The 57,671-nt window shown below is 53.9% G+C and carries 49 protein-coding genes, 2 tRNA genes and 1 pseudogene (2 of these 52 cut by a window edge); 27 read left to right on the top strand and 25 right to left on the bottom strand.

Annotated features, from left to right (window positions below):
* The 8 genes from sucD to sdhC all read right to left on the bottom strand — a co-directional run.
* Positions 1-31, bottom strand: the beginning of a protein-coding gene (gene sucD / locus DBY68_RS06335; protein ID WP_108473875.1) for a succinate--CoA ligase subunit alpha. 839 nt of this gene lie to the left of the window's left edge; only the first 31 of its 870 coding nucleotides appear in the window; it begins with the start codon at positions 29-31; its stop codon lies off the left edge, out of view.
* On the bottom strand, positions 31-1,197 hold the full coding sequence (gene sucC / locus DBY68_RS06330; RefSeq protein ID WP_108473876.1) for an ADP-forming succinate--CoA ligase subunit beta: 1,167 nt from the start codon (positions 1,195-1,197) through the stop codon (positions 31-33). Before sucC ends, sucD begins: the two co-directional genes overlap by 1 nt.
* Before the next feature lie 133 nt (positions 1,198-1,330).
* A complete protein-coding gene (gene odhB / locus DBY68_RS06325; protein ID WP_108473877.1) occupies positions 1,331-2,542 on the bottom strand; it encodes a 2-oxoglutarate dehydrogenase complex dihydrolipoyllysine-residue succinyltransferase in 1,212 nt (403 codons plus the stop codon).
* 14 nt (positions 2,543-2,556) lie between these two features.
* Positions 2,557-5,358 carry a 2-oxoglutarate dehydrogenase E1 component gene (sucA, locus tag DBY68_RS06320; protein ID WP_108473878.1) on the bottom strand — a complete coding sequence of 934 codons (2,802 nt, stop codon included), beginning with the start codon at positions 5,356-5,358 and terminating at the stop codon, positions 2,557-2,559.
* A gap of 269 nt (positions 5,359-5,627) precedes the next feature.
* Positions 5,628-6,344 (bottom strand): succinate dehydrogenase iron-sulfur subunit SdhB, encoded by a 717-nt coding sequence (sdhB, locus tag DBY68_RS06315; RefSeq protein ID WP_108473879.1) that lies wholly within the window; start codon positions 6,342-6,344, stop codon positions 5,628-5,630.
* Positions 6,345-6,359: 15 nt separating this feature from the next.
* Positions 6,360-8,126 carry a succinate dehydrogenase flavoprotein subunit gene (sdhA, locus tag DBY68_RS06310; RefSeq protein ID WP_108473880.1) on the bottom strand — a complete coding sequence of 589 codons (1,767 nt, stop codon included), beginning with the start codon at positions 8,124-8,126 and terminating at the stop codon, positions 6,360-6,362.
* Complete coding sequence (gene sdhD, locus DBY68_RS06305) at positions 8,126-8,473, bottom strand: succinate dehydrogenase membrane anchor subunit (protein WP_015965318.1); 348 nt, start codon at positions 8,471-8,473, stop codon at positions 8,126-8,128. The genes sdhA and sdhD overlap by 1 nt, the downstream gene beginning before the upstream one ends.
* The gene (gene sdhC / locus DBY68_RS06300; protein WP_015965319.1) at positions 8,467-8,871 is read right to left on the bottom strand and encodes a succinate dehydrogenase cytochrome b556 subunit; all 405 of its coding nucleotides are present in this window, start codon (positions 8,869-8,871) and stop codon (positions 8,467-8,469) included. The genes sdhD and sdhC overlap by 7 nt, the downstream gene beginning before the upstream one ends.
* Positions 8,872-9,509: 638 nt before the next feature.
* Here sdhC and DBY68_RS06285 point away from each other — a divergent pair.
* From DBY68_RS06285 to DBY68_RS06275, 3 genes are all read left to right on the top strand, one after another.
* Entirely contained in the window at positions 9,510-10,793 is a 1,284-nt protein-coding gene (locus DBY68_RS06285; RefSeq protein WP_108473882.1) for a citrate synthase, read from the top strand.
* Between the two features lie 214 nt (positions 10,794-11,007).
* On the top strand, positions 11,008-12,771 hold the full coding sequence (tssD, locus tag DBY68_RS06280) for a type VI secretion system tube protein TssD (protein ID WP_108473883.1): 1,764 nt from the start codon (positions 11,008-11,010) through the stop codon (positions 12,769-12,771).
* Between the two features lie 11 nt (positions 12,772-12,782).
* Positions 12,783-13,061, top strand: a complete 279-nt coding sequence (locus DBY68_RS06275) for a bacteriocin immunity protein (protein ID WP_108473884.1) — start codon at positions 12,783-12,785, stop codon at positions 13,059-13,061.
* Positions 13,062-13,119: 58 nt separating this feature from the next.
* Here the strand turns inward: DBY68_RS06275 and nei are convergent, their stop codons facing one another.
* The 8 genes from nei to DBY68_RS06235 are packed head-to-tail and all read right to left on the bottom strand — an operon-like array spanning position 13,120 to position 19,421.
* Positions 13,120-13,911 carry an endonuclease VIII gene (gene nei, locus DBY68_RS06270; protein ID WP_108473885.1) on the bottom strand — a complete coding sequence of 264 codons (792 nt, stop codon included), beginning with the start codon at positions 13,909-13,911 and terminating at the stop codon, positions 13,120-13,122.
* A 14-nt stretch (positions 13,912-13,925) separates the two neighbouring features.
* Positions 13,926-14,570 (bottom strand): pyroglutamyl-peptidase I, encoded by a 645-nt coding sequence (pcp, locus tag DBY68_RS06265; RefSeq protein ID WP_108473886.1) that lies wholly within the window; start codon positions 14,568-14,570, stop codon positions 13,926-13,928.
* Between the two features lie 9 nt (positions 14,571-14,579).
* Positions 14,580-15,575, bottom strand: a complete 996-nt coding sequence (locus tag DBY68_RS06260; RefSeq protein ID WP_108473887.1) for a DUF979 domain-containing protein — start codon at positions 15,573-15,575, stop codon at positions 14,580-14,582.
* A complete protein-coding gene (locus tag DBY68_RS06255; protein WP_108473888.1) occupies positions 15,575-16,297 on the bottom strand; it encodes a DUF969 domain-containing protein in 723 nt (240 codons plus the stop codon). The genes DBY68_RS06260 and DBY68_RS06255 overlap by 1 nt, the downstream gene beginning before the upstream one ends.
* Positions 16,298-16,354: 57 nt before the next feature.
* Complete coding sequence (gene pxpA, locus DBY68_RS06250) at positions 16,355-17,089, bottom strand: 5-oxoprolinase subunit PxpA (RefSeq protein ID WP_108473889.1); 735 nt, start codon at positions 17,087-17,089, stop codon at positions 16,355-16,357.
* Positions 17,079-18,011, bottom strand: coding sequence for a 5-oxoprolinase subunit PxpC (gene pxpC / locus DBY68_RS06245; RefSeq protein WP_108473890.1), 933 nt, complete (start codon positions 18,009-18,011; stop codon positions 17,079-17,081). Before pxpC ends, pxpA begins: the two co-directional genes overlap by 11 nt.
* Positions 18,005-18,661 carry a 5-oxoprolinase subunit PxpB gene (gene pxpB / locus DBY68_RS06240; RefSeq protein WP_108473891.1) on the bottom strand — a complete coding sequence of 219 codons (657 nt, stop codon included), beginning with the start codon at positions 18,659-18,661 and terminating at the stop codon, positions 18,005-18,007. Before pxpB ends, pxpC begins: the two co-directional genes overlap by 7 nt.
* A gap of 16 nt (positions 18,662-18,677) precedes the next feature.
* Positions 18,678-19,421: a type 2 GTP cyclohydrolase I gene (locus tag DBY68_RS06235; protein ID WP_108473892.1), complete on the bottom strand. Its 744-nt coding sequence runs from the start codon at positions 19,419-19,421 to the stop codon at positions 18,678-18,680.
* 279 nt (positions 19,422-19,700) lie between these two features.
* On the opposite strand from DBY68_RS06235, the gene dtpD reads away from it, so the two are divergent.
* Entirely contained in the window at positions 19,701-21,176 is a 1,476-nt protein-coding gene (gene dtpD, locus DBY68_RS06230; protein WP_108473893.1) for a dipeptide permease DtpD, read from the top strand.
* A 175-nt stretch (positions 21,177-21,351) separates the two neighbouring features.
* On the opposite strand, the gene phrB is transcribed toward dtpD, so the two are convergent.
* From phrB to DBY68_RS06215, 3 genes are all read right to left on the bottom strand, one after another.
* The gene (phrB, locus tag DBY68_RS06225) at positions 21,352-22,770 is read right to left on the bottom strand and encodes a deoxyribodipyrimidine photo-lyase (protein WP_108473894.1); all 1,419 of its coding nucleotides are present in this window, start codon (positions 22,768-22,770) and stop codon (positions 21,352-21,354) included.
* Positions 22,771-22,782: 12 nt separating this feature from the next.
* Positions 22,783-23,739 (bottom strand): DUF523 and DUF1722 domain-containing protein, encoded by a 957-nt coding sequence (locus DBY68_RS06220; RefSeq protein WP_108473895.1) that lies wholly within the window; start codon positions 23,737-23,739, stop codon positions 22,783-22,785.
* Between the two features lie 109 nt (positions 23,740-23,848).
* Entirely contained in the window at positions 23,849-24,055 is a 207-nt protein-coding gene (locus DBY68_RS06215; protein ID WP_108473896.1) for a YbfA family protein, read from the bottom strand.
* A 429-nt stretch (positions 24,056-24,484) separates the two neighbouring features.
* Between DBY68_RS06215 and kdpF the strand changes: the two genes are divergently transcribed.
* The 7 genes from kdpF (at position 24,485) to speF (ending at position 34,687) form a co-directional block, all read left to right on the top strand.
* Positions 24,485-24,574, top strand: coding sequence for a K(+)-transporting ATPase subunit F (gene kdpF, locus DBY68_RS06210; RefSeq protein WP_108473897.1), 90 nt, complete (start codon positions 24,485-24,487; stop codon positions 24,572-24,574).
* Positions 24,574-26,241 (top strand): potassium-transporting ATPase subunit KdpA, encoded by a 1,668-nt coding sequence (kdpA, locus tag DBY68_RS06205; protein WP_108473898.1) that lies wholly within the window; start codon positions 24,574-24,576, stop codon positions 26,239-26,241. Before kdpF ends, kdpA begins: the two co-directional genes overlap by 1 nt.
* A 20-nt stretch (positions 26,242-26,261) precedes the next feature.
* A complete protein-coding gene (kdpB, locus tag DBY68_RS06200) occupies positions 26,262-28,310 on the top strand; it encodes a potassium-transporting ATPase subunit KdpB (RefSeq protein ID WP_108473899.1) in 2,049 nt (682 codons plus the stop codon).
* Positions 28,311-28,318: 8 nt separating this feature from the next.
* Positions 28,319-28,894, top strand: coding sequence for a potassium-transporting ATPase subunit KdpC (gene kdpC, locus DBY68_RS06195; protein WP_108473900.1), 576 nt, complete (start codon positions 28,319-28,321; stop codon positions 28,892-28,894).
* A gap of 2 nt (positions 28,895-28,896) precedes the next feature.
* Positions 28,897-31,584 (top strand): two-component system sensor histidine kinase KdpD, encoded by a 2,688-nt coding sequence (gene kdpD, locus DBY68_RS06190; protein ID WP_108474101.1) that lies wholly within the window; start codon positions 28,897-28,899, stop codon positions 31,582-31,584.
* Positions 31,581-32,258 (top strand): two-component system response regulator KdpE, encoded by a 678-nt coding sequence (gene kdpE, locus DBY68_RS06185; RefSeq protein ID WP_108473901.1) that lies wholly within the window; start codon positions 31,581-31,583, stop codon positions 32,256-32,258. The genes kdpD and kdpE overlap by 4 nt, the downstream gene beginning before the upstream one ends.
* Positions 32,259-32,524: 266 nt before the next feature.
* Complete coding sequence (gene speF, locus DBY68_RS06180; RefSeq protein WP_108473902.1) at positions 32,525-34,687, top strand: ornithine decarboxylase SpeF; 2,163 nt, start codon at positions 32,525-32,527, stop codon at positions 34,685-34,687.
* 58 nt (positions 34,688-34,745) lie between these two features.
* Here speF and pgm read toward each other — a convergent pair whose 3' ends face one another.
* Both pgm and seqA read right to left on the bottom strand, forming a co-directional pair.
* Positions 34,746-36,386, bottom strand: a complete 1,641-nt coding sequence (gene pgm / locus DBY68_RS06175) for a phosphoglucomutase (alpha-D-glucose-1,6-bisphosphate-dependent) (protein ID WP_108473903.1) — start codon at positions 36,384-36,386, stop codon at positions 34,746-34,748.
* A gap of 24 nt (positions 36,387-36,410) precedes the next feature.
* Complete coding sequence (gene seqA / locus DBY68_RS06170; protein WP_015965343.1) at positions 36,411-36,968, bottom strand: replication initiation negative regulator SeqA; 558 nt, start codon at positions 36,966-36,968, stop codon at positions 36,411-36,413.
* A gap of 183 nt (positions 36,969-37,151) precedes the next feature.
* Between seqA and ybfF the strand changes: the two genes are divergently transcribed.
* The 8 genes from ybfF (at position 37,152) to DBY68_RS06130 (ending at position 44,786) form a co-directional block, all read left to right on the top strand.
* On the top strand, positions 37,152-37,916 hold the full coding sequence (gene ybfF, locus DBY68_RS06165; RefSeq protein WP_108473905.1) for an esterase: 765 nt from the start codon (positions 37,152-37,154) through the stop codon (positions 37,914-37,916).
* 129 nt (positions 37,917-38,045) lie between these two features.
* On the top strand, positions 38,046-38,339 hold the full coding sequence (gene ybfE / locus DBY68_RS06160; RefSeq protein ID WP_015965345.1) for a LexA regulated protein: 294 nt from the start codon (positions 38,046-38,048) through the stop codon (positions 38,337-38,339).
* A gap of 150 nt (positions 38,340-38,489) precedes the next feature.
* The gene (gene fldA, locus DBY68_RS06155) at positions 38,490-39,020 is read left to right on the top strand and encodes a flavodoxin FldA (protein WP_108473906.1); all 531 of its coding nucleotides are present in this window, start codon (positions 38,490-38,492) and stop codon (positions 39,018-39,020) included.
* 281 nt (positions 39,021-39,301) lie between these two features.
* Complete coding sequence (gene fur, locus DBY68_RS06150) at positions 39,302-39,754, top strand: ferric iron uptake transcriptional regulator (protein WP_013367108.1); 453 nt, start codon at positions 39,302-39,304, stop codon at positions 39,752-39,754.
* A gap of 127 nt (positions 39,755-39,881) precedes the next feature.
* A complete protein-coding gene (tcuR, locus tag DBY68_RS06145) occupies positions 39,882-40,808 on the top strand; it encodes a tricarballylate utilization LysR family transcriptional regulator TcuR (protein ID WP_108473907.1) in 927 nt (308 codons plus the stop codon).
* A 97-nt stretch (positions 40,809-40,905) separates the two neighbouring features.
* Positions 40,906-42,309, top strand: a complete 1,404-nt coding sequence (gene tcuA, locus DBY68_RS06140) for an FAD-dependent tricarballylate dehydrogenase TcuA (RefSeq protein WP_108473908.1) — start codon at positions 40,906-40,908, stop codon at positions 42,307-42,309.
* Positions 42,296-43,435, top strand: a complete 1,140-nt coding sequence (gene tcuB, locus DBY68_RS06135; protein WP_108473909.1) for a tricarballylate utilization 4Fe-4S protein TcuB — start codon at positions 42,296-42,298, stop codon at positions 43,433-43,435. The genes tcuA and tcuB overlap by 14 nt, the downstream gene beginning before the upstream one ends.
* A 55-nt stretch (positions 43,436-43,490) precedes the next feature.
* Positions 43,491-44,786 carry an MFS transporter gene (locus DBY68_RS06130; protein WP_108473910.1) on the top strand — a complete coding sequence of 432 codons (1,296 nt, stop codon included), beginning with the start codon at positions 43,491-43,493 and terminating at the stop codon, positions 44,784-44,786.
* Positions 44,787-44,838: 52 nt separating this feature from the next.
* Here DBY68_RS06130 and chiQ read toward each other — a convergent pair whose 3' ends face one another.
* Both chiQ and chiP read right to left on the bottom strand, forming a co-directional pair.
* Positions 44,839-45,171 carry a ChiQ/YbfN family lipoprotein gene (gene chiQ / locus DBY68_RS06125; protein ID WP_108473911.1) on the bottom strand — a complete coding sequence of 111 codons (333 nt, stop codon included), beginning with the start codon at positions 45,169-45,171 and terminating at the stop codon, positions 44,839-44,841.
* 51 nt (positions 45,172-45,222) lie between these two features.
* Positions 45,223-46,626, bottom strand: a complete 1,404-nt coding sequence (chiP, locus tag DBY68_RS06120; RefSeq protein WP_108473912.1) for a chitoporin — start codon at positions 46,624-46,626, stop codon at positions 45,223-45,225.
* Between the two features lie 75 nt (positions 46,627-46,701).
* Here chiP and DBY68_RS23245 point away from each other — a divergent pair.
* Positions 46,702-46,821: pseudogene (locus DBY68_RS23245) on the top strand (hypothetical protein); the annotation flags it as partial.
* A 199-nt stretch (positions 46,822-47,020) separates the two neighbouring features.
* On the opposite strand, the gene glnS reads toward DBY68_RS23245, so the two are convergent.
* Complete coding sequence (glnS, locus tag DBY68_RS06110; RefSeq protein ID WP_108473913.1) at positions 47,021-48,685, bottom strand: glutamine--tRNA ligase; 1,665 nt, start codon at positions 48,683-48,685, stop codon at positions 47,021-47,023.
* Positions 48,686-48,868: 183 nt separating this feature from the next.
* Complete coding sequence (gene nagE, locus DBY68_RS06105) at positions 48,869-50,890, bottom strand: N-acetylglucosamine-specific PTS transporter subunit IIBC (protein ID WP_108473914.1); 2,022 nt, start codon at positions 50,888-50,890, stop codon at positions 48,869-48,871.
* 322 nt (positions 50,891-51,212) lie between these two features.
* Between nagE and nagB the strand changes: the two genes are divergently transcribed.
* The 7 genes from nagB to DBY68_RS06070 all read left to right on the top strand — a co-directional run.
* Complete coding sequence (nagB, locus tag DBY68_RS06100) at positions 51,213-52,013, top strand: glucosamine-6-phosphate deaminase (RefSeq protein ID WP_015965356.1); 801 nt, start codon at positions 51,213-51,215, stop codon at positions 52,011-52,013.
* Between the two features lie 55 nt (positions 52,014-52,068).
* Positions 52,069-53,214 carry an N-acetylglucosamine-6-phosphate deacetylase gene (nagA, locus tag DBY68_RS06095; protein WP_108473915.1) on the top strand — a complete coding sequence of 382 codons (1,146 nt, stop codon included), beginning with the start codon at positions 52,069-52,071 and terminating at the stop codon, positions 53,212-53,214.
* A 12-nt stretch (positions 53,215-53,226) separates the two neighbouring features.
* Positions 53,227-54,447 (top strand): N-acetylglucosamine repressor, encoded by a 1,221-nt coding sequence (locus DBY68_RS06090; protein WP_108473916.1) that lies wholly within the window; start codon positions 53,227-53,229, stop codon positions 54,445-54,447.
* Between the two features lie 87 nt (positions 54,448-54,534).
* On the top strand, positions 54,535-55,287 hold the full coding sequence (gene nagD, locus DBY68_RS06085; protein WP_108473917.1) for a ribonucleotide monophosphatase NagD: 753 nt from the start codon (positions 54,535-54,537) through the stop codon (positions 55,285-55,287).
* A gap of 256 nt (positions 55,288-55,543) precedes the next feature.
* Entirely contained in the window at positions 55,544-57,208 is a 1,665-nt protein-coding gene (gene asnB / locus DBY68_RS06080) for an asparagine synthase B (protein WP_108473918.1), read from the top strand.
* 356 nt (positions 57,209-57,564) lie between these two features.
* Positions 57,565-57,641 (top strand) — tRNA-Met (locus DBY68_RS06075).
* Positions 57,642-57,650: 9 nt separating this feature from the next.
* Positions 57,651-57,671, top strand: a tRNA-Leu gene (locus tag DBY68_RS06070); it runs 64 nt beyond the window's last position.

The raw sequence follows: 57,671 nt of genomic DNA, 5'->3' as shown, positions 1-57,671 counted from the left end.
CCTTGGTGTTTTTATCAATTAAAATGGACATTATTTCCCCTCCACTGCTGCAACAACTTGCACTGCTGCATCCGTCAGACCTTTCGCTGCAATAATATTCAGGCCACTATCAGCCAGTTTCTTCGCGCCGAGTTCAGCGTTGTTACCTTCCAGACGTACAACAACCGGCACGTTGACGCCCACTTCTTCTACAGCACCGATAATACCGTCAGCGATCAGGTCGCAACGGACGATACCGCCGAAGATGTTAACCAGCACGGCTTTCACTTTGTCATCGGAAAGGATGATTTTGAATGCTTCAGTCACACGCTCTTTGGTTGCGCCGCCGCCAACGTCGAGGAAGTTAGCCGGTTCGCCGCCGTGCAGTTTAACGATGTCCATGGTGCCCATTGCCAGGCCCGCGCCGTTAACCATGCAACCAATGTTACCGTCCAGCGCAACGTAGTTCAGTTCCCACTGTGCAGCCTGGGCTTCACGCGGATCTTCCTGAGACTGGTCACGCATTTCGCGCAGATCAGCCTGGCGGAACAGCGCGTTACCGTCCGCGCCCAGTTTGCCATCGAGGCAGATCAGGTCACCCTGTTTGGTGATAACCAGCGGGTTGATTTCAATCAGCGCCAGGTCGCGCTCAAGGAAGATAGTCGCCAGACCCATGAAAATTTTGGTGAACTGCTGAACCTGCTTACCTTCCAGACCCAGTTTGAACGCCAGTTCACGACCCTGATACGGCATCGGGCCTGCCAGCGGATCCAGTGCCACTTTGTGGATCAGGTGTGGGGTTTCTTCCGCCACTTTCTCGATTTCCACGCCGCCTTCGGTTGAGGCCATAAAGACCACGCGACGAGAGGAACGATCTACAACCGCACCCAGATAGAGTTCTTTATCAATATCCGTCGCAGCTTCAACCAGAATCTGGTTAACCGGCTGACCGTGCGCATCTGTCTGGTAGGTCACCAGACGTTTACCCAGCCAGTGCTCAGCAAAAGCGCGAATTTCTTCTTTGCTCTTCACGACTTTCACACCGCCCGCTTTGCCGCGGCCACCAGCGTGAACCTGACATTTTACTACCCACGGACCTGCACCGATTTTAGAAGCGGCTTCTTCTGCTTCACGCGGAGTAGTACAGGCATAACCCACCGGAGCCGGTAAGCCATAGCGGGCAAAAAGTTGTTTTGCCTGATATTCATGTAAGTTCATGTGTTCTATCCATCCTTCAGGTAATCATCGCCAGGCTATATTCATCCTGACTTTCTTTGTTTCGCCGGAGGGATTCACACCCTCCGGCCTACAGGTGATGCTCCTGTCCGGCGACACGCGCCGGACAAAATGGCTACACGTCCAGCAGCAGGCGAGTCGGGTCTTCCAGCAGCTCTTTAATTGCCACCAGGAAACCAACCGACTCACGGCCATCGATCAGACGGTGGTCGTAAGAGAGAGCCAGGTACATCATCGGCAGAATTTCTACCTTGCCATCCACGGCCATCGGGCGATCTTTAATGGCGTGCATGCCCAGGATAGCGCTCTGCGGCGGGTTGATGATAGGGGTAGACATCAGAGAACCGAAAACACCACCATTTGTAATGGTAAAGTTGCCGCCGGTAAGATCTTCTACTGTCAATTTGCCATCACGCCCTTTCAGCGCCAGCTCTTTAATGCGTTTTTCGATGTCAGCCATGCCCAGTGAATCGACATCACGCAGAACCGGGGTCACCAGGCCGCGCGGAGTCGATACCGCCATGCTCACGTCGAAGTAGTTGTGATAAACCACATCTTCGCCATCAATAGACGCGTTCACTTCCGGATAGCGTTTCAGCGCTTCAACAACCGCTTTTACGTAGAAGGACATGAAGCCCAGACGGATGCCGTGACGTTTCTCAAACGCTTCGCCATACTGCTTACGCAGATCCATAATCGGCTTCATGTTGACTTCGTTAAACGTGGTCAGCATCGCGGTGGAGTTTTTCGCTTCCAGCAGACGCTCTGCAACACGCTTACGCAGACGGGTCATCGGTACGCGTTTTTCGCTACGTCCAGCCAGCGGTGCAACCGGCGCGGCGGCGGCCGGTGCGTCGGCTTTCGCCGGCGCTTTCGCCAGATGTTTTTCTACATCTTCACGGGTGATACGACCACCAACACCAGTGCCTTTAATGGCGCCGGCTTCAAGATTATGTTCAGCCAGCAGACGGCGAATCGCCGGGCTGAGCGCATCGTTGTTCTGCTCTTCTAAAGACGCCTGCTGGCGCTGCGCCGGGGTAGACTCTTTCACTTCAGACTTAGCGCTGGTTTCTTTCCCACCGCTATTGCCTTCACGCAGGCGACCCAGGAGCTGGCGAGAGGTTACGGTTGTGCCTTCATCTTCCAGAACTGCATCCAGAATGCCATCTGCCGACGCCGGTACTTCCAGTACCACTTTGTCAGTTTCGATTTCTACCAGCACTTCATCGCGAACAACCGCGTCGCCCGGTTTTTTATGCCAGGTTGCGACAGTGGCATCTGCTACGGATTCAGGCAGGTCAGGGACCAGAATATCTACGCTACTCATTGTGTATCCTTTAATTAATCGACGTTCAGCGCGTCATTGACCAGATCTTGTTGCTGTTTCTGGTGAACGGACATGTATCCTACCGCCGGTGAAGCGGAGGCCGGGCGACCTGCGTAACGCAGAGACGCTCCAAAGGGAATGACTTCACGAAAATGGTGCTGGCTACAGTACCAGGCGCCCTGGTTGAGCGGCTCTTCCTGACACCAGACGAAATCATGTACGTGGGCGAACGGCTTAAGCACTTCCTGCATCGCCTGATGCGGGAATGGATAGAGCTGTTCAATACGCACGATGGCGACATCTTTCTGCTCGTTCTTACGACGCTGCTCAAGCAGGTCGAAATAAACCTTACCAGAACAAAGCACGACGCGTTTCACCGCTTTCGGATCCAGCTCGTCGATTTCGCCAATCGCTGGCATAAAGGTGCCGTTTGCCAGTTCATCCAGGCTGGAAACCGCCAGCGGGTGGCGCAGCAGAGATTTCGGTGACATCACAACCAGCGGACGACGCATTCCGCGCAGCGCCTGACGACGCAGCATGTGGTAAACCTGTGCCGGGGTGGTCGGTACGCAAACCTGCATATTCTGCTCAGCGCAAAGTTGCAGATAACGTTCCAGACGGGCGGAGGAGTGCTCCGGGCCCTGGCCTTCGTAACCGTGCGGCAGCAGCATCACCAGGCCACACATACGGCCCCATTTCTGTTCGCCGGAGGAGATGAACTGGTCGATAACCACCTGCGCGCCGTTGGCGAAGTCGCCGAACTGGGCTTCCCAAATGGTCAGCGTGCGCGGTTCTGCGGTGGCATAACCGTATTCGAACGCCAGCACCGCTTCTTCAGACAGCACGGAGTCCCACACTTTGAATTCGCCCTGCCCGTTATGCACGTGTTGCAGCGGGGTGTAAGTCGAACCGTTTGCCTGATTATGGATAACCGCATGGCGGTGGAAGAAGGTACCGCGGCCGGAGTCTTCACCAGACAGACGGACGGAAACCCCTTCATCAACCAGCGTGGCGTAAGCCAGGTTTTCAGCGCCGCCCCAATCGAACAGTTTTTCACCGGCAGCCATCGCCTGACGATCGCCGTAGATTTTTGCGACACGAGACTGCATTTCGACGGCTTCCGGCACCGTACTGATACGGTTAGCCAGTTCCTGCAGGCGTTTCATCTCAACCTTGTTCGGATAGCTTTCATCCCACTCGTGGTTGAGGTACGGCGACCAGGTAAAGGAGTGCAGGTTCATCTGACGCCACTCTTTCACCACGCACTCGCCTGCGTCCAGCGCGTCACGGTACAGGTTGACCATTTCAGTGGCATCTTCCAGCGTGGCGACTTTCTGCTGTTCAAGTTTGTCAGCATAGATCTTACGCGGGGTCGGGTGTTTCTTAATTTTCTGGTACATCAGCGGCTGGGTTGCGCTCGGCTCGTCGGCTTCGTTATGGCCGTGACGGCGGTAGCATACCAGGTCGATGAAGACATCACGTTTAAAGGTGTTACGGAAATCCAGTGCCAGACGGGTCACAAACGCGACCGCTTCCGGGTCATCCGCATTCACGTGGAAAATCGGCGCCATCACCATCTTACCGATATCGGTACAGTACGGTGTGGAACGCGCATCCAGCGGGTTAGAGGTGGTAAAGCCGACCTGGTTGTTAATCACGATGCGAACGGTACCGCCCACTTCGTAACCACGCGCTTTTGACATGTTCAGGGTTTCCTGAACCACGCCCTGCCCTGCAACCGCCGCATCACCGTGAATGGTGATTGGCAGCACCATGTTGCTGCTCGGGTTGTCGAGTCGGTCCAGACGCGCACGCACGGAACCGATAACCACCGGGCTGACAATTTCCAGGTGCGACGGGTTGAACGCCAGCGCCAGGTGTACCAGGCCGCCGTCGGTTTCAAAGTCAGACGAGAAGCCCATGTGGTACTTCACGTCACCGGTGCCGAGGTGCTCTTTATGTTTGCCGGAGAACTCGTCAAACAGGTCCTGAGATTTCTTACCCAGCACGTTAATCAGTACGTTCAGACGACCGCGGTGCGCCATACCCAGCACCACTTCACGCGTACCGTTGTTACCCGCGTGACGAATCATCTCTTTTAACATCGGAATCAACGCATCGCCGCCTTCCAGCGAGAAGCGTTTCGCGCCCGGGAATTTCGCCCCCAGGTAGCGTTCCAGACCTTCCGCCGCGGTGAGTTCGCTCAGGAAGCGTTTTTTCTCTTCCGCCGTAAAGGTGGCATGCCCGGCTTCGAAGCGCTGCTGAATCCAGCGTTTTTCTTCGGTGCTGGTGATGTGCATATATTCCGCACCGATGGAGCCACAGTAGGTTTGCTTGAGGGCTTCAAGCAGATCGCCCAGCTTCATCGTCTCTTTGCCGATAGCAAATGAGCCTACGTTAAAGGTTTCCTGGAGATCGGCCTCGGTCAGATCGTGGAAAGACGGATCTAAGTCTGCCACTTTATCTTGCTGCCACAGTCCTAACGGGTCGAGATTGGCCTGTTGGTGACCACGGAAGCGATAAGCGTTAATGAGCTGCAGGACTTTAACCTGCTTCGCATTGGTGTCAGGGTCGGAAATCGAAGAAGAGTAACGTGAGGCATCCTTCGCCAGACGACGGAAATATTCACGCGTTGTGGAATGGAGTTGATCCGGTTTGACTCCGGTGCCAGGTAACTGCTGGAACGTCGAACGCCAGTTAGCGTCTACCGAGTCAGGATCGGTTAAGAAGTCTTCATAGAGCTGTTCTATCCAGCTCTGGTTCGAGCCAGAGAGGTAAGAAGAGTCCAACCAGGCTTTCAAAGCGCTGTTCTGCATCGTGATCCCTTAAGCATTTTTATGCTTACTTCGCCGTGGATACTACCACGTACATTGGCTGTACGTGCCGGGGTTCACCTGCGAGCTCTTGTCTAAGTAGTGGCTCGCGAAGGAACCTTTAAAAACTGTCTTTGGGGTCTCCCCTCACCCCGGCCCTCTCCCAAAGGGAGAGGGGGGAGATAAATCTGGCAGTTTTTAGAGGTTTCCTGCAATCCATCCCCTCTCCCTGAGGGAGAGGGTTAGGGTGAGGGGTTTCCCCCTCCAGTTACTTACGCACTGCGCTGTAACAACATCGACTTAATATGACCAATCGCGCGCGTCGGGTTCAGCCCCTTCGGACATACACTGACGCAGTTCATGATGCTATGGCAGCGGAATACGCTGAAAGCGTCACTCAGGCCATCAAGACGGCTGTCGGTTTCGGTATCACGGCTATCAATCAGGAAGCGGTACGCTGCCAACAGACCTGCCGGGCCGATAAACTTATCCGGGTTCCACCAGAACGATGGGCAGGACGTCGAGCAACATGCACACAGGATACACTCGTACAACCCATCGAGTTTTTCACGCTGCTCTGGCCCCTGGAGGTGCTCGCGAGCAGGAGGATTTTGCCCATTATTCAACAAGTAAGGCTTAATCTTCTCATATTGTGCATAGAATTGCCCCATGTCTACCACCAAATCACGAATGACCGGTAAACCAGGCAGTGGACGGATAACAATTTTCTGTTTGCCATTGCCCAGCGCCGAAATAGGCGTGATGCAGGCCAGACCGTTCTTACCGTTCATGTTCAGGCCATCGGAACCACATACCCCTTCACGGCAGGAACGGCGGAACGACAGGCTTGGGTCTTTCTCTTTCAACTGGATGAGCGCATCCAGCAGCATCATGTCGCGCCCTTCTTCGCCTTCCAGGGTGTAATCCTGCATGCGCGGAGCGTCATCGACATCCGGGTTATAACGATAAATTGAAAATTCGAGTTTCATTGACCTGTCTCCGCATTAATAAGTACGAATCTTCGGCGGGAATGCCGGACGCAGTTTGGGTTCCATATTGACGCTACGACGCGTCATGGACTCAGACTCTGGCAGATACAGGGAATGGCACAGCCAGTTTTCGTCGTCACGATCCGGATAGTCGAAGCGGCTATGCGCGCCACGACTCTCGGTGCGGAAGTTTGCGGATACGGCGGTCGCGTAAGCGGTTTCCATCAGGTTATCCAGTTCCAGACACTCAACACGCTGGGTGTTAAATTCGCTGGAAGTATCGTCCAGACGGGCATTTTTCAGACGCTCACGGATAGCTTTCAATTGCTCAAGACCTTTCGCCATCGCATCACCCTCACGGAATACCGAGAAGTTATGCTGCATGCACTCCTGAAGCGCTTTACGGATTTCAACCGGATCTTCACCGTCACGGTTGCCGTTCCAGCGATTCAGACGCTCAAGGGACGCGTCAATCTCGTCTTCGGTGGCATCGCGCAGCGCGCCCTGCTCAGCGATAGATTCCTGCAGATGCAGGCCTGCCGCACGGCCAAACACCACCAGGTCAAGCAGTGAGTTACCGCCCAAACGGTTAGCGCCGTGTACGGATACGCAGGCAATCTCACCGACCGCGAACAGCCCAGGGATCACCACATCTTCACCCTGCTCGTTCACCGTCAGCGCCTGGCCAGTCACTTTAGTCGGAATACCGCCCATCATGTAGTGGCAGGTTGGAATAACCGGAATCGGTTCTTTAACCGGGTCAACGTGTGCGAAGGTACGGGAAAGCTCAAGAATGCCCGGCAGACGGGATTCCAGCACTTCTTTACCCAGATGGTCGAGTTTCAGTTTCGCGTGCGGGCCCCATGGGCCATCGCAACCACGACCTTCACGGATTTCGATCATGATTGAACGCGCCACCACGTCACGACCCGCCAGGTCTTTTGCGTTCGGGGCATAACGCTCCATAAAGCGCTCGCCATGTTTGTTCAGCAGGTAGCCACCTTCACCACGGCAGCCTTCGGTGACCAGCACGCCCGCACCGGCGATACCGGTTGGGTGGAACTGCCACATTTCCATATCCTGCACTGGCACACCGGCACGCAGGGCCATACCGACGCCGTCACCGGTGTTGATATGCGCGTTAGTGGTGGACTGATAGATACGGCCTGCCCCGCCAGTCGCCAGTACGGTGGCATTGGCTTTGAAGTAAACCACTTCACCGGTTTCGATACACAGCGCGGTACACCCGACCACTGCGCCATCGGCGTTTTTGACCAGATCCAGCGCGTACCACTCAGAGAAAATCGTGGTGTGGTTTTTCAGGTTCTGCTGATAAAGCGTGTGCAGCAGTGCGTGTCCGGTACGGTCAGCCGCCGCCGCAGTACGTGCCGCCTGCTCGCCGCCGAAGTTTTTCGACTGGCCGCCAAACGGACGTTGATAGATACGACCATCGTCCAGACGAGAGAACGGCAGGCCCATATGTTCCAGCTCCAGAATCGCTTCCGGGCCGGTTTTACACATATATTCGATCGCGTCCTGGTCACCAATGTAGTCCGACCCTTTTACGGTGTCGTACATGTGCCATTCCCAGTTATCTTCATGGGTGTTACCCAGCGCAACGGTGATACCACCCTGCGCGGAAACGGTGTGCGAACGGGTTGGGAAAACTTTAGAGAGCAGCGCACAGGTCTGGCCGCTCTGGGAAATTTGCAGTGCCGCACGCATACCCGCGCCACCGGCACCAATCACAACAGCATCAAATTCTCTTACTGGCAGTTTCATTACACACCCCACACCACAACAAATCCATAAATGACGTAAACCACCAGCGCAACAACGATTGCCAGTTGCAGCACCATACGCAGTGCCAGCGGTTTAACGTAGTCGGTCAGCACCTGCCACATGCCAATCCAGGCATGAATCAGGATAGAAAACAGGGCCAACAAGGTGAACACTTTGGTGAACGCAGAGGAGAAGAAACCGCTCCAGACTTCCCAGGTAAGGTCGCCGCTCGTCGCGAAAAAACCAACCATGTAGATAATGTACAGAGTCAGGACGATGGCGGTGGCACGTACCAGGATGAAGTCATGTACGCCGTTGCGTCCTAATGCTGAGGCGTTGCTTACCATACGAGGACTCCTGCAAGAATTGAAAGCACGACAGTAATAACAAAAGAAATTTTGGCGGAGCGCTTACCTGCTTCGAGGGTTTCTTCCAGATAGCCAAAATCCATCAGTAGATGGCGAATCCCTACAATGGCGTGATAAGCCAGCGCCGTCAGGATGCCCCACATAATGAATTTAACGAAGAAGCTGCCCATGATGGAGGACGCATAAAGGAAGCCTTCCGGGGAGGAGAGACTGGTGCCCAGCAGCCAAAGCAGAATCCCGACAGCCACAAACGTTATGACTCCGGAGACGCGATGGAGAATGGACGCTATCGCCGTGATTGGGAACCGGATCGTTTGCAGATCCAGGTTGACAGGTCTTTGTTTTTTCACATTTCTTATCATGAATAACGCCCACATGCTGTTCTTATTGTTTCCTTTCCTCCGGTCTGCTTGCGGGTCAGACAGCGTCCTTATCTATAACTTCGCGTCATATAAAACTCTGCTTCCAGATGCTAAAACGACACGTTACAACGCTGGGTGGCTCGGGATTGCAGGGTGTTCCGGAGACCTGGCGGCAGTATAGGCCGTTCACAAAATCATTACAATTAACCTACATATAGTTTGTCGGGTTTTATGCTGAACAGTGATCAATGTCACGATTACAACAATATTTTAAAAATTAATCACGTGATTTGACAAATATTAAACATTATTGTTACAACCATCACCTGAAAAAGCATATAATGCGCAAAAGTTATGGGGTCACTCTTTCACCTGATAATAAGTTATGTAACAGTGTGGTGCTATTGACCAAAGTTATCAGGAAAGTTATTAGTGATAGACAGGTTTGAATACTCGGACTGCTAATACCCTGATTTGCTGTTGTTTCACTGTAGATTAGACGCATACCGTCAAGCGCCATTTGCTCTGTACCCTGGTATCACCTCTGCAGCAGAGCCTTGAGCCAAATAACAAACTGGTAACGTCGAAATATCAAATGAATGCAAACCAGGTAGCCGGCAGTCTTAAGCAATAAGGCGCTAAGGAGACCGTAAATGGCTGATACAAAAGCAAAAATCACCCTAAGTGGTGACACTGCTATCGAACTGGATGTGCTAAAAGGCACGCTCGGTGAGGATGTTATTGATATCCGTAGTCTTGGTTCAAAGGGCATTTTTACTTTTGACCCTGGTTTCACCTCTACCGCATCCTGCGAATCCAAAATCACATTTATTGATGGTGATGAAGGCATCCTGCTGCACCGCGGTTTTCCGATTGACCAGTTAGCCACTGAATCCAACTACCTTGAAGTGTGCTACATCCTGCTGCACGGTGAAAAACCAACCCAGGCAGAGTACGACGAATTCAAAACCACCGTTACCCGCCACACCATGATCCACGAGCAGATCACGCGTCTGTTCCACGCGTTCCGCCGCGACTCTCACCCAATGGCGGTGATGTGCGGGATCACCGGCGCGCTGGCGGCGTTCTATCATGACTCACTGGATGTGAATAACCCGCGTCATCGCGATATCGCCGCATTCCGTCTGCTGTCTAAAATGCCAACCATGGCGGCGATGTGTTACAAATACTCCATCGGCCAGCCGTTTGTTTACCCGCGCAACGACCTCTCCTACGCGGGCAACTTCCTGAACATGATGTTCTCCACGCCGTGCGAACCGTACGAAGTGAACCCGATTCTGGAACGCGCGATGGATCGTATTCTGATCCTGCACGCTGACCACGAACAGAACGCCTCTACCTCTACCGTGCGTACCGCGGGCTCTTCCGGTGCAAACCCGTTTGCCTGCATCGCGGCCGGTATCGCTTCCCTGTGGGGGCCGGCGCATGGCGGCGCCAACGAAGCGGCACTGAAGATGCTGGAAGAGATCAGTTCTGTTGAACACATTCCGGAATTCGTACGTCGTGCGAAAGATAAGAATGATTCTTTCCGCCTGATGGGCTTCGGTCACCGTGTTTATAAAAACTATGACCCACGCGCCACTGTAATGCGTGAAACTTGCCATGAAGTGCTCAGAGAGCTGGGTACCAAAGATGATCTGCTGGAAGTGGCGATGGAGCTGGAACACATCGCGCTCAACGACCCGTATTTCATCGAGAAGAAACTCTACCCGAACGTAGACTTCTACTCCGGTATCATTCTGAAAGCGATGGGCATTCCGTCTTCCATGTTTACCGTTATCTTCGCAATGGCGCGTACCGTGGGCTGGATTGCACACTGGAACGAAATGCACAGCGAAGGCATGAAAATCGCCCGTCCTCGTCAGCTGTACACCGGCTACGAAAAACGCGATTTTAAGTCAGACCTTAAGCATTAATGCACCAGGCTGCCGGGAAACCGGCAGCTTTCTCCCCTCTTTAAATTATTTCCCTTTTCAATATTTCTTTGTGTATTTATTTATCATATCTATTCTCTTTAATCTAAATAACCATCTCAATTAACGTCCTCCGCACGAATTTCTTATATCTGACTTGTGCTTTCTTTTTGTTCAGCATCTAATTACCCACTTTAAAAATAAAGATGCTAATGGAATGAGCAATATTATTTACCTGAGAATTACAGGTGAGCAGCAGGGAAACATTTCCGCTGATTGTGGGAGTGAGGCGTCAATCGGTAACCGCTGGCAACAGAATCATACGGACGAAATTTTCGCATTTTCACTTCGACACGATGTAACCAATACCGGTAGAGGATGTCATTTTCAAGCACTGGAATTCACAAAAACTATCGATAAAAGCAGTCCACTACTCAGTAATGCCATCAATAACAATGAACGATTATTTATCGAAATTGATTTTTATCGCATAAACCGCACCGGTCATTGGGAGCGCTATTATTATATTCAGCTGAGGAATGCTTCCGTATCAAAAATTGATATATCCATTAATATCAAGCATCTTCCTTACGAACATATTTCTGTTATTTATGACTATATTCTCTGTAAGCATCTCATTACTAACACCGAATATAGCTACTTAAATATACCAGCTGAATATAACAACCTATTCTTTCCCCAATCTACAACTTCCGTCCCTAAAGTTCAGCTCAACAATAATGAGATTAAAACCCCACCTCCCGCCCCGGAAAAAGTCACACCGGTGTACGCCAAATCCTGTCTGAAAGAAACGGGATGCACGGATGCGGGAGATGCTGAGGAGCCCGCAGAGCATTTCGGCGAAATGGCGATATTTACCCGGACTACCGCCGATGATTGCTGCGGATATGATCATAAGCCAGACAGCAAACATACTACAGTCCCCGCTGAAGCTTCTTCCTTAGCCCCGATGTTGCCAGTGGCAATGAGCCGGGTATGGGGCTCAGAGTCGTTGGGAGGCCTTCTGGGTGCCGCTGAAAGCGTGCCATGGATAGGCGCGCTGGCATCAGCACTCTACATTCCTGCTGCGGGAGAAGGAAGCGCGCGCGTCCCCGGGCGCGATGAGTACTGGTATGACGATATTCTTCGGCAAAAGGCCGCCGTAGGCGGCACCGCCACCACTCGCGTGCGTTTTTTCTGGCGAAACGATATTCACGGTAATCCTCAGGTCTATGGGGTACATACGGGTGAAGGTACGCCTTATGAAAACGTGCGCGTTGCCAATATGGTGTGGAACGCAACAACGGGACGCTACGAATATACCCGCGCAAACGGCGTAGATGGCCCGCTGATCACCTGGACGCCCGAACATCCCGAAAATGGCAATGCGCCAGGCCACACCGGCAATAATGTTCCCACGCTTGATCAGCCGACCATACTGGTTACGCCTATCCCTGACGGGAAAGACGACTACACGACACCACCTTATCCGGTTCCGGACGTCACTGATTTTAATGATTACATTCTGGTCTTTCCCGCTGGTTCGGGAATTAAACCCATTTATGTTTATCTTAAAACAGCCAGAGATGAACCTGGTGTTGCCACTGGAAATGGGCAGGTCATCCCCGATAATGTACATTGGCTTGAGGCGGCAAGTTCAGGAATCGGCGCACCAATACCTGCACAGGTGGCGGATAAGTTAAGAGGAAGGGAGTTCAGGGATTTTGATCATTTCAGGAGGGAGTTTTGGCTTGCTGTGTCGCTATCCCCTGAATTAATGGCTCAGTTTAGTGATTTAAACCGAAGAGAAATTCTTCTCGGTAACGCTCCTTTTAGCATTCCACCAGAGCAAGTTGGAAAAAGGAAAAGATTCGAAATTCATCATCTTGACTTTATTAGCAAAGGAGGTGAAGTCTTTGATATGGATAATATGCATATCAATACTGTTAAAAATCACATTAAGAATCATTCAAATAAATAGAGAGAATCCACATGGAACTAAAACCTCATCTCGAAGATTATACAGAATCTGAATTCATTGACTTCCTTGATGAATTCTTTAAAAACCCTAAGAATCTCAAAGGCAAAGAACGAGAGTTATACATTGATTCATTAGTAGAATACTTTGACCAAATCGTAACGCATCCGGAAGGTAATGGTCTATTGTTTTACCCACCCAAAGATAGAGAAGATAGCCCTGAAGGTATCGTTGAAGAAATCAAACGCTGGCGAAAATCCCAGGGGCTCCCGCTGTTCAAAGACAGCGAATAACTATGCCCACCGTGTAGGGCCGGATGATGATGTAAACCATCATCCGGCAAAAACCACCCTACTTCTGGCAATTCGGACACCAGTAAAACGGCCTCGACGACATCGTCGTTTTCTCAATCACTCCCCCACACCGCTCGCACGCTTCGCCATCGCGATGAAACACTTTAAAGCGGAACAGCGCACCGTGATGTTTATTCTCATCCACCCGCCCACGCGTGTTGTACGACAACCGCGGGATCGCCAGCAACGCTTGCGCCAGCGCATCCAGTTGGGCATCAGTAAGCTGCGAGGCTTTACGCTGAGGGGCAAGCTGCGTCTCCCAGAGAATCTCAACGCGCAGATAATTGCCTAACCCGGCAAGAAACGCCTGGTCCAGTAACAATCCGGAAAACTGACGATTGCGAAAACGCGGCGACAACAGTCGCGCTTTAACATCGGCTTCCGTCAGTTTAAGGTCGAGTACATCCGGGCCCACGCGCTGTAAAAACGGGTGCGTGGTCAGTTGCTCAGGCGTCAACATTTCGATGTCTGACGCACTGTAGAGCAGAATCGCTTTATCCGCCGTTTGCAGCTTCACGCGCAATACGCGCGTCGTTTGCGGCGCGGAATTCGCCTCCACCACCCGCCATACACCGTAGAGTTGATTATGGCTGTAGAGCGTCAAACCATTTGAGAAGTGGGTGAGAAGCGCCTTACCGCGCGTTTCAATATGGGTAATGCGCTGCCCCACCAGCTGAGATTCATAAGGTTTCAGTTGTTCGAAAGCAAACCACACCTCTGTGAGTGGTTTGCCTTTAACAGCTGCCTCCAGGCTATCCGCCGCGCGGCGGATCTCCGGGCCTTCAGGCATAGTATCGTCCTTTGTTAATGCGTTGCGCCGCCGGTAACCTGGATATCATTTTCCACCTGTAAGGCAGTGGCTATCGCCAGTTCCAGCCCCTGACGCACAGTTTCCGCCGCCATGCTCGGCGCACCAGGATGCGCCGCCGCCTGCTGAGGCAGATACGGAATATGGATAAAACCGCCCTTCGCTTCCGGCATACCGCTCAGTTTATGTAGCAGACCATACATCACGTGATTACACACGAAGGTGCCCGCCGTTTGCGACACTGACGCGGGAATACCGGCATCACGTAGCGCGCTCACGATGGCTTTGATCGGCAGCGAACTAAACCACGCTGCCGGGCCCTCCACCACAATGGGCGAATCGACCGGCTGGTTGCCACGGTTATCGGGAATACGCGCATCATCGACGTTAATCGCCACGCGTTCAACGCTGATATCCGTGCGCCCCCCGGCCTGCCCGACGCTCAGAACAAGCGTTGGCGAGAGCGAATCGATGGCCGCGTTCAGTTCAATCAGCGCTTCGCCAAAGACACACGGCAGCTGACGCGCCACGACGCGACACCCACCGATGATAGCATTATCCAGACGCGATACGACTTCCCAAGAAGGGTTAACCGCTTCGCCATCAAACGGCTCGAACCCGGTGATTAATACTGTGCGCATTTTCACTCCTTACAGGAACATCAGGAAATAGAGCAGGAAAACGTTAACCAGCAGCAACAGCACGCCCGTCGGCACCTGCGCTTTGATCACCGCGTTTTTATCCGGCAGTTCCAGTAATGCTGCCGGAACAATGTTGAAGTTCGCCGCCATCGGCGTCATCAGCGTGCCGCAGTAGCCTGAGAACATGCCGATCGCCGCCATTACCGCCGGATTGCCGCCGTGCTGCAACACCAGAATCGGGATCCCGATCCCCGCCGTGACAATCGGAAAGGCCGCAAAGGCGTTACCCATCACCATTGTTAGCAAGGCCATGCCGATGGTATAGACCGCGACGGCAATGAATCGGCTATCGACCGCAAGATAGGTTTTGGTCAGCCACGAAATCCCTTCGCCCACGCCTGCGGCAGTAAACAGCAGGCCGAGGGTCGCCAGAATCTGCGGCAGAATAAACGCCCAGCCGATGGAGTCCAGCAGGCGACGCGCTTCCTGAATCGGTTGATGCACGCGCTCGTGGGTCATTTTAATCGCCATCGCCAGGCCAATCAGCGTGCCAACGGTCATTGAGAAAAGCGTGACCAGCGTGGAGTGATTGCCTTCGCCAAACAGCGAGGTCTGTAAGCCCGGCACGTTGTTAAACAGCAGCACGCCGATAACGGTCACCACCGGGATCGCCAGCGCAGGATAGAAAAGACGATTTCCCAGGCGGCTGGCGCTCTCTTCACGCTGTTTCTGCGTACGCTGAGAATAGCTCCCCAAACGCACACCACCGAAACCGGCAATCAGCGCCATCAGTACTACCGCCACGCCAACGGCGATATGCACCGTGCGTTTGTCACCAAGCAGTTCATAAGCCCAGTCGCCGAGTAAAAACAGCAGGCCGTAGACCCCCCAGAAAAGCCCCGTCGTCAGACGACGCGGGTTGGCTTTGTCGCGCCAGGACATCAGCGCCACAATCAGCAGTACGATCCCCGCCAGCCAGTAGAGGTAACTTTGTTGAAAATGCATTATGCGTCCCCCCGCCCGGCTTGGGTATGCGCTTTCGCCACTTCACGTTGCAGGTAATTATCCAGCCGCCACATCCGCGCGCCGTGGATCAGGAACGCACACAATGCGGTAGGAATCCCCCACAGGGCGATGTGCAGCGGTTCGGTCTGAATACCGCCTGACTCCAGCATAAAGTTATGCATGAAGATGACTGCGCCGAAGGCCACGAAGATATCTTCACCAAAAAACAGCCCGACGTTATCGGTTGCCGCCGACATCGCGCGCAGGCGATATCGCACCGCACCCGGCAGTTCACCGTGCGTCTTCTCCGCCGCGCCTTCCGCCATTGGCGCCAGTAGCGGGCGCACCATTTGCGGGTGTCCTCCGAGGCTGGTCAGCCCCAGCGCCGCTGTGGCTTCACGCACAAAGAGATAAACCACCAGCAAGCGCCCGGCGGTCGCACTGTGAATTTTGGCAATCCACGCCTGAGCGCGCTCTTTCAGGCCGTGGCGTTCGAGCAGGCCGATAACCGCCAGCGGCACCAGCAGAATAAACGGCAGGTTACGCGTGTTGAGGAAGCCCTCGCCGAGCTTTTCGAGGATAGTCAGCAGCGGCATATGCGCCGCCAGACCGGTGACGATACCGGCGGCAATCACCACCAGCACCGGGTTAAAACGCAATAAGAATCCAGCCACAATGACGGCGATACCCATCAGCGGCCAGAGAGATACCATCTCTCCCATACTCTCCACCCTGTTTTCGTTATGTTATGTTGTTGTAAAATATCTAGTTATATGCGCTTAGGCGCTAATTTTTATACTGCGCTCGTCAAAAGCGCGACGCAAGCGGCGGGCAAAAAGAAGCGCGTGTTCCCCGTCACCGTGCAGACATACCGTTTGTGCCGTTACTGGCGTCCAGACGCCGTTAATACTTTTGACCTGCCCTGATTCCACCATCTCCAGCGTTTGCGCGAGCGCCTGTTCTTCATCGCTGATGAGTGCACCCGGCTGACTGCGCGGCACCAGGCTGCCATCGTCCTGATAACCCCGGTCGGCAAACACTTCCTGGCGCGTGACCAGTCCGTAACGCTCACCTGCCCGAATCAACTCGCTACCTGCCAGGCCCACTAAAATCAGCGATGGCGAGCAGTCATGCACCGCGCGGGCGATGGCATCCGCCAGGTGCGGATCTTTGGCCGCCTGGTTATAGAGCATACCGTGCGGTTTCACGTGACGCAGGGTGCCGCCCTGCGACCGGGTGATGGCATCCAGCGCGCCAATTTGATACAGCGTCTGGGCGTAAACCGTTTCAGGCGGCAGTTGCATTGCCGTGCGGCCAAAGTTTTCGCGGTCAGGGAAGCTCGGATGCGCGCCAATCGCGACGCCGTTTTTCAGCGCTTCACGCACGCTTTCAACCATGGTTTGTGCATCGCCCGCGTGGAAGCCGCAGGCGATATTGGCGGAAGAGACCAGTTGTAACAGGGCGGCATCGCTGCCGCAGCCTTCGCCTAAATCGGCATTTAAATCAATGAGCATCGTTGAGTCGCCATGCCAGTTGTTCCAGATAACGCTGCTGATCGTGGCGCGCTTTTAGCGCCTCTTCCAGCGTACAGGGAACGAAGTGGATCGGTTGCCCGAGAGGAATTTGCGCCAGTTGATACATATCGGCTTCGATAATGCAGGCAATGCGCGGATAACCGCCGGTGGTTTGCGCGTCGTTCATCAGCACAATCGGCTGGCCGTTATGCGGCACCTGCACCACGCCCGGCAGCAGGCCGTGGGAATACATTTCGCGATCGGTCTGGCGCATCAGAGGTTGCCCTTGCAGGCGATAACCCATGCGGTTACTTTGCGGACTTAACTGCCACGGAGAACGCCAGAACGCATCCTGTGACGCCTTATCGAATTCGTGATATTCCGGCCCCGGCAGCGCACGAATGCGGTTGCTGTGAAGCAACTGTTTCACGCCTTGTGGCCCGTCGAACTGACGCAATGCGTTACCCAGCGGCAGCGTATCACCATCCTGTAATCGTCGTCCTTCCAGCCCGCCGACACCCACTTTCAGGTCGGTACTGCGCGACCCCAGCACCAGCGGAACATCAATGCCGCCCGCGACCGCAAGATAGCTACGAATGCCGTGAACGGGGCGTTTGAGAACCAACTGCTGCCCGGCTTTCGCCCACTGTCGCCAGCCGCTCCACACCGGTTTATCATCCAGCTGCGCGTCGCAGCCTGCGCCGGTTAAGGCAAACCAGCTGTCGCGGGTAAATTCAACGCTGACCTGACCGAGGGTGATTTCCAGTGCCGCGGCGTTAGCGTCATTGCCCACCAGCAGGTTAGCGGTGATCAACGCGGGTTTATCCAGCGCGCCGCAGCGGCTGATCCCCGACTGGCGCAGCCCTTCTCGCCCGCTGTCCTGTACCGAGGTATAAAGCCCGGCGCGAATGAGTTTTAGCATACGCCCTCCTTTTGCGGCACAAAGCGCAAGGTATCGCCGGGGCGTAACAGCACCGGATCGTCTTTCTGTGGATCAAACAACGGCTGCGAAGTCAGGCCAATCAGCTGCCAGCCACCCGGCGTCGCGAGCGGGTAGATCCCGGTTTGCGCGCCGCCGATCCCCACCGATCCCGCTGGAACCAACAAACGCGGTTCGGCACGACGCGGCATGGCGAGTTGTTCCGGCAGGCCGCCAAGGTACGGGAAGCCCGGCTGGAAGCCGAGGAACCACACCACGTAATCCACCGATGCGTGCAGTTCAACGACCTGCTTTGGCGTTAGGCCACTATGTTGCGCCACTTCATTGAGATCGGGCCCCTGCTCACCGCCGTAAATCACCGGAATTTCGATATAGCGGGATTCCGGCTCCAGCGCATCACTCTCCTCCCACCAGCGCTGTAAACGCTCGATGGCGTCGAGGGCAAGATCCTGCGGATGACGCAAAATCACCGTAATGTTATTCATGCCCGGAATAGCTTCCACCACTTCCGGTTGCTCAGCCAGACGCTGAGTTAATCGCCAGATTCTTTTCTGGCTCGTCAGGGTGACCGGCGGCTCGAGTTCGAGTACCACAGCCGTTTCCCCCAATAGATAACAACGCGCTCGCTGCACTCTTTACCCTCTTTAATCAGGCCGGGTTAGGGATGTCGACAAAGGTCACATCCAGATCGGTCGTTTCATTCAGCCATTCGCTTAATGCGCGAATGCCGCCGCGTTCAGTGGCGTGATGTCCTGCCGCATAAAAATGCAGCCCCTGTTCGCGGGCGGAGTGGATGGTTTGTTCGGACACTTCGCCGGTGATAAACGCATCCACACCAAAACGGGCGGCGCTATCAATAAAGCCCTGACCACCACCGGTGCACCACGCCACGCGGGTGACTTTATCCGGCCCGGTATCGCCGCTCCACAGGGGTTTACGCCCCAGACGCGCTTCAATCCACGAGGCCAGCTCAAGCCCGGAAACCGGCATAGAGAGCTCGCCCCACGGTACCAGCGGCTCAATTTCGCCCATCACGTTGATGCCCAGCAGCTGTGCCAGTTGCACGTTGTTTCCCAGCTCCGGATGCGCGTCCAGCGGTAAATGCCAGCCATAAAGGTTGATGTCATTGCTGAGCAACGCTTTCAGGCGATTGCGCTTCATACCGCGAATCACCGGTGATTCGCCTTTCCAGAAGTAGCCATGGTGGACGATAATCGCGTCCGCCTGCTGGCGAACCGCTTCGTCAATCAGCGCCTGGCTGGCGGTCACCCCGGTGACAATTTTTTGAATCTCTTCGCGACCTTCGACCTGTAAGCCATTTGGCGCATAGTCGCTGAAGGCGGCGCTGCCGAGTTTTTCGTTAATCAGTTGTTCCAGCTCGGTATTTTTCATCATCGCTCCCTTGTGCGCGAATGTCGTATCACAGACTAAAATAGCGTCCTCTGCGTCTGACGTCGATAACCCATTCTTTGTAGTCGAAATCGTGTGTCAAACTTGCCCCTTTCAACATTTAATCACACAAATTACTTTTCTTTACCTGAACGATATCCTGTATATTTATGCAATCAGACAGCATATTACATAAATATCTTGAGCTGCTTCGCAAAAATACATCACGAAAACAAATCTATCCGGCGCTGAGATGCCCGATAGAACCGAGGTTAGAGCACTATGAACACGTCACAGCCGCGAGCGATTTACTACGTTGTCGCCCTGCAAATTTGGGAATATTTCAGTTTTTACGGCATGCGCGCGCTGCTGATTCTGTATCTCACCAACCAGCTTAAGTACGACGATAACCACGCCTATGCGCTGTTCAGCGCCTACTGTTCACTGGTTTACGTGACCCCTATCCTCGGCGGCTTCCTCGCAGATAAGCTATTGGGAAATCGTATGGCCGTGATGATTGGCGCGTTCCTGATGGTGGTCGGGCATCTGGTGCTGGGTGCCAGTGAGATAGCGCCGGTGTTCCTCTATTTGTCGCTGGCAATTATTGTCTGCGGCTATGGATTGTTTAAATCTAATGTCAGTTGCCTGCTTGGTGAACTGTATCATCCGGAAGATCCGCGCCGTGACGGCGGTTTCTCGCTGCTGTATGCCGCCGGGAATATCGGCTCCATCGTCGCGCCAATTGCCTGCGGCTACGTGCAGCAGGAGTATAGCTGGGCGATGGGCTTTGCGCTGGCGGCCATTGGAATGCTCGCAGGGCTGGTGATTTTCCTGTGCGGTAATCGCCATTTCACCCATACGGCGGGCGTCAATAAAGCCGCTCTGCATTCGCGTCAGTTTGGCCTGCCAAACTGGGGCTGGTTGCTGGTGCTGCTGGTTGCCACTCCACTGCTGATCACCGTACTTTTCTGGAAAGAGTGGTCGGTGTATGCGCTGATTGTCGCGACGATAATTGGCCTTGGCGTGCTGGCGAAAATCTACACCAAAGCGGAAAACAGCAAACAACGTAAAGAGCTCGGCCTGATCGTGGTGCTCACCTTCTTCAGCATGCTGTTCTGGGCCTTCGCGCAGCAGGGCGGCAGCTCGATTAGCCTGTATATCGACCGCTTCGTAAACCGCGATATCTTCGGTTACGAAGTGCCAACGGCAATGTTCCAGTCGGTGAATGGTTTTGCGGTCATGCTCTGCGGTGTCGTACTGGCGTGGCTGATTAAAGAAGGTGTCAGCGGCAACCGTACCGTGCGTATCTGGGGTAAGTTCGCGTTAGGTTTGGGACTGATGAGCGCAGGTTTCTGCATTCTGACCCTCAGCGCACGTTGGTCAGCCGCTTACGGTCACTCTTCAATGCCGCTGATGGTGCTGGGGATGGCGGTGATGGGCTTTGCCGAACTGTTTATCGACCCGGTCGCCATGTCGCAAATTACGCGTATTGAAATTCCCGGCGTCACCGGTGTACTGACAGGCATCTATATGCTGTTGTCCGGGGCAATTGCCAACTATCTGGCGGGCGTGATCGCCGACCAGACATCTCAAAGCGCCTTCGATGCGGCGGGCGCGGTGAACTACGCTATCGACGCCTATATCGACGTCTTTAGCGAGATTACCTGGGGCGCACTGGCCTGCGTGGGTGCTGTGCTGGTGATTTGGCTCTATCAGGCGCTGAAATTCCGCGCCCGTCGGGTTGTCGCTGAAGCCTGACAGATGCCGAATAGCATGAGACTGATGACAAACGCAACATTGCCTGATGCGCTACGCTTATCAGGCCTACAAGGTTTCTGCAATATATTGAATTTGCAATATTTTGTAGGCCGGATAAAGCGTTTACGCCGCATCCGGCAACAACAAAGCGCACTTTGTCAGCAATCTGATAGCATCACGCTTTCCGCGCCGCTTCATAGGCGGCAAGCGTTTCACTCCGCGCCTGTTTGTGGCAAACAATCGGGCGCGGATACGCAAGCGTAACGCCCTCTTTATCCGCCCACTTCCACGGTTCATGAATCGCTTTTTGCGGAACCTCCGCTAACTCTCCGACCCACTCGCGAATAAACTGGCCCTCTTTATCAAACCGTTCGCCCTGAGTGGTCGGGTTGAAGATGCGGAAGTAAGGCGCTGCATCCGTGCCGGTAGACGCCGCCCACTGCCAGCCACCGTTGTTCGCCGCCAGATCGCCATCAATCAACTGCGACATAAAGTAACGTTCACCTTCGCGCCAGTCGATGAGCAGATCTTTCACCAGAAAACTGGCGGTGATCATGCGCAGGCGGTTATGCATCCAGCCTGTGGCGTTAAGTTGACGCATTGCCGCGTCAACTATCGGATAGCCCGTCTGCCCCTCCTGCCAGGCCTTCAAATGTTCAGGCGAGACGCGCCATTTCACCCCTTCCGTCCAGCCGATAAACGGGCGGTGTTTACACAACGCCGGATTATAGGTCATCAGGTGACGGTAAAATTCGCGCCAGATAAGCTCGTTAAGCCAGACGCTTCCGGGCCCGTCATCCAGCGTTTTAGGCTGTTCGGTCAGCAGACGATGCAGGCACTGACGCGGGGAGACTGCCCCAACAGCAAGCGCTGCAGATAAACGACTGGTACCCTCAATCGCCGGAAAATCACGCTGAGAGGCGTACTCGCCGGCTCCCTGCTGGCAAAACTGCCGTAACTGGTGAAGCACGCTCTTTTCATCTGGAGCAAAAAGCGACGCATCAAAATCCTGCTGCGGATAGCTGAATTTGATGGGCGCACACGTCACGTTGTGCGCCGCGTTTTTGCGCGTCGCGGGGGCCGCGACGCACTCAGGCATGCCATCATTAAGGCGTGTCAGCCACGCCTTTTTAAACGGGGTGAACACTTTATACATCTCATGATTGCCGGTCATCACCGCGCCCGGCGGCAGGATCACGCTGTCATCAAATCCCTGACAGCGCACCCCGTCCAGCGTTTTTTCAACCGTCGCATCGCGCTGGCGCTCGTTCACTTCGTATTGATAGTTGTAGAAAAGATCGGTCACCCCATGCTCTTCACAAAAACTTTTTAACACCACTACGCTTGCGGCGAAGTCATCGACCTCCACAAACGCCAACGGGATCCCCTTTTCTTTCAGCGACGCCCGTAACGCGGTGAGTTGGGCATAAATATACGCCGCCTGTCTGGGCGACATCGCATGTTGCTGCCACTGCTTTGGCGTGGCAATGTACAGCGCTATCACCGTCGCATCGGCAGAGCGACAGGCAGCGGATAGCGCAAGATTGTCATTCAGGCGTAAATCGTGGCGAAACCACATCAAATGGGTGGGCATAGCGCTCCTGCATTAAGATCCATAACGTAAACGAAGGGCCTCCGGCCAGGGGTCGAAATAGCGTTGTGTGGCGAGATAGGTGTCGGGAAATTCTGCCATATAGTGTTTGAGGAGGGTAACGGGCGCAAGCAGCGGCTGCGTGGCCAGACGATAGCCCTCAATCAGGTTTGAAAGCTCCTGGCGCTGGCGGCTATTAAGCTGTTTTCGGAAATAGCCCTGCACGTGCATCAGCACATTGGTGTGATTACGCCGGGTGGCCGGAATGGAAAGCAGATTCATCAACCGCTGGCGATAAGCAATAAACCACGCGTCCAGCGATTCCCATTCATGTAACGTGGCGACAAAACGCCCCAGTTCGCGGTAATCGGGCTGTGAATGGGCCAACAGTGAGAGTTTATAGCGGCTGTGATAAGCAATCAGTTTGCCGCGCGTGAGGCCTTCTTCGCGCAGACTGTTCAACTCATGCAGCGCGTAAATACGCTCAACGAAGTTTTCGCGCAGCACCGGATCGTGCAACCGTCCGTCTTCCTCCACGGGGAGCCACGGAAAGCGTGCCATCAACGCTTCGGTGTAAATACCTCGCCCGGCTTTACGGTTGTTTTTGCCGTCCGCTTCGTAGATGCGCACACGCTCCATTCCGCAACTGGGGGATTTTGCACAGACAATGTAGCCACAAAGCCTGTCGAAAGATTCAATGCGTTGCGCGCTGAACTCGCGCATGGCCTGGGTTAAATCCCCTTCCCGACCATCGCTAAAACGCAGCGCAACCTCGTCTTCCGCCACCTTCACCAGCCGTAGCGCCGGGCGCGGCACGGGTAAGCCTATCGCCATCTCCGGGCAAACGGGCTCGAAACGCACCCACGGCGACAACTCTTCTACCGCAAACGGTAAACGCTTATGGCCGCCGTCAAAACGAACGGGCTCACCTAACAGACAGGCGCTGATGCCAACGGGGATTTTCTTTTGCATACCGACTCCTTACATCCATGGTGTAAGTGTAGCCAGCAGGCATAAAAAAAACCGCAGTCAAATGACGGCGGTTCTTATTGAAAAGTCTGATTTACGGGCGGTGCGGCGCTTAGTAGAAGTCACCTGCTGCTTTTTCCGCCTGATCCATCCACACCGGCTTATCGCTGGTTTTCGACCAGACGCGATGAAGATAGCTGTAAAAACGTGCGCGATCTTTCCAGAACAGCATGACCGGCAGGGCAATCACGCCAGCCGCCACGGCGAAAGTACGACGCAAAAGGACAATATGTGCTGGATATTCTTTATACAGTTCCATAATTCTCTCCCCTTACACTTCATCCTTCAAGCTGCCTCTGCGTTGGCTGCGCTTGCTCACCCCAGTCACGTACTTTTGTACGCTCCTGGGGATTCACGCGCTTGCCGCCTTGATGCAACTTGAATGATTTTGTGTCTGTTGGCTGGCAATCTACGCCATAAAAATAAAGCTCAGTAATCTGACTAAAATAATACCGCTTTGGCTGTAATTTTACTACTCATCCGACCACTTATTTTTGGTTATTTAAGTTTAATTTACATTCTCGCCGTAACTGAGTTACAAAAAAGTTAAATTAATACTAACCATTAGTTAAATTATGGTCTTTTCCATTTTTATACTTTTTTTACACCCCGCCCCCTGATTTTTGCGAAATCTTTGCACCGAAAATCCTACCGTTAATCCAATCACTTAATGTGTTGGAGGTGGGTTGTGACTACAGGCGTAATAGCCGGCATGGTGCTGGTGTTCCTGTTACTGGCGTATCTGGTGTACGCCCTGCTGAATGCGGAGGCGTTCTGATGGCCGCTCAGGGATTTTTACTTATCGCCAGTTTCTTTGTCGTTCTGTTCATACTGGCGCGCCCGTTAGGCAAAATGCTGGCGGGCATGATCGCAAACGAACCGCTGCGCGGTGAAGCCGTGCTGTGGCGAACATTGGGGATTTCGACCGACGAAATGAGCTGGCAGCGGTATGCGCTCGCCATTCTGCTGCTCAATCTTTGCGGCCTGGTGGCTCTGTTCGCGCTGCTGATGCTCCAGGGCGTGCTGCCGTTTAATCCGCAGGGGTTTCCGGGGCTCTCCTGGCATCTGGCGCTCAACACTGCCGTCAGCTTTGTCACCAACACTAACTGGCAATCGTACGGTGGGGAAACCACGCTCAGTTATCTCAGCCAGATGGCTGGCCTGACCGTGCAAAACTTCCTGTCGGCGGCAAGCGGCATCGCGGTGCTTTTCGCCCTCGCCCGCGCATTTGCCCGCCAGCGTGTGACTACGCTCGGGAACGCATGGGTCGATCTTGTACGCATCACGCTGTGGGTGCTGCTACCGTTATCGCTGCTGGTCGCCCTGTTCTTTATTCAGCAAGGCACGCTGCAAAATCTGCTGCCGTATCAGCATATCACCACGCTGGAAGGCGTTAGCCAGCAGTTGCCGATGGGGCCGGTCGCCACACAGGAAGCGATTAAAATGATCGGCACCAACGGCGGCGGTTTCTTTAATGCCAACTCCTCGCATCCGTTTGAAAACCCGACCGCGCTGACCAATTTCGTCCAGATGCTGGCGATCTTCCTGATCCCTGCCGCACTCTGCTTCGCCTTTGGTGAAGTGGTGAATGACAAACGCCAGGGCCGCGCGATTCTGTGGGCGATGAGCATCATCTTTGTCATCTGCGTCGCAGTCGTGATGTGGGCGGAAACAAAAGGCAACCCGCACCTGCTGGCGCTGGGCGCAGACAGCAGCCTCAATCTGGAAGGGAAAGAGAGTCGCTTTGGCATTCTTGCCAGCAGCCTGTATGCGGTGGTGACCACCGCGGCATCCTGCGGCGCAGTCAACGCGATGCACGACTCGTTTACCGCCCTTGGCGGCATGGTGCCAATGTGGTTGATGCAGATTGGTGAAGTGGTATTTGGCGGCGTCGGTTCCGGGCTGTACGGCATGTTGCTGTTCGTTCTGCTGGCGGTGTTTATCGCCGGGCTGATGATTGGCCGCACGCCAGAGTATCTCGGTAAGAAAATCGAAGTGCCTGAAATGAAAATGACCGCGCTGGCGATTCTGGTGACCCCAACATTGGTGCTGCTTGGCACGGCGCTGGCAATGATGACCGACGCCGGGCGCAGCGCCATGCTCAACCCTGGCACCCACGGCTTTAGTGAAGTGCTTTACGCCGTTTCCTCTGCGGCAAACAACAACGGCAGCGCCTTTGCCGGGTTAAGCGCTAACACACCGTTCTGGAACTGCCTGCTGGCGTTTTGCATGTTCGTGGGGCGCTTTGCCGTCATCGTGCCGGTGCTGGCGATTGCCGGTTCGCTGGTGAACAAAAAAATCCAGCCCGCCACACCCGGCACGCTCGCAACCCATGATGCGCTGTTTATTGGCCTGCTGATTGGTACGGTGCTGCTGGTTGGCGCACTGACCTTTATTCCCGCCCTGGCGATTGGCCCGGTCGCGGAACACCTTTCCCTGTTTTAAGCATTGCGGAGTATGTGTTTATGAGTCGCAAGCAACTGGCGCTGTTTGACCGCAAACTGGTTGGACAGGCGCTACTCGACGCCATTAAAAAACTGAGCCCGACCATTCAGTGGCGTAACCCGGTGATGTTTATCGTCTGGATTGGCAGTGTGCTGACCACCATGATGAGCCTCGCGATGGCAACCGGGCACCTGCAGGGCAACGCGCTGTTTAGCGGCGCGATCGCCCTGTGGCTGTGGTTTACGGTGCTGTTCGCCAACTTCGCCGAAGCGATGGCGGAAGGCCGCAGCAAAGCGCAGGCCAACAGCCTGAAGAGCGTGCAGAAAACCGCCTTCGCCCGCAAACTGCGCGCCCCGCACTACGGGGCCGAAATGGACCACGTCCCTTCTGATGAACTGCGCAAAGGTGACGTGGTACTGGTGGAAGCCGGTGACATTATTCCCTGCGATGGCGAAGTGATTGAGGGCGGCGCGTCGGTGGATGAAAGCGCCATCACCGGGGAATCGGCCCCCGTTATTCGTGAATCCGGCGGCGATTTCGCGTCGGTAACAGGCGGTACGCGTATCCTCTCCGACTGGCTGGTGATCCGCTGTAGCGTCAACCCGGGCGAAACCTTCCTTGACCGGATGATCGCCATGGTCGAAGGCGCGCAGCGTCGTAAAACCCCTAACGAAGTGGCGCTGACGATTCTGCTGGTCGCCCTGACTATCGTCTTCCTGCTGGCAACCGCGACCCTGTGGCCCTTCTCCACCTGGAGCGGTAAACCGGTGAGTGTGATCGTCCTGATCGCCCTGCTGGTGTGTCTGATCCCAACGACCATCGGCGGCCTGCTGTCGGCAATTGGCGTCGCCGGGATGAGCCGCATGTTGGGGGCTAACGTGATTGCCACCAGCGGCCGTGCAGTGGAAGCCGCAGGCGACGTCGATGTATTGCTGCTGGATAAAACCGGCACCATTACCCTCGGCAACCGCCAGGCATCACAATTTTTACCGGCTAATGGCGTGGATGAAAGAACGCTGGCCGACGCCGCGCAGCTTTCGTCGCTTGCGGATGAAACGCCTGAAGGCCGCAGCATTGTGGTGCTCGCCAAACAGCGTTTTAACCTGCGGGAGCGCGACGTGCAGCAGTTGCACGCCACCTTTGTGCCCTTTACCGCGCAAACCCGTATGAGCGGAATTAACATCGATAACCGCATGATCCGTAAAGGTTCCGTAGATGCCATTCGCCGCCACGTTGAAAGTAACGGCGGGCACTTCCCGGCGGATGTCGAGCATCTGGTCGACGGTATCGCCCGTCAGGGTTCAACCCCGCTGGTGGTGGTGGAAGGCGCAAAAGTCCTCGGGGCAATAGCCCTGAAAGATATCGTGAAAGGCGGTATTAAAGAACGCTTTGCGCAACTGCGCAAAATGGGCATCAAGACAGTGATGATCACCGGCGATAACCGTCTGACCGCCGCCGCGATCGCCGCCGAAGCGGGCGTCGATGATTTTCTTGCCGAAGCGACACCGGAAGCCAAGCTGGCGTTGATCCGCCAGTATCAGTCCGAAGGTCGTATGGTGGCGATGACTGGCGATGGCACCAACGACGCCCCGGCACTGGCGCAGGCTGACGTGGCGGTGGCAATGAACTCCGGTACTCAGGCGGCAAAAGAAGCGGGCAATATGGTCGATCTCGATTCCAACCCGACCAAGCTGATTGAAGTGGTGCATATCGGTAAACAGATGCTGATGACCCGTGGCTCACTCACCACATTCAGTATCGCCAACGACGTGGCGAAGTATTTCGCCATTATTCCGGCGGCGTTTGCCGCAAGCTGGCCGCAGCTTGGCGTGCTGAACATTATGCATCTGCATTCGCCGGATTCAGCCATTCTGAGCGCGGTGATTTTCAACGCCCTGATCATCGTCTTTCTACTGCCGCTGGCGCTGAAAGGCGTGAGTTATCAGCCCCTTTCTGCTTCTGCCATGCTGCGCCGTAATCTGTGGATCTACGGTCTGGGTGGCCTGATTGTGCCGTTTATCGGCATCAAAGCTATCGATCTGTTACTGACTCTGTTTGGTCTGGTGTGAGGTATACCATGTCTCTGCTTCGTCCTGCTGTTGTGATTTTTCTCTTTCTGGCGCTTCTCACGGGTGGCGCCTACCCGCTGCTGACCACCGCGCTCGGCCAGTGGTGGTTCCACGAACAAGCTAACGGTTCGCTGATTACGGAGGGGAATGAGGTTCGCGGCTCCGCGCTGATTGGGCAAAACTTTACCCAACCCAGCTATTTCCACGGTCGCCCTTCCACCACATCTGATGTGCCTTACAACCCGATGGCCTCGGGCGGCAGTAATCTGGCCGCCAGCAATCCGGCGCTGGATGATGCCATTCGCCAACGTGTCGCCCAACTGAGGGCAGCAAATCCGGATGCACCACCCACCGTTCCTACGGAGCTGGTAACGGCCTCCGCCAGCGGGCTGGATTACGGCCTGACCCCGGAAAGCGTGCGCTGGCAGGTGCCGCGCGTCGCCAAAGCGCGTCACGTCTCACCGGCGTGGCTAAATGCGCAAATCGACGCGGCGACACAAAAACCGCTGCTCGGTTTTCTCGGCCAACCTGTGGTAAATATTGTTGAGCTGAATATGGCGCTGGATGCCCACAAGGAAAACTGATGATGACCGACGAGCCGCAACGTCCAAACCCGGATCGCCTGCTGGAGCAGACGGCCTCCCCGCATCGCGGAAAGCTGAAGATTTTCTTTGGTGCCTGTGCCGGCGTGGGGAAAACCTGGGCGATGCTGGCGGAGGCCCAGCGTTTGCGAGCGCAGGGGCTGGATATCCTGGCGGGCGTGGTGGAAACCCACGGGCGTAAAGAGACAGCGGAAATGCTCAAAGGCCTGACGGTACTACCGCAAAAGCGGCTGTCATGGCAGGGGCGTTATCTGCATGAATTTGACCTGGACGCCGCCCTCGCCCGCCGTCCGGCGCTGGTGCTGATGGATGAACTGGCGCACAGCAACGCGCCCGGTTCGCTTCATCCTAAACGCTGGCAGGATATCGACGAACTTCTGGAAGCCGGAATCGACGTCTTTACTACCGTTAATGTCCAGCATCTGGAAAGCCTGAATGATATTGTCAGCGGCGTCACCGGTATTCAGGTGCGCGAAACGGTGCCCGATCCTTTTTTTGATGCCGCCGACGAAGTGGTACTGGTCGATCTCCCGCCGGACGATTTACGCCAGCGGCTGAACGAAGGCAAAGTGTATCTCGCCGGGCAGGCCGAACGCGCTATCGAGAATTTTTTCCGCAAAGGGAATCTCATCGCCCTGCGCGAGCTGGCCCTGCGTCGCACGGCGGATCGCGTTGATGAACAGATGCGCGCCTGGCGCGACATGCAGGGTCAGGAAAAAGTCTGGCATACCCGCGACGCGATCCTGCTCTGTGTCGGCCACCATACGGGCAGCGAAAAACTGGTGCGCACCGCCGCGCGTCTGGCCGCGCGTTTAGGCAGCGTATGGCATGCCGTGTATGTGGAAACGCCTACGCTGCATCGCCTGCCTGAAGCCCAGCGCCGCGCGATCCTCAGCTCGCTACGTCTGGCGCAGGAGCTGGGCGCGGAAACCGCCACCCTTTCCGATCCTTCGGAAGAAAAAGCGGTGATCCGCTACGCCCGAGAGCATAATCTTGGCAAAATTGTGATCGGCAGGCAGGAGAAACGTCACTGGTGGAGCGGCGAACGCTTCGGTGACCGCCTGGCCCGTCATGCACCGGATCTCGATCTGCTGGTCGTCGCGATGGATGAGAAACCCGCTCCGCTGCCTTCATCAACCCGCGATCCACGCAGCTTCTTTGACAAGTGGCAGGTGCAAATCCGTGGCTGCGCGGTGGCATTTGCTCTTTGTACTGCCATTACGCTTATCGCGGCGCAGTGGTTAATGGCGTTCGACGCCGCCAACCTGGTCATGCTCTATCTGCTCGGCGTTGTGATCGTCGCCCTCTTCTATGGCCGCTGGCCGTCGGTACTGGCGACGGTTATCAATGTTATTAGCTTCGATCTCTTTTTTATTGCCCCACGCGGTACGCTGGCGGTGTCTGATGTGCAATACCTTCTGACCTTCGGCGTCATGCTCACCGTGGGGCTGGTGATCGGCAACCTGACCGCCGGTGTGCGCTACCAGGCGCGCGTGGCGCGCTATCGCGAACAGCGCACCCGCCATCTGTACGAGATGTCGAAAGCACTGGCTGTGGGGCGCAGCGCCGAAGATATCGCCCGCACCTGCGAGCAGTATATTCAGTCAACTTTCCATGCCCGCAGCCAGGTGCTGCTTCCCGACGAGGATGATAAGCTCACACCGTTCACGCCGCAGGATGGCCTGACGCCGTGGGATGACGCTATCGCCCGCTGGAGCTTTGATAAAGGCCAACCGGCAGGCGCGGGCACAGACACGCTGCCCGGCGTGCCGTACCAAATCCTGCCGCTAAAAAGCGCCAGCAAAACGCTGGGGCTGGTGGTGGTCGAACCGCTTAACTTGCGCCAGTTGATGATCCCCGAGCAGCAACGTTTGCTGGAGACCTTCACTTTGCTGGCCGCCAACGCACTGGAACGGCTGGCGCTGACCGCCAGTGAAGAACAGGCACGTTTTGCCAGCGAACGGGAAAGTTTACGCAACTCGCTGCTGGCGGCGCTTTCCCATGATTTACGCACGCCGCTGACGGTATTGTTTGGTCAGGCGGAAATTCTGACCCTCGATCTCGCCAGCAGCGGCTCGCCGTACGCGCCGCAGGCAAACGAAATTCGCCAGCACGTGTTAAACACGACACGTCTGGTAAATAATTTACTGGATATGGCGCGTATTCAGTCTGGCGGCTTTAATCTTAAGAAAGAGTGGTTGACGCTGGAAGAAGTGATCGGCAGTGCGTTGCGCATGCTGGAGCCCGGCCTTAACGGGCAGCAGATTGCGCTGTCGCTTCCCGATCCCTTAATGCTTATTCACGTCGATGGCCCGCTCTTTGAGCGCGTTCTGATTAATCTGCTGGAAAACGCGGTTAAGTACGCCGGGCCGCAGGCTCAGATAGGCATTCATGCCAGCGAGCAAAATCATCAACTGCGCCTTGATATCTGGGATGACGGGCCGGGCATCGCGCCGGGGCAAGAAACGCGAATTTTTGATAAATTCTCCCGCGGGAATAAAGAATCCGCCATTCCCGGCGTCGGGCTGGGGCTGGCGATTTGCCGGGCCATTGTCGATATTCATGGCGGCACGCTGTCAGCCAGCAATCGTCCTGAAGGCGGTGCCTGTTTTCGTGTTACACTTCCGCTGGAGTCTCCACCGGAACTTGAAGAATTTCATGAGGATATGTGACCAGCGTTCTGATTGTTGAAGATGAACAAGCCATTCGCCGTTTTCTGCGCACCGCGCTGGAAGCCGAAGGGCTACGCGTGTTTGATGCTCAAACGTTACAACGTGGATTGCTGGAAGCGGCGACCCGCAAACCCGATCTGGTGATCCTTGACCTCGGCTTGCCCGACGGCGACGGTATCGATTTTATCCGCGACTTCCGCCAGTGGAGCGCCACGCCGGTCATTGTCCTTTCCGCACGCAGTGAAGAACATGACAAAATCGCTGCGCTGGATGCGGGCGCGGATGATTATCTCAGCAAGCCCTTTGGCATTGGCGAGTTACAGGCCCGTTTGCGCGTCGCGCTACGCCGCCACGCCAGTTCCCAGCCTAATGATCCGGTGGTGACATTCTCTGATGTGCAGGTGGATCTTGCCGCTCGACGCATTGTGCGCAGTGGTGAAGAAGTGCATCTCACCCCTATTGAATTTCGCCTGCTCGCGGAACTGCTCAATAACCCGGGGAAGGTGCTGACCCAGCGTCAATTGCTGAATCACGTCTGGGGGCCGAATGCGGTGGAACACAGTCATTATTTGCGCATTTATATGGGCCATATTCGGCAGAAACTGGAAGTTGACCCGGCACGGCCTCGCCACTTTTTAACCGAAACGGGAATTGGCTATCGATTTATGCTTTAACTCAATAGTTATTTCCCTGTCATACAAATAAACCTTCAAATATATTCCACGAGATAATCCCATGGAATAATCTCATGGAATTATCTCGTCTCTCTTTATTCTTTTTTATCGAGCAGCGTCACAAAAAAACGCTATTTTCATCGTGCGCGCAGAGATTAATTATTGCTAACATCCAACCGACAGTTAATCTGCGACGTCGTGATCATCTTCAGGGAACAGGCAAGTTGTTAACTTGCCAAAATATCGTTATCAGGCAGAAGGACATCATGAAAAAATTAAAAATTGCCATGGGCAAGGCCTGCCCGCAAGCATTCATCACTACCCGAGAGTTCACATCACTTGACACGACAAACTTTGTTGACGTCGCCGCTATTGTACTGAGTTATGCTGAACTGAACGATACTGTATTAAAGCGTATTCATAACACCGGATATTCAATACCCATTTTTGTTACTCTTGCATCAGAGCAAAACATTAATGAGAAATATTTGGCATCTATTACCGCTATTTTCTCAGAGAAACCAGAAGCGGCGGAATATCAGGGGCGACAGCTGGAAACTGCCGCACAGAAATATGAAAGCCAGCTACTGCCACCTTTTTTCCACGCGCTCGTCGATTACGTTGAGCAAGGGAATAGCGCCTTCGATTGCCCTGGGCACCAGGGCGGGCAATTCTTTCGCCGTCATCCTGCGGGAAATCAGTTTGTCGACTATTTTGGTGAAACGCTTTTTCGCTCAGACTTGTGTAACGCGGATGTCGCAATGGGCGATCTGCTCATTCATGAAGGTGCCCCCTGCACCGCGCAGCAGCATGCCGCAAAAGTATTCAATGCTGACAAAACCTATTTCGTTCTGAATGGCACGTCCTCATCAAATAAAGTCGTACTCAACGCACTTCTGACGCCGGGCGATCTGGTGCTTTTCGACCGTAACAACCACAAATCAAATCACCATGGCGCACTGCTGCAAGCAGGTGCAACGCCGGTGTATCTTGAAACTACGCGTAATCCTTACGGCTTTATTGGCGGCATTGATGCCCACTGCTTTGAAGAGCGTTATCTGCGTGAATTGATAGCCGAAGTGGCGCCAGCACGTGCGCAGGAAAAACGCCCCTTCCGCCTGGCAATTATTCAACTCGGGACTTACGATGGCACCATCTACAATGCACGTCAGGTGGTCGATAAGATTGGCGGACTCTGCGACTACATTCTCTTTGACTCAGCCTGGGTTGGCTACGAACAATTTATTCCGATGATGGCTGACTGCTCGCCGCTGCTACTGGAACTCAACGAAAACGATCCGGGTATTCTGGTGACTCAGTCTGTCCATAAACAGCAGGCTGGGTTCTCGCAAACCTCTCAGATCCACAAAAAAGACAGCCACATCAAAGGGCAATCGCGCTACGTTCCCCATAAGCGTATGAACAACGCTTTTATGATGCATGCCTCCACCAGCCCGTTCTATCCGCTGTTTGCGGCACTGGACGTCAACGCGCAGATGCATAAAGACGAGAGCGGTAAAAAGATGTGGATGGATTGCGTGAAGAATGGTGTTGAAGCGCGCAAACTTATCCTTAGCCGCTGCCACCACATTCGCCCGTTTGTACCGACGACCATTGACAGTAAGCCGTGGGAAAGCTGGGGTACTGACGTTATTGCCAACGACCTGCGTTTCTTCCAGTTTGTGCCAGGTGAACGCTGGCATGCCTTTGAAGGCTATGCGGATCATCAGTACTTTGTTGACCCTTGCAAACTGCTGCTCACCACGCCGGGTATCAACACACAAACCGGCGAGTATGAAGCGTTTGGCGTCCCCGCTACGATTCTTGCCAATTTCTTGCGTGAAAATCATGTTGTGCCGGAAAAATGCGATCTGAACTCGATTTTGTTCCTGCTGACGCCAGCAGAAGACTTGCCCAAACTGCAACAACTGGTTGCGTTGCTCGAACGGTTTGAACAATTGCTCGAAGAAGATGCTCCTCTTGCTGAGGTTTTACCGTGCCTGTACAAACAGCACCAACAACGTTACGCCGGATACACTCTGCGCCAGCTGTGTCAGGAGATGCATGACCTGTATGCGCGTAATAACGTTAAACAGCTGCAAAAAGAGATGTTCCGCAAAGCACATCTGCCCCGTGTTGTTATGAGCCCTCAGGAGGCCAACTATGCCTACCTGCGTGGTCAGGTTGATTTGGTTTCTCTGCGTAATGCTGAAGGACGCATTGCGGCTGAAGGCGCCCTCCCTTACCCACCGGGCGTCTTGTGCGTCGTTCCTGGTGAGATCTGGGGCGGTGCGGTGCTTCGCTATTTCGCCGCGTTGGAGGAAGGTATCAACCTGCTGCCGGGCTTCGCACCGGAATTACAGGGCGTTTATATTCAGGAGCATGAAGGCCGCAAAGCGGTGTGGTGTTACGTGATTAAAGAGAGTTAACCTCGGCGACACGCCAGTAAAAAAGGAGCCTTTCGGCTCCTTTTCACAATCGATCAGATTACGCGTTTTTCAGCACTTCACTAACAATCTCAACCGCTTCTTTCTCAATCTGCTTGCGATGCTCTTCACCCAGGAAGCTCTCGCAGTAGATTTTATATGCGTCTTCCGTGCCTGACGGACGCGCGGCAAACCAGCCGTTGTCGGTCATCACTTTAAGACCGCCGATAGATGCGCCGTTACCCGGTGCAGCCGTCAGACGTGCGGTGATAGGGTCGCCTGCCAGCGTGCTGGCGCTCACCATCTCTGGAGAGAGTTTAGACAGCGCCGCTTTCTGTGCAGAAGTCGCGCCCGCTTGCAAACGGTTGTAGCTTGGCGCGCCGAAGCGTTTAGCCAGCTCGTTGTAATGCTCTTGCGGGTTTTTGCCGGTGACGGCGGTGATTTCCGCAGCCAGCAAGCACATGATGATGCCGTCTTTATCAGTCGACCACGGCGTGCCGTCGAAGCGCAGGAACGATGCCCCGGCACTCTCTTCACCGCCAAAGCCGAAGCTGCCGTCAAACAGGCCATCAACAAACCATTTGAAGCCCACCGGCACTTCCACCAGCTTACGGCCCAGATCGTTTACCACACGGTCGATCATCGCCGAAGAGACCAGTGTTTTGCCCACGGCGACATCTTTGCCCCACTGCGGACGATGCTGGAACAGATAGTTGATGGCAACCGCCAGATAGTGGTTCGGGTTCATCAGACCCGCAGGCGTGACGATACCGTGACGGTCGTAGTCCGGGTCGTTGGCGAACGCGAGGTCAAACTTGTCGCGCAGCGCCAGCAGGCCCGCCATTGCGCACTCGGAGGAGCAGTCCATACGGATGGCGCCATCTTTGTCGAGATGCATAAAGCGGAAAGTCTGGTCAACCTGGTCGTTAACAATGGTCAGGTTCAGGTTGTAGTATTCACCGATACGTTTCCAGTATTCGATACCGGAACCGCCCAGCGGATCGACGCCCAGCGTCAGGCCCGCTTTCTGGATAGCCGCCATATCGACGATATCCGCCAGCCCTTCGATGAAGGGTTGTACCAGATCCCTCTCTTTCACATGGCCGGACGCCAGCGCGGCATCGAGAGAAATACGTTTCACGCCTTTCAGGCCATCGGCCAGCAGCGCATTGGCGCGATCTTCCACCACTTTGGTGACGTTAGTATCGGCCGGGCCACCGTTAGGCGGATTGTATTTGATGCCACCGTCTTCCGGCGGGTTGTGAGACGGCGTAATCACGATACCGTCTGCCAGTGGGCCACCTTTTTTGTTGTGAACCAGAATGGCGTTTGACACCGCAGGCGTCGGCGTAAAGCCGTTATTTTCCTGCACAATGACATCCACACCGTTTGCCGCCAGCACTTCGAGCACCGAGATAAACGCCGGTTCAGAGAGCGCGTGGGTATCTTTACCGACGAAGCAAGGGCCGGTAATGCCGTTTTTCGCACGATCTTCGGCGATAGCCTGCGCGATCGCCAGAATATGAGGTTCATTGAAACTCTGGCGCGCCGCGCTGCCACGGTGTCCGGAAGTACCGAACTTCACTGCATGCTCTGCGTTACCCACTTCCGGTTTCAGCACATAGTACTGAGAGGTCAGTTGGGCGACGTTAATCAAATCACTCTGTTGTGCAGGCTGGCCCGCACGGTTATGGATTGCCATTGCTTGATCCTTCTTATGCAAGGGTTAGATTGTGCCGCATACCTTTTCGATTAATTCAGCGGGGAACTGCATGGTTTGCATGATGTGTTCCACCATACTGCATTTACGACCGGTATTGGTATTCGTGATTACCCAATATGGGGTTTCCGGTACCTGTTTCGGTTTAGTCTGATTACCGTTTTTCAGCAGGGTTTGCTCGTTGGCGGCAAAGTAGACACGCGTGCGCCCATGAAGCGATTCCGTCGCTTCGGCAAACGCGTTGTTATCCAGTTTGTAGAGCGTCGTCAGGATCAGCATAAAGCGATTGACGGCTTTTTTCTGCTCGGCGTATTCGTCAGAGAGCAGCAGTTCACGCATAGCACGAACTTTGTCTTTCGCGGTTTTAACCGGTTTTACCTCGGCAACTGGAGCAACCTGAGCAGGCGCGACTTCAGCTTTGGCAACCGGAGCAGCAACAACAGGTTGTGATGCGGCGGAAAACTTCAGCATTCGCCGTAAAATGTCGGATGCGCTCTCGCCAATGTGCAGTGTGTGGGCGGCAATATAGCGATAGAGTTCGTCATCAACTTCGATCGTTTTCATCTTAATCCAGTGCAATAATTTTTCTGAATACAAGTTGCTGGGATTATATGTTCAAAACCCAACAGCGGATAGCGTCATACCAGGATAGCGGCAAAAATGGGATAAAAATCGTATCTTGCCCCTGAATGTGAGAATGTCCAACATAATACCCTAACCCGACAGAGCGAAAAAAAGAACTTTGCTATGAAATTGAATACCCGAGCGCAATCTGCACAAAACCTGCACAATAATTCCCCCATCATGCTCGTTCACGGCCTTTTTGGCAGCCTTGATAACCTCGGCGTGCTGGCACGCGACCTGGTAACCGACCACGATATCCTGCAAGTCGATATGCGTAACCACGGTCTTTCGCCGCGAGCAGATGAGATGAACTACCCGGCGATGGCGCAAGACTTACTGGATACCCTCGACGCCCACAACATTGAGAAAGCCACGGTGATTGGTCACTCGATGGGCGGTAAAGCGGTGATGGCCCTGACCGCCCTGGCCCCGGAACGTATCGAGCATCTGGTCGCTATTGATATCGCGCCGGTGGACTATCATGTGCGTCGCCACGATGAGATTTTTGCGGCGATTAACGCAGTCACCCGCGCGGGCGTCTCCTCACGCCAGCAGGCCGCAACCGTCATGCGCGAATTTTTAGCCGAAGAAGGCGTGATTCAGTTTCTGCTGAAGTCATTTGTTGACGGCGAGTGGCGCTTTAACGTGCCGGTGCTGTGGGATCAATACCCGCACATCGTCGGCTGGGAGACGATTCCGGCGTGGGATCACCCGGCACTGTTTATTCCCGGGGGGAATTCGCCTTACGTTACCGAAGCTTACCGTGACGACCTGCTCTCGCAATTTCCGCAGGCGCGTGCGCATGTTATCGCTGGTGCCGGTCACTGGGTGCATGCTGAAAAACCGGACGCGGTACTGCGCGCCATCCGCCGTTATTTAGCAGACTGATTAAAAACTCAACGACCGCGCGCCATTATGGCCGTGGTCGTTGGCGTGTCGGTTGCACTGATGTATGATTGCGCGCTGTCTGCACCGGGCGTTTCCCGGTAGCTTGTTTCCCCGAAGTCACTCTGAATCATGGCAAAAGAACAAACGGACCGCACGACAATTGATTTGTTCGCAAATGAGCGTCGGCCGGGAAGACCCAAAACCAATCCGCTTTCGCGTGACGAACAGCTGCGCATCAATAAGCGTAATCAATTAAAACGCGATAAAGTTCGCGGTCTGAAGCGCGTCGAACTGAAACTCAATAACGACGCGGTAGATGCCCTGAACGAACTGGCAACCGCGCGCGATATGAGTCGCAGCGAGCTTATCGAAGAGATTCTGATGAGCCAGTTAGCCGTGCTCCGCGCGCAGGAAAAGCTCTGAAAATTACGTAAAATCCCGCTTTCATGTAGCAGAGTGTGCAGTCCGGTACGATTGCTGATTCCGCACCCTTCTCTGTTCTGCTATGATTGCCCTTATCTGTGGGCAATACGCCACCACCATATCATTAAGTTTCAAGAGGTTATTTAACTCATGGCAATCGTTGGCATTTTCTTTGGTAGCGACACCGGCAATACCGAAAATATTGCAAAAATGATTCAGAAACAGCTTGGTAAAGACGTTGCCGACGTGCATGACATTGCCAAGAGCAGCAAAGAAGACCTGGCTGCATTCGACATTCTGCTGTTAGGTATTCCGACCTGGTATTACGGTGAAGCCCAGTGCGACTGGGACGATTTCTTCCCGACTCTGGAAGAAATTGATTTCAATGGCAAACTTGTTGCACTGTTCGGCTGCGGCGACCAGGAAGACTACGCGGAATACTTCTGTGATGCGCTGGGTACTATCCGCGACATCATTGAACCGCGCGGTGCGACCATCGTCGGCCACTGGCCAACGGCCGGTTACCACTTCGAAGCCTCTAAAGGCCTGGCCGATGACGATCACTTCGTGGGTCTGGCTATCGATGAAGACCGTCAGCCGGAACTGACCGCTGAACGTGTAGAAAAATGGGTTAAACAGATTTCTGAAGAGCTGCATCTGGAAGAGATTAAAAACGCCTGATGTTTAATGCGGCGTGATTGTTAAATCGCGCCGCATTAATAGGTAGAAGCAATCAAAATAATAGCTACAATTTTTTAACTTTTGAGCGTAAATCTGTACAATATCTTCTGAATTTAGCGAGTTTGCAGGTCAAGCCTCGTTTTCGATATCTTTATTCGCCCAGGTCTTGCTGTTTTCATTTAGAAGGCGTCATTCTATAATGAGACGCATTACACTCGGTGCACTCTCTGTGTTACTTCCGCGTTTGGAAGTCAATCGTTTAGCAACAGGACAGATTCCGCATGACTGACAACAATACCGCATTAAAGAAGGCTGGCCTGAAAGTCACACTTCCCCGGTTAAAAATCCTGGAAGTGCTTCAGGAACCAGACAATCACCATGTCAGTGCGGAAGACTTATACAAACGCCTGATCGACATGGGTGAAGAGATTGGTCTGGCGACCGTCTATCGCGTTCTCAATCAGTTTGATGACGCTGGCATCGTTACACGCCATAATTTTGAAGGTGGCAAGTCCGTTTTCGAACTGACTCAGCAACACCATCACGATCACCTCATTTGCCTCGACTGCGGCAAAGTTATCGAATTCAGCGATGATTCCATCGAAGCCCGCCAGCGTGAAATCGCTGCGAAACACGGGATCCGCTTAACCAACCACAGCCTGTACCTGTATGGTCACTGCGCTGAAGGTGACTGCCGCGAAGATGAACACGCGCACGATGGCGTAGAGAAGTAATTATCTTCAGGATTCTGTAAAGCCAACCTTCGGGTTGGCTTTTTTATTGGTGTGTACTTCCTTTTTCTCACTTCCCTCTCCGCTAATGTTGCTTTAATGTAAAATCCCCCACCTTTTGGAGAGTGAGATGGAGCTTCGCCAGTTACGCTATTTTGTCCGCATTGTCGAAACCGGCAGCATGGGTAGTGCGGCCCTCGATCTGAATATTGGCGTTTCGGCACTTAGCCAACAGATGACCCGGCTGGAAAACGATCTCGCCATTCGTCTGTTGCAGCGGACGTCACGCGGCGTGACGCCGACCCATGCGGGTTTAGCTTTTTTCTCACAGGCACAACTGGCTATCCGCCATGCCGATGATGCGATTCTCGCCGCCAGAGAAGCACGCCTTTCCGGACACGTCAGCGTAGGCATGGCACCCAGTACCGCCTCTATTCTCGGTATCCCCTTCATGAAAGCCATGCGTGAAAGCTACCCCGACGTGCGTCTGCATGTTGTCGAAAGCCTTTCCGGCAATCTGGAGCGAATGATAAATACCCGTCAGATTGATTTAGCCATTGTCTTTCAAAAGGAAAAAATCGTTCGCTGGAGCGCCAGGCCTATCCTGGAAGAGCGACTGTTTCTCATTGCCCACCATACCCTGCTTGATAACATTGCCGATGACACGCTATCACCGGTACAGCTGTCTGGTATCCCCCTCATTATGCCGAGCCTGGGCCACGGACTGCGTGGGAGATTAGAAACAATGGCCAGGGAACACGCCATACATCTTGATATCGTCTCAGAGATTGATGGTCTTGCCTTGTTAATGCAGTCCGTGCGAAACGGTCTGGGGGCCACGCTTCAGCCTGGCGCTGCCGTTTCGCATCTTGATAGTGAAGTCTTGAGAGTGATCCCGATCCACAATCCTATACTTAGCCGCCCCAACTTTCTGGTCAGTTTATCGGATAACGAATTGACCCCCGCAGGCCTTGCCACCCGCGTCGTACTCACCAAAGTCATGCGTGAACTCGTTCAGGAAGGAGAGTGGCCGGGCGCAACGCTTTACCTTAACTAAACCCCTGTTTAGCAAACCAGCATAGCGCTCTTGCAAATTAGCCATGTACATTTCAATTACAAATTTAACAAAAAGTTAAAGTGTAATGAGGTTGAAGATGGTTGATGTTCTGGTGATTGGCGGCGGAAATGCCGCCTTATGCGCCGCCCTGACGGCTCGCGAAGCGGGTGCTTCGGTGCTCATGCTGGAAGCGGCACCCCGCCAGTGGCGCGGAGGAAATTCGCAACACACGCGTAATTTACGCTGCATGCATGACGCGCCACAGGACGTTCTGGTAGAGAGCTATCCCGAAGAGGAATTCTGGCAAGATCTGCTTCGCGTCACGGAAGGTAACACCAACGAAGCGTTGGCCCGACTGGTGATCCGTACGTCATCCGAATGCCGCGACTGGATGCGTCGGCATGGCGTTAACTTTCAGCCGCCCCTTTCCGGCGCGTTGCACGTCGCCCGCACGAACGCCTTTTTCATGGGCGGAGGCAAAGCCCTCGTCAACGCCTACTATCGCAGCGCCGAAAATCTGGGCGTGGAAATACGTTATGACACGCCTGTGCAGGCTCTGGAGCTTCAGGACGGAGAATTCGTTGCCGCACTGGCAGGAGACGAGCGCATTGAAGCCAGATCTTGCGTGCTTGCCGCTGGAGGTTTTGAATCCAATCGCGAATGGCTGCGCGAAGCATGGGGGGAAAACGCGCGAGGAGAATGGCCTGCCGACAACTTTCTGATCCGCGGGACACGGTTTAACCAGGGTGTACTGCTCAAATTTATGATGGATAGCGGCGCGGATATCATCGGCGATCCCTCCCAATCCCACTGCGTAGCGATTGATGCCCGTGCGCCACTTTACGACGGCGGCATTTGTACGCGTGTTGATTGTGTATCGTTGGGCATCGTCGTCAACCGCGACGCGCAACGTTTCTATGACGAGGGTGAAGATTTCTGGCCGAAACGTTATGCCATTTGGGGGCGTCTGGTCGCTCAACAGCCTGGGCAGATTGGTTATTCCATTATCGACAGTAAAGCGATCGGCCATTTTATGCCCCCTGTTTTTCCCGGAGCTCAGGCGAACACGTTAGAAGAACTCGCCCGTCAACTGGGCCTTGACGCGACCCGTTTTGCCAGGACAGTGACCCAATACAACCAGGCATGCCAGCAAGGACAATTTGATCACACCACGCTCGACAACTGTGCCACCGAAAATCTTATGCCACCAAAATCGCATTGGGCGCGGCCAATCGACACGCCCCCCTATTATGGCTACGCCCTCAGACCCGGGATCACTTTTACCTATCTTGGGCTTCGGGTTAACGATCGTGCGGCGGTTCATTTTGCCGGGCGCCCAAGCCGGAATCTGTTTGTCGCAGGGGAAATGATGGCCGGAAATGTGTTGGGTAAGGGGTATACCGCAGGCGTCGGCATGTCCATCGGGACAACTTTCGGGCGCATCGCAGGGAAAGAGGCCGCGCTGGCGGCAAAACGGGAGGTGCGCAATGAAGCAGCTTGAGAAACTCATTATTGAGGCGAAAATACTGACCGAACCTGAAGCAGAAGTTGAACGGGTGATGCAGGTGTGTAATGCCTGCCGCTATTGTGAAGGTTTTTGCGCGGTATTTCCGGCGATGACCCAGCGGCTGGCGTTCGGCAAAGCGGATATCAACTATCTTGCTAACCTATGTCACAACTGTGGTGCCTGCCTGCACGCTTGTCAGTATGCGCCACCGCATGAATTTGCTATCAATGTGCCAAAAGCCATGGCGGAAGTGCGCCTGGAGACCTATCAACATTATGCGCAACCTGCTGCGTTCGGAGCACTCTATCGTCGGGCCGGGCTGACCGTTACTCTGGCCCTGGCTTTCGGTCTGGTACTCTTTTTACTTCTCGCGATGGCATTGAAGGGGCAGCTTACACACCCTCCGCTTGCCGGCGATTTTTATCAAATCTTTCCCCATAATTTGCTGGCGTGGATGTTTGGTTCGGTTTTTGCCATAGCGGTAGCGTTACTCATGGCGGGAATCATACGTTTCTGGCGAGAAATCACACCGGGCACTCCGCACGTCAGAGATATCGCTAAAGCCTCTCACGACGCCCTCACCCTGAAATATCTTGATGGCGGCCATGGCAAAGGCTGCAACGAAGCAGACGATGCCTTTACATTGCTGCGCCGTCGCTTTCATCACTTCACTTTTTACGGATTTATGCTCTGTTTTGCCGCCACGCTTGTCGCCACGGCTTATCACTATATTGCCGGTTGGGAAGCCCCCTACCCCTTCTTTAGTGCGCCGGTCATACTCGGCACCCTTGGCGGGCTGGGACTGCTTATCGGCCCGGCAGGGTTACTGTGGCTGAATTTTCGCCGCTCACCTTTGCATGGCGATCCGCGACAAAAGCCGATGGATCGAGGATTCATCATGCTGTTATTACTCACAAGCCTCACGGGCTTAGGGCTGCTGGCGGGAAGAGATACGACGTGGATGGGGATCCTGCTTGCCATCCATCTTGGGGTCGTAATGGCGTTTTTTTTAACCCTACCCTATGGAAAATTTGCCCACGGATTTTACCGGTGCGCTTCTTTACTCAAGTGGGCTATTGAGAAGCGACGCGGAAAACAGGCGGGAGTCGCTGGCGACTAACCCACAAACGCTTACCTCTATAAAAACAAGATGAAGACACTGGAGAGCAGACCCAATGACACAACCTACCTCACGCGCCGGCACGTTCGGCGCCATCCTCAGAGTCACAAGCGGTAATTTTCTCGAACAGTTTGACTTCTTTCTGTTCGGCTTTTACGCCACGTATATCGCGAAAACCTTTTTCCCGGCGGAAAGTGAGTTTGCTGCGCTCATGCTGACCTTTGCGGTTTTCGGCTCAGGTTTCATGATGCGGCCAATCGGCGCTATTGTATTGGGTGCCTATATAGACCGAATTGGCCGGCGCAAAGGGCTGATGGTTACGCTTGCGATCATGGGCTGCGGTACATTACTTATCGCGCTGGTTCCGGGGTATCAGACAATCGGTATACTTGCACCGGTTCTGGTGCTGATTGGACGCTTGTTGCAAGGATTCTCCGCAGGCGTGGAATTGGGTGGTGTCTCGGTTTATCTCTCAGAGATAGCCACGCCGGGTAATAAAGGCTTCTATACCAGTTGGCAATCCGCCAGCCAGCAGGTTGCCATCGTTTTTGCGGCACTGATTGGCTACGCCCTGAATGCAACACTGGGGCACGATGCCATTTCAGAGTGGGGCTGGCGAATTCCGTTCTTTATTGGCTGTATGATCATTCCTCTTATATTCGTTCTGCGCCGTTCGCTTCAGGAGACCGAGGCGTTTTTACATCGTAAGCATCGCCCGGATACCAAAGAAATTTTTACAACGATCGCGAAAAACTGGCGAATCATTACTGCCGGCACGCTGTTGGTCGCAATGACAACAACGACGTTTTATTTCATCACTGTCTATACCCCAACGTATGGCCGGGCGGTACTGAATCTCAGTGCGCGTGACAGTCTGATCGTCACCATGATAGTTGGTATATCGAATTTTATCTGGTTGCCCATTGGCGGCGCGATATCTGACAAGATTGGACGTCGTCCCGTATTGATGGGCATTACATTACTGGCGTTGTTCACTACCTGGCCCGTAATGCAGTGGTTGACTGTGGCACCTGATTTTACGCGTATGACGTTGGTATTACTCTGGTTTTCATTTTTCTTCGGTATGTATAATGGTGCAATGGTCGCCGCACTCACCGAAGTGATGCCGGTCTATGTCCGAACAGTTGGCTTTTCACTTGCTTTCAGTCTCGCTACCGCCATTTTTGGTGGCCTCACGCCGATTATTTCAACGGCATTAGTTCAGTTGACTGGCGATAAGAGCGCTCCTGGATGGTGGCTCATGTGCGCCGCCTTGTGCGGGCTTGCCGCCACGGCGATGCTGTTTGTTCGCCTCAGCCGGGATTATCAGACGGCAGAAAATAGACTCTAAAAGAAAAACGGGCGGCGATTTTCTTCCGCCCGTAAAAACCTGTCTCGTTGATTTATTTTGCGGTATTGTTGCTGCGAATTTCCTGCCAGATTAAACCGCAATCTTTCTTCACGGCCTGATCGTTACCGGTTTTTCGCGCCAGAATACACGCCTGATAATCACTTACCCGTATGGTCTCCTGATTGGCAAACTGCTGATGCGCCTTCTCTTGCTTCAGCACGTTCAGCACCTGCTGGCAGGCCTCGATTTTTTCCGGCGAGCCCTCGGCGGTATTGATACAGGCGCTATACGCCTCTTTTAAACGGGTATCTTCTTTGGGTGCTTCAGACTGCGCGCAGCCCGCCAGCGCCGCGACAAGCGCGGTCATCATCATCATTTTTTTCATGTTATTAGCCTTATACGACACGGCGGGCTCTGCGGCCCGCCTGAGTACTTATCAGAAGATGGTGAACGGTGCGATAACCATGAATTTCACGTCACGCTCATCCTGGAAGATGTTGCCGTAACCGCCGCCCCAGCTCGGGATATCGGAGTGGTTGTCGTACTGGGTGAAGTGCAGTTTGAACAGCGTGCCTTTCGCGCGGCCTTCCTGTACGGTATACGCCACGTCGAAGCTGTAAGAAGACTCTTCGATGGTTCTGTTTTTGTCGTAGTATGCATCCGGGTTGATCTGCCAGGTAGACGGTTTGGCGTCCCAGGCATAGACGTATGATGCCCCCACTGCCCAGCCCGGCAGGTTCCAGTTCTTAAGGTCATACATTGCACCAAAGAACACCGCTTTTTCGCCGTTGGCGTTGAAGTCAGAACGGTTATCCCACCAGATATCCAGACGACCATTTGAGGAGGCGTAGGTTGGTGTCATACGCTGCAGGAAGTAGCCCTGCTGGCCTTCAGCCTTAACCCATGTCCCTTCCAGGCGCAGGTCAACCTGCCCCACTTTGTAACCGAAGGTCAGCGCCTGCAACCACGCGGTGCCATCGTAAATATCGTTTACAGAGCGATCATCGACTTTATCGCGGGTACCGTAGAACTGATAGCTGGTAGACAGCGGGCTACCGGCGATATCAAATTTGTAGCTGGCTTTGGCGAAGTACTGATCGACATAGCCTTCTGCCTGACCAAATGCCGCTTCCAGCACCAGGTCATTTTTGAAGTCATATTTCATACCGATGGAGTGCAGATAATCGACTTTCGTGCGTTTATCGTTCTGGTAGAAATTATCCATTTCGATATGCCATGGGGCCTTATATTCATTGGTCCACATGTAGGAGAAGCTCAGCGCACCGGCATCATCAAAGTCAAAATTCGCTCCGGCTTCCGCGCCCTGATAAGTACCCGGCATAAAGCTCCAGTGCGGCGCTAACAGCGTTTGACCGGTTGGCTGAATATAACCACCGCGCGCCCAAACCGGGCCGTACTTAAATTTCGCAGCGGCTTTATAAAGGCTTACACCGCTTTTATCGCCGGAGTAATCTTCCGAGTAGCCTTTATTTTTAGAAGAGAACGCAATTTCGTTCGGGTGACCGCTTTCTGAGGATTCTGCCATTTCGATAGCGGTAAATGCGGCAATATCGAGGCCGAACATATCAGCGGCATAGCCGGACTGGAAATCGAGGTTGGCGTTCCAGGTGGAGTGAGAAAGGTTGGTTTTATATTTGTCGTTATCGGTCACATCTTTACGGTCACGCTCACGCTGCCAGTAATAGATGCCGCCCGTTAGCGTGGAGTCATCAATAAAGCCTGCTGCACTCGCCTGGGGAACAATAACCAGGCCCGACATTGCTGTGACACCGGCAATAGCCAGCGCCAGCGTACTACGTTTGCCACTGAACGTACGCATATGTGTATCCTCTTTGACTTTTAAAATGCCGCCGCAAAGCAGAGGCTAAAAATAAAAAACAGATAAAAAAGTAGCGTGGTGAAAAGCACCTTTTGCTACAGGATTAGATTATTTTTCGCGACGCGAATTATCAATCCTTTTTCGCAAGCAAAACGCAGGACTATGACAAAGCGCACATATTTCGTTGCGTCTTGTAACAAATGCGATTTATTAACATTAAGCGGCGCAACGCCTTATCTCATCAGGGGAAAATGTTAATAGCACAGGTTGCGGGGATGTATCTGTATGAAATGATGCAAACGGATGATGCCTGCATAAAAAAGATTAATTCGCATCGCGAATATGAGAGATAAAAAAAACGCCGCAGAGGCGGCGTTTTTTCGCAAACAGGGGATTACTCGCCTGCTTTCGCCCAGGTGTCGCGCAGGCCAACGGTGCGGTTGAACACCAGTTTTTCTGCGGTAGCGTAGCGGCTGTCGAGGCAGAAGTAACCTTCACGCTCGAACTGATACGCTTTACCGGCAACAGCGTCTTTCAGGGACGGCTCAGCAAAGCCCTGCTTGATTACCAGCGATTCCGGGTTCATCACCGACAAGAAATCTTCCGCCGCGCCCGGGTTCGGCACACTGAACAGACGATCGTACAAGCGGATTTCAACCGGCAGCGCGTGTGCTGCGCTCACCCAGTGAATAACGCCTTTCACTTTACGGCCATCTGCCGGATCTTTGCTCAGGGTGTCAGCATCGTAGGTACAGAAGATGGTGGTGATATTACCTTCCTCATCTTTCTCTACGCGTTCTGCTTTAATCACGTAAGCATTACGCAGACGCACTTCTTTACCCATCACCAGACGCTTGTACTGCTTGTTGGCTTCTTCGCGGAAGTCAGCGCGATCGATCCAGATCTCGCCGCTAAACGGCACTTCACGGCTGCCCATTTCCGGTTTGTTCGGATGGTTCGGCATGGTGACCATTTCGCCTTCGCCCTGGTAGTTTTCGATAACCAGTTTCACCGGATCGATCACCGCCATTGCGCGCGGGGCGTTTTCGTTAAGATCTTCACGAATGCAGGATTCCAGCGACGCCATCTCAATGGTGTTGTCCTGCTTGGTCACGCCGATGCGTTTGCAGAACTCACGGATAGCGGCGGCGGTATAACCACGACGACGCAGACCGGAAATGGTCGGCATACGCGGGTCATCCCAGCCTTCAACGTGTTTTTCCATGACAAGCTGGTTCAGCTTGCGCTTGGACATCACGGTGTATTCCAGATTCAGGCGCGAGAATTCGTACTGGCGCGGGTGAACCGGAATAGAGATGTTGTCGAGCACCCAGTCATACAGACGACGGTTGTCCTGGAACTCCAGGGTGCACAGGGAGTGCGTAATGCCTTCCAGCGCATCGCTGATGCAATGGGTAAAGTCGTACATCGGGTAGATGCACCACTTGTTGCCGGTCTGGTGGTGCTCGGCAAATTTAATACGGTACAACACCGGGTCGCGCATGACGATGAACGGCGACGCCATGTCGATTTTCGCGCGCAGGCAGGCTTTACCTTCTTCAAAACCGCCGGTACGCATTTTTTCAAACAGCGCCAGGTTCTCTTCGACGCTACGATCGCGGAACGGGCTGTTTTTACCCGGCGCAGTCAGGGTGCCGCGGTATTCGCGGATCTCTTCCGGTGACAGTTCGTCAACATAGGCCAGGCCTTTGTTGATAAGTTCTACCGCGTACTGGTGCAGTTGATCGAAATAGTCTGAGGAGTAGTGAATATCACCAGCCCAGTGAAAACCTAACCACTCGACGTCGTGCTTAATCGACTCGACGTATTCGATATCTTCTTTTACCGGGTTAGTGTCATCAAAACGCAGGTTGCACAGGCCCTGATAGTCCTGCGCGACGCCAAAGTTCAGGCAGATCGATTTCGCATGGCCGATGTGCAGATAACCGTTCGGCTCAGGCGGAAAACGGGTATGGACTGTGGTGTGCTTCCCACTGGCCAGATCTTCATCGATGATCTGACGAATAAAGTTACTCGGGCGGGCTTCAGCCTCACTCATCGTGGATTCCTCAAAAGCGTAAATAACGTATAACGGCGTATGATCTTATAAGCCGGACGCCGAGACAACCCTTAACTTACAGAAAATGCGTCTTTGAAGAGGAATATGGGGATCATTTGCTGCAAAAAAAAGCGGCGGAGGATAGTCCCCCGCCGCTTAAGGCAATCGCGAACTCAGGAGCGATTATTTACCTTTAATTTCATACAGCGCTGTTTGCCCTGCGACGACATGACCCTGCGCCTTAATGACCAGGCCACTGAAGTCGTCGATGTTGCTGCAAACCACCGGGCTAATCATTGAACGTGCATTGGCGTTCAGGTAGTCGAGATCCATTTCCAGAACCGGCTGACCTGCTTTCACTTCCGCACCCTCTTCCACCAGGCGAGTAAAGCCCTGGCCGTTCAGCGCAACGGTATCGATACCCATGTGGACAACGATTTCCGCGCCTTTCTCGGTTTCCAGGCAGAACGCATGGTTAGTATTGAAGATTTTCACGATGGTGCCCGCTGCCGGAGAAACCACGGTTTTATCCGTCGGTTTAACCGCTACGCCGTCGCCTACCGCTTTGCTGGCAAAGGCTTCGTCTGGCACCTCTTCCAGCGCCACCACTTCACCGGTTACCGGAGAAACCAGCTCGGCAATCACGGTGCTGTTATTCGGTACGGCCTGTGGTTTTGCCGCAGGCGCTGCTGCCGGTGCCGCAGTGGCTTCAGCCGCCGCGACCGGGCCTGTGGTTTTCATCGCGTTGGCGATTTTCTCTGCCACGAAGCCAACGATAATCTGCACGCTGGTTTTGTTCAGGCGAATCACGCCGGATGCGCCCAGACGTTTCGCCATCGCATCGTTCACCAGAGAAGAGTCTTTCACGTTCAGACGCAGACGGGTGATACAGGCATCAATGCCGGTCAGGTTGTCAGAACCGCCAATCGCGGCGATGTACTGACGCGCCAGGCCGGAAACATCCTGCTCTTTATCGCTGCCTACATTGGTGTCCTGACCATCCGCTTCGCTACCGGCAACCGCCAGCTCGCGACCCGGGGTCATCAGGTTGAATTTGGTGATGGTGAAACGGAACACCACGTAGTAGATAACGAAGAACACCAGCCCCTGCGGGATGAGCATCCACCAGTGTGTCGCCAGCGGGTTACGCGAGGAGAGCACCATATCCACCAGACCCGCGCTGAAGCCGAAACCGGCAATCCACTGCATGCTGGCCGCGATAAATACGGAGATGCCGGTCAGGAAAGCGTGGATCACATACAGAACCGGTGCCACGAACATGAAGGAGAATTCCAGCGGCTCGGTGATCCCGGTGAAGAATGCCGCAAAGGCACCTGCCATCATGATACCCAGCACTTTCGCTTTGTTTTCAGGACGCGCGCAGTGATAGATAGCCAGCGCGGCACCCGGCAGGCCGAACATCATGATTGGGAAGAAGCCCGCCTGATAACGACCGGTGATACCGACTACCGCTTTACCCGCTTCGATAGACTGTGCGCCACCGAGGAAGTTAGGAATGTCGTTAATGCCCGCTACGTCGAACCAGAACACGGAGTTCAGCGCGTGGTGCAGGCCAACCGGGATCAGCAGGCGGTTGAAGAAGGCGTAAACGCCCGCGCCAACGGAGCCCAGCTTCTGGATGTGCTCACCGAAGTTCACCAGACCGTCGAAAATCACCGGCCAGATGTACATCAGAATAAAGGCGACCACGATCATCACAAAGGAGGTCAGAATCGGCACCAGACGGCGACCGCTGAAGAACGACAGCGCCTTCGGCAGCTCAACGCTGCTAAAGCGGTTATAGAGTTCCGCAGAGATAATACCGACCAGAATACCCACGAACTGGTTACTGATCTTACCGAACGCCGCCGGAACCTGGTCCGCCGGGATTTTTTGGATCATCGCCACTGCCGCCGGAGAACATAACGTAGTCAACACCAGGAAGCCTACGAAGCCAGTCAGCGCCGCAGCACCGTCTTTATCTTTCGACATCCCATAAGCCACACCAATGGCAAACAGGACGGACATGTTATCAATAATGGCCGAGCCAGACTTAATGAAGAACGCGGCAAGGGCGTTATCGCCACCCCAGCCGACAGGGTCGATCCAGTAACCAACCCCCATCAAAATTGCCGCCGCAGGCAGCGTGGCGACCGGCACCATCAGGGCGCGACCGACCTTTTGTAAATAACCTAGAATACTCACTTTATTCCCCCTATGAGACCCCGTTAGGCTCACGCTTTGCTGTTTTTTATAGTGTTACAACTGATAAGTACGACGAATTATTCATTGACATGTGGAGTGTGTGAAAAATTAATTCGTATCGCAAATTAAACACCCTTTTTTTGTGATTTTTGTCACCAAATATCGCTATACCCCCTCCCTTTTGCTGGCTAACTCGCAAAACTTATTTTATCATTCAAAAAATCAAAGCGGATTGACCCCTTGTTACCGCGAAAGTGCGTTACGCTTTAAGATAAGCATTCGTCAATCCACGACCTTTTTAAATTAACTATTGAGGTGAACAATGAGACTGATTCCCCTGGCTACAGCAGAACAAGTGGGCAAATGGGCCGCGCGTCATATCGTTAACCGCATCAACGCGTTCAACCCGACCGCCGATCGTCCGTTCGTGCTGGGTCTGCCGACTGGCGGCACGCCGCTGACTGCCTATAAGGCACTGGTAGAAATGCATAAAGCGGGCCAGGTTAGCTTCAAACACGTTGTAACGTTCAACATGGACGAATACGTGGGCCTGCCGAAAGAGCATCCGGAAAGCTATCACAGCTTCATGCACCGTAATTTCTTTGACCACGTGGATATTCCGGCTGAAAACATCAACCTATTGAATGGTAACGCCGCAGATATTGACGCAGAATGCCGTCGTTATGAAGAAAAAATTCGTTCTTACGGCAAAATCCACCTGTTTATGGGCGGCGTGGGCAACGATGGTCACATCGCGTTCAACGAACCGGCCTCGTCTCTGGCTTCCCGTACCCGTATCAAAACCCTGACACACGAAACCCGCGTGGCGAACTCCCGTTTCTTTGACGGCGACGTCTCTCTGGTTCCAAAATATGCGCTGACCGTTGGCGTGGGCACCCTGCTGGACGCAGAAGAAGTGATGATTCTGGTGCTGGGCAACCAGAAAGCACAGGCGCTGCAGGCGGCCGTAGAAGGCAACGTCAACCACATGTGGACCATCAGCTGTCTGCAGTTGCATCCGAAAGCCGTTATGGTCTGCGATGAGCCGTCTACGATGGAGCTGAAAGTGAAAACGTTGAAATATTTCAACGAACTGGAAGCAGAAAACATCAAAGGTCTGTAATGTATTATCGCCCTGCGGTATGTGCAGGGCGCTTTTTAGAAACCCGGGGGTCGTAATGTATGCATTAACTCATGGTCGGATTTACACTGGCCGCGAAATTCTGGATGACCACGCGATTATTATCGCTAATGGCCTTATCGAACGTCTCTGCCCGCTGGCAGAATTACCGTCAGATATTGAACAACGTTCAGTCAACGGCGCCATTATTGCCCCTGGTTTTATCGACGTTCAGCTGAACGGCTGCGGCGGCGTGCAGTTCAACGATACAGCAGAAGCCGTAAGCGTTGAAACGCTGGAAATCATGCAGAAAGCCAACGAAAAATCGGGCTGCACCAGCTATCTGCCAACGCTTATCACCTGTAGCGACGATCTTATGAAACAGGGCGTGCGCGTGATGCGCGAGTACCTGGCCAAACATCCTAATCAGGCGCTGGGCCTTCATCTGGAAGGGCCGTGGCTGAACATTATTAAGAAAGGCACCCATAACCCGGCCTATATCCGCAAGCCAGAAGCCTCGCTGGTCGACTTCCTGTGCGAAAACGCGGACGTGATTACCAAAATCACCCTGGCCCCGGAAATGGTGGAGCCTGAGGTTATCCGTAAACTGGTTGCCGCAGGGATCGTGATTTCTGCGGGTCACTCCAATGCGACGCTGGAAGAAGCCAAAACCGGCTTCCGCGCGGGCATTACGTTTGCCACCCACCTTTATAACGCGATGCCGTACATCAGCGGCCGCGAACCGGGTCTGGCGGGCGCCATTTTTGACAATGCCGATGTCTACTGCGGGATCATCGCTGATGGCCTGCACGTCAACTACGCCAACATCCGTAACGCCAAACACCTGAAAGGTGAGAAACTGTGTCTGGTTACGGACGCCACCGCGCCGGCAGGTGCAAATATTGATCAGTTCATTTTTGCTGGTAAAACAATATACTACCGTAACGGTTTGTGCGTAGATGAAAACGGTACGCTAAGCGGCTCCTCTCTGACCATGATTGAAGGCGTTCGCAACCTGGTCGAGCACTGCGGCATTGCACTGGATGAAGTGCTGCGTATGGCCACACTCTACCCGGCTCGCGCAATTGGCGTTGATGGGCATCTGGGTCAGATTGCCCCGGGCATGACCGCAAACCTGACCGCGTTCACGCGCGATTATAAAATCACCAAGACCATCGTTAATGGTAACGAGGTCGTTAACTGAGTAAGCGAAAGTATGACATCAGGCGGACAAGCTCAAATTGGTAATGTTGACCTCGTAAAACAGCTTAACAGTGCGGCCGTTTACCGCCTGATTGACCAGCATGGGCCAATCTCGCGCATTCAAATCGCCGAACAGAGCCAGCTTGCTCCCGCCAGCGTAACCAAAATTACGCGTCAGCTTATTGAGCGCGGATTGATTAAAGAAGTCGATCAACAGGCCTCCACCGGGGGCCGCCGCGCTATCTCTATCGTCACCGAAACCCGCAATTTTCACACCATCGGCGTGCGCCTTGGCCGTCACGATGCGACGCTCACTCTTTACGATCTCAGCAGTAAAGCGGTGGCTGAAGAGCACTACCCCCTGCCCGAGCGTACCCAGGAAACGCTGGAACATGCGCTGCTCAATACCATCGCCACCTTTATAGAAACCTGCCAGCGCAAAATTCGCGAGCTGATTGCTATTTCCGTGATTTTGCCCGGCCTGGTTGACCCGGAAAGCGGCGTGATCCGCTATATGCCGCACATTGCGGTAGAAAACTGGGGACTGGTTGGCGCGCTGGAAAAACGCTTCAAGGTTACCTGTTTCGTCGGCCACGATATCCGCAGCCTGGCGCTGGCAGAGCACTACTTCGGTGCAAGTCAGGACTGTGAAGACTCTATTCTGGTGCGTGTGCATCGGGGAACCGGCGCCGGGATTATCTCTAACGGGCGCATTTTTATTGGTCGTAATGGTAACGTCGGTGAAATCGGACATATCCAGGTCGATCCGCTGGGCGAGCGCTGCCACTGCGGTAACTTCGGCTGTCTGGAAACCGTCGCCGCCAACGCCGCCATTGAACACCGCGTGCGTCACCTGCTGGAACAGGGCTATCAGAGCCGCGTGACACTTGATGATTGCACTATCAAAACCATCTGCAAAGCCGCCACTAAGGGTGATGCGCTGGCAACGGAAGTGCTTGAGCATGTAGGACGTCATTTAGGTAAAACCATCGCTATTGCGATTAACCTGTTCAATCCGCAGAAAATTGTCATTGCCGGTGAAATCACCGAAGCTGAACGTATTTTGCTGCCTGCTATCGAAGGCTGCATTAACACCCAGGCGCTGAAGGCGTTTCGCAAAAATCTGCCGGTGGTGCGCTCTACGCTCGATCACCGCTCCGCGATCGGCGCGTTTGCGCTGGTCAAACGTGCGATGCTCAACGGGATTCTGTTGCAGCATTTGCTGGAAGGTTAATCCTCTTGCGCGCAGGCTGCCTCTCGCAAGGCAGCCTGCGTAATTCCGTGTATAATTACGCCTCTTTCAGACCATGTCAGGTAGTCCATGACCATTCAGAATGTAATTTGTGATATCGACGGCGTGCTGATGCACGATAACGTGGCCGTACCCGGTGCCGCAGAATTTCTAACACGAATTCTGGAGAAAGGCCTGCCGCTGGTACTGTTGACCAACTATCCTTCCCAAACCGGGCAGGATCTGGCGAACCGTTTTGCTACCGCAGGCGTTAACGTGCCGGACAGCGTGTTTTATACCTCCGCGATGGCTACCGCCGATTTCCTGCGTCGTCAGGAAGGGAAAAAAGCTTACGTTGTCGGGGAAGGCGCGCTGATCCACGAACTTTATAAAGCCGGTTTTACCATCACCGATGTGAATCCGGATTTTGTGATCGTCGGCGAAACCCGCTCCTACAACTGGGAGATGATGCATAAAGCGGCTTTCTTTGTCGCCAACGGCGCGCGCTTTATTGCTACCAACCCGGATACCCACGGTCGCGGCTTTTATCCGGCCTGCGGCGCGCTGTGCGCGGGCATCGAAAAGATTTCCGGCCGCAAGCCTTTCTACGTGGGTAAACCAAGCCCGTGGATTATTCGCGCGGCATTGAACAAAATGCAGGCGCACTCGGAGCAGACAGTGATTGTCGGCGATAACCTGCGTACCGATATTCTGGCGGGCTTCCAGGCCGGGCTCGAAACCATTCTGGTGCTTTCTGGCGTCTCGACGCTGGACGATATCGACAGCATGCCGTTCCGCCCTTCGTGGATTTATCCATCGGTTGCGGAAATCGATGTGATTTAAGTCGTTAGGTTGCCGGATGACATGTTGCTTATCCGGCAACACTTGCAACCATCGATTCATTCAATAAAAACACCAAAATATTGTTGATTCGCTAATTCCATCGTTCATAACCTGTCCATTTTTCAGCATCCATTAACTCCTGTTGCACTATTTCTTTTTCAGCCCCTAAAACGCTTGCGCCCTCTTGCGCTTTACGGCATTTTTTAACCCATAGCCACAACAATTTCACGACATTACAGGGTTAACGGAGAAGTCTATGTGTTCGATTTTTGGTGTACTGGATATTAAAACTGACGCGGGCGAGCTGCGTAAAAAAGCGCTGGAGCTCTCCCGCCTGATGCGTCACCGCGGCCCTGACTGGTCGGGCATTTATGCGTGCGATAAAGCTATTCTGGCGCACGAACGTTTGTCGATTGTCGACGTCAACGCCGGTGCGCAGCCGCTGTATAACGAAAAGAAAACGCATGCGCTGGCCGTCAACGGTGAAATCTACAACCATCAGGCACTGCGCGCGGAATACGCTGACCGCTACCCGTTCCAGACCGGTTCTGACTGCGAGGTGATCCTCGCGCTGTATCAGGAAAAAGGCCCGGAATTCCTTGATGATTTGCAGGGAATGTTTGCTTTCGCCCTCTACGACAGCGAAAAAGATGCCTATCTGATTGGTCGTGACCACATCGGCATTATCCCGTTGTATATGGGTTACGACGAATTCGGTAACTTCTATGTTGCCTCTGAAATGAAAGCGCTGACCCCGGTTTGCCGCACCATCAAAGAGTTCCCGGCAGGCAGCTATCTGTGGAGCAAAGATGGCGAAATTCGTCAGTATTATCAGCGCGACTGGTTCGATTATGACGCGGTAAAAGACAACGTTACCGATAAAAACGCACTGCGTCAGGCGCTGGAAGAGTCAGTGAAAAGCCACCTGATGTCTGACGTGCCTTACGGCGTACTGCTCTCCGGTGGTCTGGATTCCTCCGTGATTTCCGCCATCACCAAAAAATTCGCTGCACGTCGCGTGGAAGATGGGGAACGCTCTGAAGCCTGGTGGCCTCAGTTGCACTCCTTCGCCGTCGGTCTGGAAGGGTCGCCTGACCTGAAAGCTGCACAGGAAGTGGCAAACCACCTTGGCACTGTGCACCATGAAATTCACTTCACCGTGCAGGAAGGCCTGGATGCTATTCGCGATGTTATCTATCACATCGAAACCTATGATGTGACGACGATTCGCGCCTCCACCCCGATGTATTTGATGTCGCGTAAAATCAAAGCGATGGGTATCAAAATGGTGCTCTCTGGCGAAGGTTCTGACGAAGTGTTTGGCGGTTACCTTTACTTCCATAAAGCGCCAAACGCCAAAGAGCTGCACGAAGAGACCGTGCGTAAACTGCAGGCGCTGCACATGTACGACTGCGCACGCGCCAACAAAGCGATGTCGGCCTGGGGCGTCGAAGCGCGTGTTCCGTTCCTGGATAAAAAATTCCTCGACGTGGCGATGCGCATCAACCCGCAGGACAAAATGTGCGGCAACGGCAAAATGGAAAAACACGTTCTGCGTGAATGTTTTGAATCCTACCTGCCGGCAAGCGTCGCGTGGCGTCAGAAAGAGCAGTTCTCTGATGGCGTAGGTTACAGCTGGATTGACACACTGAAAGACGTGGCGGCAAAACAGGTTACCGATCAGCAACTGGAAACCGCACACTTCCGTTTCCCGTACAACACGCCGAGCTCGAAAGAGGGTTATCTGTACCGTGAAATCTTCGAAGAGCTGTTCCCGGTGCCGAGCGCTGCAGAATGCGTGCCGGGGGGCCCGTCAGTTGCGTGCTCTTCTGCGAAAGCGATTGAATGGGATGAAGCGTTCAAAACGATGGACGATCCGTCTGGTCGTGCGGTGGGCGTACACCAGTCAGCCTACAAATAATTGCCTGTATCTTGAAAGCCCCGGAGATATCCGGGGCTTTTTCATTCCCCTTTTTTATATCCTGCCCATATACACCCTCAGGCCATGTTCAGCATAAGCCGCATCGCAGATGAATAGGTCGATTTCGCAGTACAATTGTTGAATTCCCTGAATCATCCTTTACGCTGAAATAACAGCTTCATGGCGCGTATAAAAACACGAAGTAACCAATTTTTGCCGAATATTCCATCACGCTGTTCGCAACCTAACCAAACAGTCACATTCCGGCAATTTTCCTTGAAAAAGAGGTTGACGCTACAAGGCTCAATACGCATAATGCGCCCCGCAACGCCGATAAGGTAACGCGAAAAAAAGATGGCTACGTAGCTCAGTTGGTTAGAGCACATCACTCATAATGATGGGGTCACAGGTTCGAATCCCGTCGTAGCCACCATCTTTTTTTGCGGGAGTGGCGAAATTGGTA

The organism is Pseudocitrobacter sp. RIT415 (assembly GCF_003057695.2).
GTDB lineage: Bacteria > Pseudomonadota > Gammaproteobacteria > Enterobacterales > Enterobacteriaceae > Pseudocitrobacter > Pseudocitrobacter faecalis.
Note: the sequence above shows the minus strand (reverse complement) of the source record. Positions and strands in the feature narration are given on the sequence as shown.

Excerpts from the sequence above, each read along its gene's own strand:
- tcuB (WP_108473909.1), top strand. The coding sequence starts at position 42,296 with ATGAAGCAGCTTGAGAAACTCATTATTGAGGCGAAAATACTGACCGAA.
- kdpD (WP_108474101.1), top strand. The coding sequence starts at position 28,897 with ATGACCGACGAGCCGCAACGTCCAAACCCGGATCGCCTGCTGGAGCAG.
- phrB (WP_108473894.1), bottom strand. The coding sequence starts at position 22,770 with ATGCCCACCCATTTGATGTGGTTTCGCCACGATTTACGCCTGAATGAC.
- seqA (WP_015965343.1), bottom strand. The coding sequence starts at position 36,968 with ATGAAAACGATCGAAGTTGATGACGAACTCTATCGCTATATTGCCGCC.
- chiQ (WP_108473911.1), bottom strand. The coding sequence starts at position 45,171 with ATGAAAAAAATGATGATGATGACCGCGCTTGTCGCGGCGCTGGCGGGC.
- DBY68_RS06090 (WP_108473916.1), top strand. The coding sequence starts at position 53,227 with ATGACATCAGGCGGACAAGCTCAAATTGGTAATGTTGACCTCGTAAAA.
- pgm (WP_108473903.1), bottom strand. The coding sequence starts at position 36,386 with ATGGCAATCCATAACCGTGCGGGCCAGCCTGCACAACAGAGTGATTTG.
- sdhA (WP_108473880.1), bottom strand. The coding sequence starts at position 8,126 with ATGAAACTGCCAGTAAGAGAATTTGATGCTGTTGTGATTGGTGCCGGT.
- DBY68_RS06275 (WP_108473884.1), top strand. The coding sequence starts at position 12,783 with ATGGAACTAAAACCTCATCTCGAAGATTATACAGAATCTGAATTCATT.
- DBY68_RS06130 (WP_108473910.1), top strand. The coding sequence starts at position 43,491 with ATGACACAACCTACCTCACGCGCCGGCACGTTCGGCGCCATCCTCAGA.
- fldA (WP_108473906.1), top strand. The coding sequence starts at position 38,490 with ATGGCAATCGTTGGCATTTTCTTTGGTAGCGACACCGGCAATACCGAA.
- chiP (WP_108473912.1), bottom strand. The coding sequence starts at position 46,626 with ATGCGTACGTTCAGTGGCAAACGTAGTACGCTGGCGCTGGCTATTGCC.
- tssD (WP_108473883.1), top strand. The coding sequence starts at position 11,008 with ATGAGCAATATTATTTACCTGAGAATTACAGGTGAGCAGCAGGGAAAC.
- kdpC (WP_108473900.1), top strand. The coding sequence starts at position 28,319 with ATGTCTCTGCTTCGTCCTGCTGTTGTGATTTTTCTCTTTCTGGCGCTT.
- ybfF (WP_108473905.1), top strand. The coding sequence starts at position 37,152 with ATGAAATTGAATACCCGAGCGCAATCTGCACAAAACCTGCACAATAAT.
- nagD (WP_108473917.1), top strand. The coding sequence starts at position 54,535 with ATGACCATTCAGAATGTAATTTGTGATATCGACGGCGTGCTGATGCAC.
- kdpB (WP_108473899.1), top strand. The coding sequence starts at position 26,262 with ATGAGTCGCAAGCAACTGGCGCTGTTTGACCGCAAACTGGTTGGACAG.
- pxpA (WP_108473889.1), bottom strand. The coding sequence starts at position 17,089 with ATGCTCATTGATTTAAATGCCGATTTAGGCGAAGGCTGCGGCAGCGAT.
- sucC (WP_108473876.1), bottom strand. The coding sequence starts at position 1,197 with ATGAACTTACATGAATATCAGGCAAAACAACTTTTTGCCCGCTATGGC.
- sdhD (WP_015965318.1), bottom strand. The coding sequence starts at position 8,473 with ATGGTAAGCAACGCCTCAGCATTAGGACGCAACGGCGTACATGACTTC.
- nagA (WP_108473915.1), top strand. The coding sequence starts at position 52,069 with ATGTATGCATTAACTCATGGTCGGATTTACACTGGCCGCGAAATTCTG.
- tcuA (WP_108473908.1), top strand. The coding sequence starts at position 40,906 with ATGGTTGATGTTCTGGTGATTGGCGGCGGAAATGCCGCCTTATGCGCC.
- ybfE (WP_015965345.1), top strand. The coding sequence starts at position 38,046 with ATGGCAAAAGAACAAACGGACCGCACGACAATTGATTTGTTCGCAAAT.
- DBY68_RS06255 (WP_108473888.1), bottom strand. The coding sequence starts at position 16,297 with ATGGGAGAGATGGTATCTCTCTGGCCGCTGATGGGTATCGCCGTCATT.
- kdpA (WP_108473898.1), top strand. The coding sequence starts at position 24,574 with ATGGCCGCTCAGGGATTTTTACTTATCGCCAGTTTCTTTGTCGTTCTG.
- sucA (WP_108473878.1), bottom strand. The coding sequence starts at position 5,358 with ATGCAGAACAGCGCTTTGAAAGCCTGGTTGGACTCTTCTTACCTCTCT.
- tcuR (WP_108473907.1), top strand. The coding sequence starts at position 39,882 with ATGGAGCTTCGCCAGTTACGCTATTTTGTCCGCATTGTCGAAACCGGC.
- odhB (WP_108473877.1), bottom strand. The coding sequence starts at position 2,542 with ATGAGTAGCGTAGATATTCTGGTCCCTGACCTGCCTGAATCCGTAGCA.
- sdhB (WP_108473879.1), bottom strand. The coding sequence starts at position 6,344 with ATGAAACTCGAATTTTCAATTTATCGTTATAACCCGGATGTCGATGAC.
- asnB (WP_108473918.1), top strand. The coding sequence starts at position 55,544 with ATGTGTTCGATTTTTGGTGTACTGGATATTAAAACTGACGCGGGCGAG.
- DBY68_RS06220 (WP_108473895.1), bottom strand. The coding sequence starts at position 23,739 with ATGCAAAAGAAAATCCCCGTTGGCATCAGCGCCTGTCTGTTAGGTGAG.
- pxpC (WP_108473890.1), bottom strand. The coding sequence starts at position 18,011 with ATGCTAAAACTCATTCGCGCCGGGCTTTATACCTCGGTACAGGACAGC.
- DBY68_RS06215 (WP_108473896.1), bottom strand. The coding sequence starts at position 24,055 with ATGGAACTGTATAAAGAATATCCAGCACATATTGTCCTTTTGCGTCGT.
- speF (WP_108473902.1), top strand. The coding sequence starts at position 32,525 with ATGAAAAAATTAAAAATTGCCATGGGCAAGGCCTGCCCGCAAGCATTC.
- dtpD (WP_108473893.1), top strand. The coding sequence starts at position 19,701 with ATGAACACGTCACAGCCGCGAGCGATTTACTACGTTGTCGCCCTGCAA.
- fur (WP_013367108.1), top strand. The coding sequence starts at position 39,302 with ATGACTGACAACAATACCGCATTAAAGAAGGCTGGCCTGAAAGTCACA.
- pcp (WP_108473886.1), bottom strand. The coding sequence starts at position 14,570 with ATGCGCACAGTATTAATCACCGGGTTCGAGCCGTTTGATGGCGAAGCG.
- DBY68_RS06235 (WP_108473892.1), bottom strand. The coding sequence starts at position 19,421 with ATGAAAAATACCGAGCTGGAACAACTGATTAACGAAAAACTCGGCAGC.
- nagB (WP_015965356.1), top strand. The coding sequence starts at position 51,213 with ATGAGACTGATTCCCCTGGCTACAGCAGAACAAGTGGGCAAATGGGCC.
- DBY68_RS06260 (WP_108473887.1), bottom strand. The coding sequence starts at position 15,575 with ATGCATTTTCAACAAAGTTACCTCTACTGGCTGGCGGGGATCGTACTG.
- DBY68_RS06285 (WP_108473882.1), top strand. The coding sequence starts at position 9,510 with ATGGCTGATACAAAAGCAAAAATCACCCTAAGTGGTGACACTGCTATC.
- nei (WP_108473885.1), bottom strand. The coding sequence starts at position 13,911 with ATGCCTGAAGGCCCGGAGATCCGCCGCGCGGCGGATAGCCTGGAGGCA.
- sdhC (WP_015965319.1), bottom strand. The coding sequence starts at position 8,871 with ATGTGGGCGTTATTCATGATAAGAAATGTGAAAAAACAAAGACCTGTC.
- glnS (WP_108473913.1), bottom strand. The coding sequence starts at position 48,685 with ATGAGTGAGGCTGAAGCCCGCCCGAGTAACTTTATTCGTCAGATCATC.